General features: G+C 70.1%; 39 protein-coding genes and 11 pseudogenes (2 of these 50 only partly in view). 22 read left to right on the forward strand and 28 right to left on the reverse strand.

The annotated features are described in order from the left end of the window. From OJJOAM_RS13700 to OJJOAM_RS13735, 8 genes are all read right to left on the reverse strand, one after another. A protein-coding gene (locus OJJOAM_RS13700; protein WP_422648264.1) for a pilus assembly protein TadG-related protein crosses the window boundary here: on the reverse strand, positions 1-68 show its beginning. 1,195 nt of this gene lie to the left of the window's left edge; the window shows 68 of its 1,263 coding nt (coding positions 1-68); it begins with the start codon at positions 66-68; its stop codon lies off the left edge, out of view. Between the two features lie 62 nt (positions 69-130). Next, positions 131-475: a hypothetical protein gene (locus OJJOAM_RS13705; protein ID WP_422648265.1), complete on the reverse strand. Its 345-nt coding sequence runs from the start codon at positions 473-475 to the stop codon at positions 131-133. Between the two features lie 22 nt (positions 476-497). Further along, positions 498-2,537: a type II and III secretion system protein family protein gene (locus OJJOAM_RS13710; RefSeq protein ID WP_422648266.1), complete on the reverse strand. Its 2,040-nt coding sequence runs from the start codon at positions 2,535-2,537 to the stop codon at positions 498-500. Between the two features lie 120 nt (positions 2,538-2,657). After that, a complete protein-coding gene (cpaB, locus tag OJJOAM_RS13715; protein WP_422648267.1) occupies positions 2,658-3,515 on the reverse strand; it encodes a Flp pilus assembly protein CpaB in 858 nt (285 codons plus the stop codon). A gap of 97 nt (positions 3,516-3,612) precedes the next feature. Next, complete coding sequence (locus OJJOAM_RS13720) at positions 3,613-5,013, reverse strand: ATP-binding protein (RefSeq protein WP_422648268.1); 1,401 nt, start codon at positions 5,011-5,013, stop codon at positions 3,613-3,615. Between the two features lie 67 nt (positions 5,014-5,080). Beyond that, positions 5,081-5,620 (reverse strand): A24 family peptidase, encoded by a 540-nt coding sequence (locus OJJOAM_RS13725; protein WP_422648269.1) that lies wholly within the window; start codon positions 5,618-5,620, stop codon positions 5,081-5,083. Between the two features lie 95 nt (positions 5,621-5,715). Further along, positions 5,716-5,886: a Flp family type IVb pilin gene (locus tag OJJOAM_RS13730; protein ID WP_422648270.1), complete on the reverse strand. Its 171-nt coding sequence runs from the start codon at positions 5,884-5,886 to the stop codon at positions 5,716-5,718. A 113-nt stretch (positions 5,887-5,999) separates the two neighbouring features. After that, the gene (locus OJJOAM_RS13735; RefSeq protein ID WP_422648271.1) at positions 6,000-6,173 is read right to left on the reverse strand and encodes a Flp family type IVb pilin; all 174 of its coding nucleotides are present in this window, start codon (positions 6,171-6,173) and stop codon (positions 6,000-6,002) included. Between the two features lie 409 nt (positions 6,174-6,582). On the opposite strand from OJJOAM_RS13735, the gene OJJOAM_RS13740 reads away from it, so the two are divergent. From OJJOAM_RS13740 to OJJOAM_RS13750, 3 genes are all read left to right on the forward strand, one after another. Further along, positions 6,583-7,026, forward strand: a complete 444-nt coding sequence (locus OJJOAM_RS13740) for a hypothetical protein (RefSeq protein ID WP_422648272.1) — start codon at positions 6,583-6,585, stop codon at positions 7,024-7,026. A 290-nt stretch (positions 7,027-7,316) separates the two neighbouring features. Then, positions 7,317-8,606, forward strand: coding sequence for a glycosyltransferase family 87 protein (locus OJJOAM_RS13745; RefSeq protein WP_422648273.1), 1,290 nt, complete (start codon positions 7,317-7,319; stop codon positions 8,604-8,606). A gap of 126 nt (positions 8,607-8,732) precedes the next feature. Next, a complete protein-coding gene (locus tag OJJOAM_RS13750; protein WP_422648274.1) occupies positions 8,733-9,875 on the forward strand; it encodes a glycosyltransferase family 2 protein in 1,143 nt (380 codons plus the stop codon). A 210-nt stretch (positions 9,876-10,085) separates the two neighbouring features. Here the strand turns inward: OJJOAM_RS13750 and OJJOAM_RS13755 are convergent, their stop codons facing one another. Continuing rightward, positions 10,086-10,862, reverse strand: coding sequence for a class I SAM-dependent methyltransferase (locus tag OJJOAM_RS13755; protein WP_422648275.1), 777 nt, complete (start codon positions 10,860-10,862; stop codon positions 10,086-10,088). 176 nt (positions 10,863-11,038) lie between these two features. On the opposite strand from OJJOAM_RS13755, the gene OJJOAM_RS13760 reads away from it, so the two are divergent. Next, complete coding sequence (locus OJJOAM_RS13760; RefSeq protein WP_422648276.1) at positions 11,039-12,286, forward strand: hypothetical protein; 1,248 nt, start codon at positions 11,039-11,041, stop codon at positions 12,284-12,286. A 93-nt stretch (positions 12,287-12,379) separates the two neighbouring features. Here OJJOAM_RS13760 and OJJOAM_RS13765 read toward each other — a convergent pair whose 3' ends face one another. From OJJOAM_RS13765 to OJJOAM_RS13775, 3 genes are all read right to left on the reverse strand, one after another. Further along, positions 12,380-12,925, reverse strand: coding sequence for a GtrA family protein (locus tag OJJOAM_RS13765; protein ID WP_422648277.1), 546 nt, complete (start codon positions 12,923-12,925; stop codon positions 12,380-12,382). A gap of 52 nt (positions 12,926-12,977) precedes the next feature. Beyond that, on the reverse strand, positions 12,978-14,354 hold the full coding sequence (locus tag OJJOAM_RS13770) for a sigma 54-interacting transcriptional regulator (RefSeq protein ID WP_422648278.1): 1,377 nt from the start codon (positions 14,352-14,354) through the stop codon (positions 12,978-12,980). A 909-nt stretch (positions 14,355-15,263) separates the two neighbouring features. Beyond that, complete coding sequence (locus OJJOAM_RS13775; RefSeq protein ID WP_422649596.1) at positions 15,264-16,169, reverse strand: LysR substrate-binding domain-containing protein; 906 nt, start codon at positions 16,167-16,169, stop codon at positions 15,264-15,266. 177 nt (positions 16,170-16,346) lie between these two features. Between OJJOAM_RS13775 and OJJOAM_RS13780 the strand changes: the two genes are divergently transcribed. Beyond that, positions 16,347-17,612, forward strand: a complete 1,266-nt coding sequence (locus tag OJJOAM_RS13780; RefSeq protein ID WP_422648279.1) for an MFS transporter — start codon at positions 16,347-16,349, stop codon at positions 17,610-17,612. 120 nt (positions 17,613-17,732) lie between these two features. Here OJJOAM_RS13780 and OJJOAM_RS13785 read toward each other — a convergent pair whose 3' ends face one another. The 4 genes and pseudogenes from OJJOAM_RS13785 to hemL form a co-directional block, all read right to left on the reverse strand. Then, positions 17,733-18,227, reverse strand: coding sequence for a TPM domain-containing protein (locus OJJOAM_RS13785; RefSeq protein ID WP_422649597.1), 495 nt, complete (start codon positions 18,225-18,227; stop codon positions 17,733-17,735). 46 nt (positions 18,228-18,273) lie between these two features. After that, positions 18,274-19,111 (reverse strand): annotated as a pseudogene (locus OJJOAM_RS13790) (TPM domain-containing protein). 86 nt (positions 19,112-19,197) lie between these two features. After that, a complete protein-coding gene (locus OJJOAM_RS13795; protein WP_149316919.1) occupies positions 19,198-19,842 on the reverse strand; it encodes a LemA family protein in 645 nt (214 codons plus the stop codon). Between the two features lie 218 nt (positions 19,843-20,060). After that, on the reverse strand, positions 20,061-21,353 hold the full coding sequence (hemL, locus tag OJJOAM_RS13800; protein WP_422648280.1) for a glutamate-1-semialdehyde 2,1-aminomutase: 1,293 nt from the start codon (positions 21,351-21,353) through the stop codon (positions 20,061-20,063). Between the two features lie 202 nt (positions 21,354-21,555). On the opposite strand from hemL, the gene OJJOAM_RS13805 reads away from it, so the two are divergent. Beyond that, positions 21,556-21,726 (forward strand): rubredoxin, encoded by a 171-nt coding sequence (locus OJJOAM_RS13805; RefSeq protein WP_006577065.1) that lies wholly within the window; start codon positions 21,556-21,558, stop codon positions 21,724-21,726. Between the two features lie 124 nt (positions 21,727-21,850). Here the strand turns inward: OJJOAM_RS13805 and OJJOAM_RS13810 are convergent, their stop codons facing one another. Together OJJOAM_RS13810 and OJJOAM_RS13815 are read right to left on the reverse strand one after the other, a co-directional pair. Further along, a complete protein-coding gene (locus tag OJJOAM_RS13810; RefSeq protein ID WP_006577064.1) occupies positions 21,851-22,093 on the reverse strand; it encodes a hypothetical protein in 243 nt (80 codons plus the stop codon). Continuing rightward, positions 22,086-23,523: pseudogene (locus OJJOAM_RS13815) on the reverse strand (aldehyde dehydrogenase family protein). The gene OJJOAM_RS13810 and the pseudogene OJJOAM_RS13815 overlap by 8 nt, the downstream one beginning before the upstream one ends. A 258-nt stretch (positions 23,524-23,781) precedes the next feature. Here OJJOAM_RS13815 and ppa point away from each other — a divergent pair. Beyond that, positions 23,782-24,310, forward strand: a pseudogene (gene ppa, locus OJJOAM_RS13820) (inorganic diphosphatase). Positions 24,311-24,383: 73 nt separating this feature from the next. Here the strand turns inward: ppa and OJJOAM_RS13825 are convergent. Together OJJOAM_RS13825 and OJJOAM_RS13830 are read right to left on the reverse strand one after the other, a co-directional pair. Continuing rightward, entirely contained in the window at positions 24,384-25,334 is a 951-nt protein-coding gene (locus OJJOAM_RS13825; RefSeq protein ID WP_422648281.1) for an ankyrin repeat domain-containing protein, read from the reverse strand. 719 nt (positions 25,335-26,053) lie between these two features. Further along, entirely contained in the window at positions 26,054-26,740 is a 687-nt protein-coding gene (locus tag OJJOAM_RS13830; RefSeq protein WP_422648282.1) for a hypothetical protein, read from the reverse strand. Between the two features lie 925 nt (positions 26,741-27,665). Here OJJOAM_RS13830 and OJJOAM_RS13835 point away from each other — a divergent pair. Beyond that, positions 27,666-28,034, forward strand: a pseudogene (locus tag OJJOAM_RS13835) (DUF294 nucleotidyltransferase-like domain-containing protein); the annotation flags it as partial. Positions 28,035-32,171: 4,137 nt separating this feature from the next. On the opposite strand, the pseudogene OJJOAM_RS13840 reads toward OJJOAM_RS13835, so the two are convergent. Then, positions 32,172-32,906, reverse strand: a pseudogene (locus OJJOAM_RS13840) (slipin family protein); the annotation flags it as partial. Beyond that, positions 32,903-34,426 carry an NfeD family protein gene (locus tag OJJOAM_RS13845; RefSeq protein ID WP_422648283.1) on the reverse strand — a complete coding sequence of 508 codons (1,524 nt, stop codon included), beginning with the start codon at positions 34,424-34,426 and terminating at the stop codon, positions 32,903-32,905. The pseudogene OJJOAM_RS13840 and the gene OJJOAM_RS13845, both read right to left, overlap by 4 nt. A gap of 366 nt (positions 34,427-34,792) precedes the next feature. Between OJJOAM_RS13845 and OJJOAM_RS13850 the strand changes: the two genes are divergently transcribed. The 6 genes and pseudogenes from OJJOAM_RS13850 to OJJOAM_RS13875 all read left to right on the forward strand — a co-directional run bounded on the left by OJJOAM_RS13850 (position 34,793) and on the right by OJJOAM_RS13875 (position 39,457). After that, on the forward strand, positions 34,793-36,013 hold the full coding sequence (locus tag OJJOAM_RS13850) for a YbfB/YjiJ family MFS transporter (RefSeq protein ID WP_422649598.1): 1,221 nt from the start codon (positions 34,793-34,795) through the stop codon (positions 36,011-36,013). Between the two features lie 241 nt (positions 36,014-36,254). Then, a pseudogene (locus OJJOAM_RS13855) lies at positions 36,255-37,051 on the forward strand (class II aldolase/adducin family protein). 94 nt (positions 37,052-37,145) lie between these two features. Continuing rightward, the gene (locus OJJOAM_RS13860; protein WP_150084926.1) at positions 37,146-37,334 is read left to right on the forward strand and encodes a 4-oxalocrotonate tautomerase; all 189 of its coding nucleotides are present in this window, start codon (positions 37,146-37,148) and stop codon (positions 37,332-37,334) included. 94 nt (positions 37,335-37,428) lie between these two features. Beyond that, complete coding sequence (locus OJJOAM_RS13865; protein ID WP_422648284.1) at positions 37,429-38,460, forward strand: threonine aldolase family protein; 1,032 nt, start codon at positions 37,429-37,431, stop codon at positions 38,458-38,460. A gap of 126 nt (positions 38,461-38,586) precedes the next feature. Then, positions 38,587-39,174: an NUDIX domain-containing protein gene (locus tag OJJOAM_RS13870; protein WP_422648285.1), complete on the forward strand. Its 588-nt coding sequence runs from the start codon at positions 38,587-38,589 to the stop codon at positions 39,172-39,174. A gap of 55 nt (positions 39,175-39,229) precedes the next feature. Next, entirely contained in the window at positions 39,230-39,457 is a 228-nt protein-coding gene (locus OJJOAM_RS13875; RefSeq protein WP_006578930.1) for a sulfurtransferase TusA family protein, read from the forward strand. 168 nt (positions 39,458-39,625) lie between these two features. Here OJJOAM_RS13875 and galU read toward each other — a convergent pair whose 3' ends face one another. Together galU and OJJOAM_RS13885 are read right to left on the reverse strand one after the other, a co-directional pair. Beyond that, the gene (galU, locus tag OJJOAM_RS13880; RefSeq protein ID WP_006578933.1) at positions 39,626-40,495 is read right to left on the reverse strand and encodes a UTP--glucose-1-phosphate uridylyltransferase GalU; all 870 of its coding nucleotides are present in this window, start codon (positions 40,493-40,495) and stop codon (positions 39,626-39,628) included. Positions 40,496-40,637: 142 nt separating this feature from the next. Further along, positions 40,638-43,508, reverse strand: a pseudogene (locus OJJOAM_RS13885) (valine--tRNA ligase). Between the two features lie 563 nt (positions 43,509-44,071). Between OJJOAM_RS13885 and OJJOAM_RS13890 the strand changes: the two are divergent. After that, positions 44,072-44,578, forward strand: coding sequence for a hypothetical protein (locus OJJOAM_RS13890; protein ID WP_422648286.1), 507 nt, complete (start codon positions 44,072-44,074; stop codon positions 44,576-44,578). Between the two features lie 157 nt (positions 44,579-44,735). After that, on the forward strand, positions 44,736-47,096 hold the full coding sequence (locus tag OJJOAM_RS13895) for a UvrD-helicase domain-containing protein (protein ID WP_422648287.1): 2,361 nt from the start codon (positions 44,736-44,738) through the stop codon (positions 47,094-47,096). Between the two features lie 15 nt (positions 47,097-47,111). On the opposite strand, the gene OJJOAM_RS13900 is transcribed toward OJJOAM_RS13895, so the two are convergent. The 4 genes and pseudogenes from OJJOAM_RS13900 to OJJOAM_RS13915 all read right to left on the reverse strand — a co-directional run bounded on the left by OJJOAM_RS13900 (position 47,112) and on the right by OJJOAM_RS13915 (position 50,729). Beyond that, entirely contained in the window at positions 47,112-47,903 is a 792-nt protein-coding gene (locus OJJOAM_RS13900) for a BPSS1780 family membrane protein (protein WP_150084921.1), read from the reverse strand. 30 nt (positions 47,904-47,933) lie between these two features. Next, positions 47,934-48,971, reverse strand: coding sequence for a homoserine kinase (locus tag OJJOAM_RS13905; RefSeq protein WP_422648288.1), 1,038 nt, complete (start codon positions 48,969-48,971; stop codon positions 47,934-47,936). Between the two features lie 178 nt (positions 48,972-49,149). Beyond that, complete coding sequence (locus OJJOAM_RS13910) at positions 49,150-49,590, reverse strand: hypothetical protein (RefSeq protein ID WP_422648289.1); 441 nt, start codon at positions 49,588-49,590, stop codon at positions 49,150-49,152. Positions 49,591-49,759: 169 nt separating this feature from the next. After that, positions 49,760-50,729, reverse strand: a pseudogene (locus tag OJJOAM_RS13915) (TIGR00730 family Rossman fold protein). A 4-nt stretch (positions 50,730-50,733) separates the two neighbouring features. Between OJJOAM_RS13915 and polA the strand changes: the two are divergent. The 6 genes and pseudogenes from polA to OJJOAM_RS13945 form a co-directional block, all read left to right on the forward strand. After that, positions 50,734-53,560: pseudogene (gene polA / locus OJJOAM_RS13920) on the forward strand (DNA polymerase I). A 120-nt stretch (positions 53,561-53,680) separates the two neighbouring features. Further along, positions 53,681-55,010 (forward strand): annotated as a pseudogene (locus OJJOAM_RS13925) (NAD(P)/FAD-dependent oxidoreductase). Positions 55,011-55,307: 297 nt separating this feature from the next. Further along, entirely contained in the window at positions 55,308-56,183 is an 876-nt protein-coding gene (locus tag OJJOAM_RS13930; RefSeq protein WP_422648290.1) for a dienelactone hydrolase family protein, read from the forward strand. Positions 56,184-56,238: 55 nt separating this feature from the next. Next, entirely contained in the window at positions 56,239-56,847 is a 609-nt protein-coding gene (locus OJJOAM_RS13935) for a nucleotidyltransferase domain-containing protein (protein ID WP_422648291.1), read from the forward strand. Further along, positions 56,831-57,283 (forward strand): hypothetical protein, encoded by a 453-nt coding sequence (locus OJJOAM_RS13940; RefSeq protein WP_422648292.1) that lies wholly within the window; start codon positions 56,831-56,833, stop codon positions 57,281-57,283. Before OJJOAM_RS13935 ends, OJJOAM_RS13940 begins: the two co-directional genes overlap by 17 nt. A gap of 99 nt (positions 57,284-57,382) precedes the next feature. Further along, a pseudogene (locus OJJOAM_RS13945) lies at positions 57,383-57,671 on the forward strand (ZIP family metal transporter); its annotated part runs 572 nt beyond the window's last position; the annotation flags it as partial.

Consider the following 57,671-nt stretch of genomic DNA (forward strand, 5'->3'; position numbering starts at 1 on the left):
GCGCCCTGCTGGCGCTGCCGCGTCGCGGCCCGCCGGCGCATGCGCGATCCCGCTGTGTTCGGCTTCATGATGGCTTCCTCCATGGCTTGGCGAAATGGCTTGCGCCCCCGGCATCGGCGGGCCGTCGGGCTCAGCGCGTGCCGATGCCGCCCGACATGCCGATGCCGCCCTGCATGCCGGCGCCGTTGCCGTAGGCCCCGGCGGGCGCCAGGCGTTGCAGCGAGCGGTCGTAGTTCCCCATTGCGGCCACCGCGGCCTTGCCGTCGACGCCGGTCAGCGAAGGCAGGCCGGCCGGTGCGTTGGGGTTGATGATCTGGGCCTGCTTGACCGCATTGACCGACTGCCCGAAGCGGCTGTCCCAGACCGGCGTGGTGCTGATGCAGGCCGCGAGCAGCGGCGCGGCGAGCAGGGAGGCGAGCAGCGCGGCGGCGAGGCCGCGGGCGCGCAGGCGGGACGATTGCGAAGGCTGGTTCATGGCGTTCTCCTTGCGATGGCGCTCAGTTCAGTGCCGCCGGCTTGCCGCCGGTGGCGCCGGTGCCGTCGTTTCCCGCCGGGGCGGCGGCGCGGGCCCTGGCGAGCCGCGAGGCGGTGGCCTCGATGCGGGCGATGCGTTCGGCCTGCGATTCCTCGCGCGCGGCGGTTGTCGGCAGCGTGGCCGGCCGTGCCGCGCGCGTCGCCGCTGACGCCGCCGGTGCAGTGGCAGTGGCAGTGGCAGTGGCAGTGGCAGTGGCAGTGGCAGTGGCAGTGGCAGTGGCCGGTGTCGCGGACAGCGCCGCGGCGGGCGCCTCGCCCAGCGGCCGGCCCACCGGCAGCGCGGTGCGCGGGACCGGAGACGGCGAGGCGGGCGTCGACGGCGGCGGCGGCGCCAGCGTGGCCGGCTGCGGGGCGGCGGGCTGCGGCGCCGGCGATCGCTGTGCCGGCGACTGCGGTGCGGGCGCGCTGCCTGCCGGCGTCGTGGCCGGGGTGGCCGCGCGCTGGCCGGCCGAGCCTTCCATGTTGCCGAGCAGATAGAGCTCGAGCGGGTTCGGCGTCGAGAAGCTGTCGGTCGGCAGCGGCGCGCCCGCATGCTGCATCGGCTGCACCAGTCGCGGCGTGATGATGAAGACCAGTTCGGACATGTCCTGCTGGAACGACGTGCTGCGGAACAGCGCGCCGAGCACCGGCACCTCGCCCGCCCCCGGCAGCGCCTTCAGCGTGCCGCGCGCGTTGTTCTGCAGCAGCCCGCCGATGGCGAAGCTCTCGCCGTCACGCATCTGCACGGTGGTGGAGGCACGCCGCGTGGTGATCACCGGCAGGATGGTCTGGCCGGTCAGCGTCGCCCCGGTCACCGTGGCGCCGGTGGGCGAGAGCTCCGACACCTCCGGCGCGACCTTCAGGTTGATGCGGCCGTTGGCCAGCACGGTCGGCGTGAACTTGAGCCCCACGCCGAACTCCTCCTCCTGCAGCGTGATGGTGGGCACGCCGCCGACCACCGCGTTGCTCTGCGCCACCGGGATATAGATCTTGCCGCCGGCGAGGAAGCTCGCTTCCTGGCCGCTCAGCGTGACCAGGTTCGGCTCGGCAAGGATCTTGACCAGCGAGTCGTTCTTCTGCGCATCGATCGCGATGTCGAGCGGCAGGTTGTTGGCCTTGCTGCCGAAGATCGCGGTGCGCGAGCCGGTCAGCAGCGAGGTCAGCAGGCCGCCGGTCCACGAACCGAAGCCGCCCTGCAGGTTCAGCTGCGAGCCGAGCTGGTTCAGCAGGGTTTTCGACACCTCGGCGACCTTGACCTCGAGCATCACCTGCTGTGGCGTGTCGACGCTCAGCATGTTCAGCACGCCGCCGTTCCTGGCCTCCTTGTCGCCCTGCGCGACGGCGGCATAGGCGCGCGCGATCTCCACCGCCTGCTGGGCTGCCTGCGCGCTGGAGACGCTGCCGGTCAGCACCAGGTTGTCGGCGGCGGTGGCGACGCGGATGCCGCGCTCGGTGGGCATCAACTGCGCCAGCGAGCCCTGCAGCCCGCCGGCATCGACGTTGACCGCGATATTGATCACGCTGCAGGCGCCGCTGCGTCCCTGCACGATCATGTTGGTGGTGCCGAGGCTGCGGCCGAGCACGTACATCGTCTGCGGCGACACCATGGTTGCCTGCACGATCTCCGGATTGCCCACGGTCCGGTTGCGCACCGGCTCGGGCAGCGGGATCAGCGTCGACTTGCCGATCGGCACCACCACATGGCTTTCCTCGCGTACCGCGCCGCTGCAGTTGGGCCCGCGCGTATCGGCGGCGGGCACCGGCGCGCGGGCGGGCGCCATGCTGATCGTCATCTGCATCGGCGCGCCGGCGGCGGTGCCGGCGTTGGCGTTGGTGCCGGCATTGGCGTTGCCGCCCGCGCGGGCGCCGGCCGCGGGCGCGGTGCCCCTGGCCACTGCGCCGGCTTCGGCCGCCGTCTGCGCGCCGGCGCCGCCGGCCAGCGCCAGCACCAGGCACGCCGTGCCCGCGCCGCCCAGCGTGCGCGCGGTGCGCGCGCGGTCCCTCTGCTTGTGGTTCGTTTTCATATCTCCCCCCGGAGAGAATTGGTGCTGCCCGATTCGCGGCACGTCGATGCGGCGACGTGCTGCCTTCGATTTGCGGCATGCCCAGTCATGCCGCTGCCGTCCCGGCTGGAAAGATCCGGCTCAGAAACACTCGACACTGCCCTGCACGCCCGACAGCACGCCGATGCAGTGGCCGGCACGGGCCGGCGCGGCAGGGCGCGCGCGTACCGGCGCGCTGACCTTGACCGGCTTGAGCGGCGCGGGCGCCGGCGCCGCGGCGGGTGCGCCGAGCAGCGTGGTCTTGGTCGCGCCTTCGGTATCGACCGCGGCCAGGTCCACCTGATTGCGCAGCACCAGCGACAGCGTTCCCACGCTGCGCGCGACGTCGAGCTTCTCGGCCTGTTCGGGCGTGACCTCCAGCGTCACCGCATTGACCACCTTCGGCTGCGTGTCGTCGCGGCTCACCTGCTGCGCGACCGCCAGCACCAGGATCTTTTCCAGCACGATCTTCGAGATGCTGGCTTCGCCGTTGCCGCTGGCGGCGCCGTTGCGCCTGGCCTCGGCCGCGGTGTTGACGATCACGTCGACCAGGTTGCCCGGCAGCGCGAAGCCGGCCACGCCGACCACATCGTTGACGCGCACCGTGATCGCGCGCTTGCCCTCGCCGATCACCGCCGACAGCCCGCCCTTGGTGCCCTGCGGCGCCAGCTTGGCCTCGAGCAGCGGCTCGCCGCGCAGCACGCTGGTCCTGGCCACGCGTCCCTGCAGCAGCGCGGCGTTGGTGAAGGCGCCGGGCGGCACGCTGCCGCTGGGCCAGCTGACCATCCGCAACTGCTCGGGCCCGATCGGCTGGCCCAGATTGATGTCGCTGGCGGCCACCACCACCTGCGCCACCGAGTTCGACGACTGCTGCATCAGCCAGCGGGAGGCCGCGATCACCGCCGCCACCCCCGCGGCCAGTGCGACCAGAAGCATCAGAATTGCCCGTGCGTTTTTCATGGAAGCTCTCCCTGAGGTCGCCCTCGTTTCCCTCGTTCCCTGCGCGTTCGCTGCGTTCTTCCGCGTTTCCTTGCCGGCGCGGCGTCCGTCCGATCTGCTATCGCCGCGCCGTTCGCTCGCCGCTGCGCCAGCGCATGCCGTCGCCGGCCTCGCGGCCGAAATACGCCTGCCACGCCCGCCGCAGCGCTGCCTCGGTGACCCACGGCGGGTCGCCGTGGTAGCGCCGTGCCGAGTCGACGAGCTTGAGCAGGTCGCCCGGGATGCAGGCCAGCAGCGGAATTCCGTCGGCCAGGTGCAGGCCATCGAGCAGGAAGCGGAACACCTCGTCGGCGCCGTGCAGGCCGAGCGCGCGCGCGGCGCGCACGTAGACCTCGCGGTAGTCGTCCTCGGCCAGCGGGCCGATATAGAGCTTGCTGCCTAGCCGGCGCAGGAAGGCGTCGTCGCCCAGCGCGCTCGGCTCCAGGTTGGTCGAGAACACCGGCCACACATCGAACGGCACCGAGAAGCGCACGCCGCTGTGCAGCGTGAACATGTCGATGCCGCGGTCCAGCGGCACGATCCAGCGGTTCAGCAGTTCGCTGACGCCGACCAGTTGCCGGCCGAGGTCGTCGACGATGTAGACGCCGTTGTTGGCCTTCATGTGCGGCGGCGCCTGGTAGTAGCCCGCGACCTGGTCGTAGCGCAGGTCCAGCATGTCCAGCGTCAGTTCGCCGCCGGTCAGCACCGCCGGACGATGGCAGATGGTCCAGCGCCGGTCGGCGCCGCGCCGCCATCCGGGATTGCCGCCCTCGTCGAAGGGCACGTGCACCAGCGGATCGAATACCTGGATGATTTCCCCGGCCACGGTCAGCGCGTGCGGCACCGGCACCGCGCCGGGCATCAGCTCGCGCAGCCGCCGCGCCAGGAAGGTCTTGCCGCTGCCGGGCGGGCCGTACAGCAGCAGCGCCGCGCTCGCGTTCAGCGCGATGCCGGCCTCGTCGATCACGTGCGGCGCCGCCACCATGTCGCCCAGCACCGCGGCCACGTCCGCCTTCGACACGCTGGCCTGGCGCACCGAATGGCGCCGCACCGCTTCCAGGTAGGCGTCCAGCGTCACGGGCGCCGGGCCCGCATAGCTGCAGCGCGCGGCGAATTCGGCGGCGCGCGCGTAGCCGGCATCGGTGAGCCGGTAGCGCACGTCGAGGTCGCTGGCGCCGCGATGGGCGATCTCGAGCAGGCGTTCGCGCACGCACGAGGTCGCGATCTCGCCGATTACGGAGCCCGGCAGGCGCAGCGTCTCGGCCAGCCGCAGCAGCGTGACGTCGCGGTACAGATAGGCCACCTTCATCAGCAGGCTCGCCAGCATCGTGATGTCGATGCCGGTATCGGCGACGGTGCGCGGCGCCACGTGCCAGGGCTGCGGCTGCGCGGTCTCCGCCGCGTCGGCCGGTGCAGGGTCGCCGGCATTGGCCGCGGTCGGCAGCCGGTGCAGCGGCGTGGTCGGCTGTTGCTCGATCATGAGATCCCCCGATCTGTGCTGGTTGCCTGCCCGATGGGCCGGTTCGCCGGTATGGGTGCCATGGCGGCTATGCCGACGCGAACAGCATCGCGATCGTGCCGGCGGCGATGGCGATGCCGTAGGGCATCGCGCCGACCGACATCGATGGATCGAGCACGCCGGGCTTGGCCCGGTCCGGATTCCATCCGCCGGGCGCCCGCAGGATGTTCAGCATGTTGCGTCCCAGCTCGCGGCCGCGCCGGCGCAGCAGCGCCCACGCGAGGGCCCACGCGCCGCCGAGCACGAACGCCGCCAGCGCGATCTCGAAGGCCATGCCCGCGCCCAGCCATGCGCCCACTGCGGCCATCAGCTTGACGTCGCCGGCGGCCATGCCGCGCAGCAGATAGATCGGCAGGAACATCGCCAGCCCGGTCAGCCAGCCTGCCGTCCACGCCAGCGCGCCGGCGAGCGCGCCGGTCGTCGCCATCAGCACCGGCAGCGCCAGCAGCCAGGCGCCGAAGGTCAGCCAGTTCGGAATGCGGCGGCTGTGCAGGTCGGTCGCGGCCGCGGCCAGCACCAGCAGCATCGCGGCGGGTCCGATCAGCGTGGCGAGGTGCGATTGATACATGGCTGGCTCCAGTCGTTGGATGCGGGTCGTTCGGTGCAGGTCGTTCGGTGCAGGTCGTTCTCTGCGGGTCGTTCGATGCGACATGGGTACGTCGTTCAGAACGACGACGCGACCTTGTCGAAGATGGTGCTCAGGGTTTCGCCGACGGCCTTGACCGAGACGATGATCACCAGCGCGATCAGCATCGCGATCAGCGCGTACTCGATGCTGGTGACGGCTCGCTCTTCGTCGGCGAAGCGGCGGATGGCATTCGGTAGCGCGCGCATCGGTGTCTCCCTTTGGTGTCGTCGCGGGCCCGCGGGGCCGCAGCGTGTGGCCCCGCGGGGTATTGCTTGCGCCGGTCACGCCGGCGCGGACGTCGGCGGCCGGTTCGCGCCGCTTACTTCAGCGCGGACTGGACCTTGTCGAACACCGTGCTCAGGTTCTGCCCGACCAGCTTGACGCCGGCAATGATCACGATGGCGATCAGCGCGGCGATCAGGCCGTACTCGATGGCGGTGACGCCGTCTTCGTCCTGGACGAACTGGCTGGCTTGTTGCATCAGGTCTTGCATGGCTCTCTCCTTCGGTTGGAATGCAGGGCACTACTCTGTCGATTCGCTGCGGTCGGCAGCCGGGGCCGCGCGGTGCCGCGTTGGTGGGTCTGCGTGATGGCGCGCTCGATGGCACGCGGGCCGTCGGCGCGGCGGCCCGCATGCGGCGCAGGCATCGAAGGGCCAGCGGCCATGGCCGCCGCAATGTCCGGCGGGATCGCCATCCCGATGACGATCCGCATGGTCCGTGTTGCCGTTCAGCGCCAGGCGGCGCGCGCGGCGGTGCGTGTGGTCGCGCCGCGCATGCCGCGGCGCGGCGTGCCGCGGCGACGAGGCATCGGCGCCATGCATGCAGCGCAAGCGCGGCGCGCGGTGCGGCCGCGATCCCCGCGAGGCGGGAGGCTGCGTGAGGCGGTGCGGGTTCGTCAGCATGGTCGAGGTCCTGTCGCTTGCGGCGCGCTCGCGCTGCTGCCGCGTGATTCGGGTCTGCTGCCCGGGCGGCGGCGCTTTGCCGGCGACCGTGTGGCCACATCAAGGCAAGAGCTTTGCCAGCCGGCACGCAATCGTTGTGCGGCAAGGCTTTGCGGCAGGCACGGTGCCGATCGGCCGCCCGATGACAGCGTCCTGGACGGTCGCTCGTTTCCGTGCGGAAACGCGATGCCGCGCGATGGCGGGGCGATACGGCGCAGGCATCGGACGCGCACTCGCCGCAATGGATGAGATGCGTCATGCGGCGGCGATTGACGTGGCGGCGTGCCGGGGTGCCGGCCTCATCCTTTCGCACGAGGGCGGCGAAGGCGCGGGTCGACGCTGCGCGGCGATCGCCATCCACCTGGCGCAGTCCGTTTGCGCCGGCGCCGTGTTTCCCGCCTGAAACGTCGACGCCCCCCGCGGCGTGGCATCGGGCCGCGCCCGCACGCCCGGGACGCCGACGGACACGATGCCCACGCGGCCGCGAGCACCGCACCGGCGCGCCAGCGCGCGCCCGCAGCGGCAATCGCGGCCGTTCGCCGCGCCGTGCTTCCGCGCGGAAACGTCGGCGCGCGAATCGCCTCGATCGCCGCGGCCACGTCGGGCGGCGCGCCTTGCGCCGCGGGCCGCGTCTGATAGAACAAGGACAACGCGATGCCGCGTGGCCGCGCCGATCTCCTTCAGAGCGAACCCATGACCCTTGAACGCGCCTCGATTGCGACCACACTGCCCGCCGCGCACGGACAATGGCTGACGCTGGAGCGCGTGCGGCTGTACGCGGGCGCGATGCTGCTGGCCCAATGCCTGGTCCTGGCGGCATGGGCCTGGATCACGCGGGGCTTCACCGTGGATACCATCGTTCGGCCCGGCGCCGACTTCTCGGTGTTCTGGAGCGCCTCGCATCTGCTGCGCGGCGCCGGCGCGCTCGCGGTCTACGACTATGCGCAGCTGCAGCCGGTGATCGCCGCGCATGGCGCCGTGCCGCCCGACTCGGGCTTCTATCTGCCGTGGCTCTACCCGCCGACCTTCCTGTGGGTCGTGCTGCCGCTGTCGCTGCTGCCGTTCGCATGGAGCTACTTCGCTTTCATCGGCCTGTCCGCGGCCGGCTATGTCGCCGGGCTGCTGCGCCTGGCCGCGCTGGCCTCGCCGCCACGCGCGGCGCGCGGCGCGATCGTGATGGCGCTGCTTGGCTTCCCTGGCCTGTTCCTGGCGGCGACCATCGGGCAGAACGCGCTGCTGACCGCGGCGCTCGCCGCATGGGCGCTGGTGCTGCTGCCGCGCCGGCCGCTGCTGGCCGGCGTGCTGATCGGCCTGCTGGCGATCAAGCCGCAGCTGGCGCTGATGTTCCCCATCGCATTGATCGCCGGGCGCGAATGGCGCGCGCTGGCGGCCGCGGCGGCCACCGCGGGACTGCTGGCCGCGGCAAGCGTGGCGGCGTTCGGCTGGCAGACGGTGCCGGCCTTCCTGACGGTCACCGCGCAGGTCACCGACTTGCTGATTCAGGAAGGCATCCGCGCCTGGTACGTCAGTCCGACGTTGCTGGCCTCGGTGCGGCTCGCCGGCGGCGCGCCGACGCTGGCCTATGCGATGCAGGCGGTGCTGACGCTGGCGACGGCCGGCGCGCTGGCCTGCATATGGCGCCGCCATCGCGACACCGGCCTGCGTACCGCCGCGCTGGCGTTGGCGGCGATGCTGGCCACGCCCTATCTCTGGTACTACGAGCTGGCGTGGCTCGGCATGGCGGTGGCGGGCCTGGCGGTGGAGGGTGTGCGGCGTGGCTGGATGCCGGGCGAACGTCTGCTGCTGGTCGCGCTGTGGTGCATGCCGATGCTGATGTTCGCCAATGCGCTGGCGCAGCAGTGGCAGGGCGGGGTGCAGCTGCTCGCGCTGGGCATGGCCGCGGTGCTGCGGCGCGCCTGGCGGACGGACACCGATACGGGCAGCGTCGGGGGGCGGGGGGGGACGGGACATGTCGCGACATGACAGGATTGGCGCCGCGAGCCAGCGCCGCCGCGAGGACACGGGGGGCAGGGAGGAGAACCGCCGGGGGCGCCGTCGCGGGCGCCCCCAAAGGCGGCAATGTCGGCGGTGGCAACCACGTCCGCTCTGATGACGGCCCTCATGGGGGGCTGTCACGGTGTCTTCCATGGCGGCCTCGGCGGCGAGGGTACGGCCGAGGGGTCCGCCGGCGCGCCGGCCGGGTCGTCCGGGGCCGCGCGCCACGATCGCCAGACGCCGTGGCATCGCGATACGCGCCTGCTGTCGCTGGTGGCGCCCTGCTACAACGAGAGCGATGCCATCGTGCCGTTCTTTTCGCGCGTGATCCCGGTACTCGAAGCGATCCCCGGCATCCGTTTCGAGATCGTCTGCGTCAACGACGGCAGCGGCGACGACACGCTGCCGCGGCTGCTGGCGCAGGCACGCGCCGATGCGCGCATCCGCGTGATCGACCTGACCCGCAACTTCGGCAAGGAGGCCGCGCTGACCGCCGGCATCGACGAGGCGTTCGGCGATGCGGTGGTGCCGATCGACTTCGACCTGCAGGACCCGCCCGAACTGATCGGCGAGATGGTGGCGCGCTGGCGCGAAGGCGCCGAGGTGGTGCTGGCCCAGCGCGTCGACCGTGCCTGCGATTCGTGGCTCAAGCGCGTGACCGCCGGTGCCTACTACCGGCTGCACAACCGCATGTCGGAACTGCGGCTGCCCGAGAACGTCGGCGACTTCCGGCTGATGGACCGCGCCGTGGTCAACGCGCTGAAGAGCCTGCCGGAGCGGCGCCGCTTCATGAAAGGACTGTTCGCCTGGGTAGGCTTCCATACGGTGACGCTGCCGTACACGCGCGAACCGCGCAGCGCCGGGCAGTCGAAATTCTCCGGCTGGCGGCTGTGGAATTTCGCGCTGGAGGGCATCACCAGCTTCAGCACGGTGCCGCTGCGCTGCTGGACCTATATCGGCGTGGCCGTCGCCTTCGCCGCCTTCTGCTATGGCAGCTTCATCGTCGGCCGCACGCTGTGGCTGGGCGTCGACGTGCCCGGCTACGCCTCTCTGCTGTGCGCGCTGCTGTTCTTCGGCGGGCTGCAGCTGATCGGCGTCGGCGTGGTGGGCGAATACGTCGGCCGCATCTATCACGAGACCAAGGGCCGTCCGATCTATCTGGTGCGCCGGCGCTACCAGGAGCGGCCGGCGACGCAGGGACTCGGCGGCCGCCGCGTGATCGAGCTGTCGGCGGTGCAACGGGCGCGCACGCGCTGATTCGGCGGCGCGCTGGCCTCGAACGCGCTGACCTCTAACGCGCTGACCTCTAACGCGCTGACCTCTAACGCACCGACCTCTAACGCATCGACCTCTAACGCACCGACCTCTTGCGCGCTGACCTCGAACGCGCTGAGGTCGAACGCGCTGATCGCAAGCAATCCGGCGCCGCGGCAGCGATGCCGCGGCGCTCTGTCTTGTTCCCTGTTGTCAGACAGCCCGCGCCACCGCGAGCAGCGATACCCCGAACGGCAAGGTGCCGTGCCGCAGCCAGTGCCGCTCGCTGCGGAACAGCGTGTACAGCAGCGCGTTCAGCAGGGCGGGCGGCATCGCCGTGCCGGTCGAGCCGCCGGCCTCGCCCGGCACGCCATGCTCCGGCACGCGCGCGTGCAGCAGATCGTGCAGCCGGTCGTGCCAGCGCGCCGCCACCGCCAGCGGGAACAGCACGGTGTTGAAGTAGCTCACCGTTTCCACGCACAGCCCCGCGTTGCCGAGGCGCGTGGTCAGCGCCATACGGCGATAGCGGCGCTGATGGTGCAGGAACACGTCATGCCGGCTCCATAGCCACGGATGCGCCGGCACCGTGATCAGCGCCGCGCCGCCGTGCCGCAGCAGCGAGCGCACCGCCAGCAGCGCGCCGGCATCGTCGGCGATGTGTTCCAGGCAGTCGAGCAGGCAGACCAGGTCGAAGCTGCCCGGGCGGTACGGCATCGCGTCGGGGCAGCGGCCGTCGGCGATGGCATAGCGGCCCGCGGTCTTGGCCACGGCGAGACGGCGCGCCATCGCGTCCATCTCGAGGCCGCTGACGGTGCCGAAGCGCGCCAGCATGTCGAGATTGCCGCCGGTGCCGGCGCCGATCTCGAGGATGGCGGCGCCGGGCGGCAGCGCCAGCTGCTCGAGCACCGCGGCGACGATGTCGCGGCGTGCGCGGAACCACCAGTGATCGGCTTCGGTCTGCGCCATTTCGAGATAGGCTTGCGGCGACATGGTGGTCTCCTAGGGGAAGGGGCCGCGCGGATGGCGGCGGGCAATCGCGCGTGGCGTACAGGGACCACTCGCCGGCCGTACGCAGCCGTTCCACGCGGCAATCGGCCGCGGCGAAATAGCCGGCGGGCAGCGGCGCCGGCGCGCCGCACGAACAGGTAGCGATAGCGTCCCGCATCGTGGCGGTGCCAGTCGAAGTTGGCTGGGAACGCGTTGTCGAGCATGTCGGCGGGATCGAGCGGCGGCGCATGGCCGCTGCGATAGCGGACGATCTGCGGCAGGAACCAGGCGAAGTTGAAGTCGACCAGTCCGCGCCGCCGCGCCTGGTACCACAGCGGGAAGTGCTGATAGGCGCCGGGATGCGCGGCGGCCGCGCTGCCGGCATCGAACACCAGCATCAGCGCCCGCTGGCCCGGCGCGGCCGCGGCGAGTACCGCGTCGAAATCGCGCGTCTCCGCGCCAAAGGCCAGCGTGCGCCTGGCCTGCCAACCCAGGTGCAGCGCGCAGGCCGCGCACAGCGCGACCGCGCACCAGCGCGCAGGTACCGCGCCGCGCGCCCTTGCCGTGCCCGTCGGCGCCGCGAACAGCAGCGCATAGCACGGCAGCAGCAGGATGCCGAAGCGCTGGAACAGGAAGGCGGTGCGCATCGCGTAGTGCGGCACGCACAGCCAGACCAGCAGCACGGCCGCAAGCGGCAGCCAGGCCTGCGGTCGACGCCAACGCGGCCGCAGGCCCATCGCCCACGGCGCCGTCAGCATCAGCAGCGTGGCCAGCGCGAAGGGCAGATGCGTCGACCACGCGCCCCAGGGCGAGACCAGCAGCAACGGCACGCGCATCCAGTCCCAGCGCCATTCGACTGCGGGCCACGCGTAGTCCAGCGTGGCGTCGAACCGCTGCGCGTGCCACGCGTACAGCAGCGCGACCAGGCCCAGCAGCGCGTACGGCATCAGCGCGAGCAGCACGATGCGCGACGTGTGCGAGGAGCGGGCGCCTTGGACACCGTCGCTGCGGCGGGCACGGCGGACGATGCCAACCAGTCCGACCAGCGTGCAGGCGCCGCCCACCGCGCAGAAGAACAGGAAGACGAGCCCATGCGCGACGAACAGCAGCGCGCCGCCGGCGACGATCGTCGCGCCGCTACGCAACGTCGGCGACCGCGCGTGGCGCCATGCGGGCAGCAGGAACAGCAGGCCGAGCGGCACCGCCAGCAGGAAGGTCAGGAAGCCCCATTCATAGGCGAAGCCGAAGAATCCCGGCACGAACAGCCAGTCCAGCCGCGCATCGGCTCCAAGCAACCGGCGCAGCGCGACGCAGGCGCCGATACAGGCGAGATAGGCCAGCGACAGCAGCAGCTTCAGCGCGGCCGCCACCGGCATCCACCACGACAGCGCCAGCGCCGCGCCATAGCCGAGCAGGTAAAGGCGTGAACGGATTGATGCGCAGGTCCTGCTGCCATGGCGAGTTGCCGGCCAGCAGGTCGCGCAGCGCCGCCACCTGCCCGGCATGCTGCGGCAGATCGATCATCGGGGGGATAGGGCGCAAGCCAGGGCAGGACCGTGCCGGCAGCGACGGCCAGGACGAAGGGGGCGTGCGCCGTGGCCACGCGCGTTCGCGGGATCCACCCGGCACGGCCGCCGCCTTCCCGCTGCCCGCAGCGCACGCCCGCGCGAAACGCCCAATGGCGCGCCCCCCAGGTACGTCAGCCCCGTATAGACGGCCATGCCGCCGGATTGCGCCAGCAGGCTGCGCGGCGCCAGCACGCTAGACAGGGCCAGCACCGTCGCCAGGTTTGCCAGGTAGCCGAGCCCGCAGACCGCGCCGAAGCGCCACAGGCTCGCCGGCACATGGCCGCGATGCGCGAAGGTCCAGCGCCGGTTCAGCGCGAAGCTCCACAGAAAGCCGACCGCATAGCCGGCGGCATTGGCCGCGGCCGGATGCCAGTCCAGCCCGCGCAGCGCCAGCCAGATCGCGGCGAAGCCCAGCACGGAATTGCTGGCGCCGACCAGCAGGTAGCGCAGGCCGGTGTGGCGGACGGCGGCGCGCGGCCGCGCGGTGGCGGATGGCATGCGGGCGGCTCCGATGGCGGCGCGGGCAGCGATGGGTGGGAGCGCCCGGCGCTCAGCTCTCGTGCGCCACCAGCCCGAGGTCCTGCCTGCGTACCTGCAGCTTGTAGTCGCGCATCATCCGGAACAGCGTCACGCGCGATACGCCGAGTTCGGCCGCGACGTCGATCAGCCGCTCGTGATGGCGTTGCAGGGCCTCGCGGATCGCGTTGCATTCGGCCGCTTCGCGCACCGCGGCGAGCGTGCAGGGATGCGTCTCGGCGGGCGGCTGCAGGTCCAGATCGGCGGGGCGGATCACGCCGCCTTCGCACATCGCCGCGGCATGGCGGATGCGGTTGATCAGCTCCCGCACATTGCCCGGCCACGGATGCACGGCCATCGCGCGCATCGCGGAGTTCGAGAAGCCCTTGATGCGTGCCGGTGCCTGCCGCCGGATCTCGCCGAGCACATGCTCGGCCAGCAGCACGATGTCGCTGCCGCGCTCGCGCAGCGCGGGCTGGCGGATGCGCAGCACGCACAGCCGGTGATACAGGTCCTGGCGGAAGCGGCCGGCCGCTACGGCCGCCTCGAGATCGACGTGCGTGGCCGAGACGATGCGCGCATCGACGGCGACCGATTCGGTGCCGCCCAGGCGCTCGATGCAGCCCGTTTCGAGAAAGCGCAGCAGGCTGGTCTGGCTCTCGAGCGGCATGTCGCCGATCTCGTCGAGAAACAGCGTGCCGCCCTGGGCCAGCTCGATGCGGCCCGGCTTGCGCTTGAGCGCGCCGGTGAATGCGCCGCGCTCGTAGCCGAACAGTTCGGACTGCAGCAGCGCGGGCGGGATCGCCGCGCAGTTCAGCGCGACGAAGGGTTGCGCGGCACGCGGCGAGGCGCGATGGATCGCCTGCGCGGCCAGTTCCTTGCCGGTGCCCGATTCACCGCCGATCAGCACCGGCGCATCCCAGCGCGCAACCTTGGCGATACCGCGGAACAGCGCCTGCATCGCCTCGCATTCGCCGACCATGCCGGCCGGTCCCAGTGCACGCGCGTTGGGTGCCAGGCTGTCGTGGCGCAGCTGGACCATGCCCCAGGCGTGGCCGAGACCCTGGGCCAGCGTCGCCGATTCGAAGGGCGCGGTCAGATAGTCGATGAAATACAGCCCCAGCAGCCGGCGCGCGGTCGGCGTCAGCCGGTCGCGGCAGTCCACCATCGCGATCCACGCGATATTGGGCTGCGCGAACCAGGGTTCGAGCGCCTCCAGTTCGGCATCGTCGATATCACTGCCCAGATCGAGCAGGCCGGCGATCGGCTGCTCGTCGAGCGGGTGCGCTTCGACCTCGTGCGGGTTGGCGGCGAACAGCAGCTTCCAGCCACGCTGGCTGAGGAAGCGGCAAAGATTGGCCTCGTGGTGCTGCGATACGAACAGCAGCGGGCGGGTGATGGCGCCGCTCATGATGATTCCCCCGGATTCTTCTTATTGCCGAGGCAGGCGCGGGAAACGTCCCGCGCCTGCCACGGTCCGGCCGGTGGCGGACCGTCCCAGACAGACGTGCCCGTCGCCCGTTCTCCGCTCGCGCGAAGATGCCCATCCCCAACCCAGGCAATGAGCAGACCTCCCATTGCCTGACCGCTGCTTCAAAACATGACCAGTGGCCAGTGGCGCATCACCTGTGTTGTGGCACCGGGCGGGAGCGGTCGTGGTGCCGCCTTGCCGCCCGGCGTTGCGGCGTGCCTTCTTGCGAGGCCGCACGCGTTTTTGTAACGATTCACCCAGCGACGAGCGTGCCACGCTCGATAAGTTGTTGATTTTTATTGCGTTTATTTCGGCGCACTTGTTACATCGGCGAAATCTTGTAACACCATGTATCTGACATGGAACGGCGGCCGCTTCAGGGGCGATGCACTCCAGTGCATCAGTCGCGAAGGATGAGGCGAACGATTCTTATTCTTTTGGTTGAATGTGGCGAGAAAGGACGGTGATGGCGGGGCCGGCGACGTATGGCTTCATCGGCACCACCGCCCGGGCAGGGTTTTCGCCGATGTGACAGCGTGCCGTGCCGGCGTGCCAAATGGTTGCATTTGCTTTACAGCGTTGTGCCACCGATGAAACGGCAAGACGGAACCCTGCATGCGCCACGGCATCCCGGCATCGCCCGGATGGGCGGCCCGGCGCATGGGCCACCGCGGGCGGGCAAAGGACGCCCGATGCCCATGCGGGCCGCGCGCGCCGACCGGCCTCATCCATTTGGCGTAGGCGGCGCACCTACGGCATGGTCGCTCCGGCGCTGGCCAGAGTGTTCAGGTTCTGAAACAACGCGACACCGAAGGGTTACCCGGCGTCCGTCGCCGATACGCCGCTGTGTCACTCCGCGGCACCGGCATCGGGCAGGCGCGACGCCTCGATCTGCTGCCGCAGCCACGCGTGCATGCGCCGGATCGCACTTTCGTGCGGATGGCCCTCGCGCCAGATCATCCAGTACTGCAGCGTCGACGGAATCCGCGTGGGGCCGATCTGGACCAGCGCGCCGCTGACCAGGTAGTCGTGGGCCAGCAGCGCGCGCGCCGTCGCCACGCCGACGCCGGCCACCGCCGACTGCAGCAGCATGCCGGCGTCCTGGAAGATCGGCCCGCGCTCCGGCTCGTGGGTCGGCAGGCCGGCCTGCTCGAGCCAGTCGCGCCAGGAACGCAGCGCGAAGCGCAGCATCGGCAGGCGCGGCAGGTCGGCCACCGTGAAGCCGGGATAGCGGGCCAGCAGCGCGGGGCTGGCCACCGCGATCACGGTGTCCTCGATCAGCCGGTGGCATTCGAAGCCGGGCAGGTCGACGCGCTGGTGCCAGATGCCGACGTCGACCGAATACGGGTCCGGCGGCGGGATCTCGGCATGCAGGCGCAGGTGCACGTCCAGCATCGGCATCGCCTCGTACAGGCTCGGCAGCCGCCGGATCAGCCAGGCGTTGGCCAGGTCAGCCATCACGCTGACCTCGAGCCGGACCGCCGGCTGCTCGCCCTCGCCGCCGGCCTCGTTCAGCGCCTGCTGCAGGCCATCGAGCGCGGCGCGCACCCGTTCGGCCAGCCGCGCGCCGACGCTGGTGGGCAGCATGCGGGCGCCGGCCCGCTGGAACAGCTTGGTGCCCAGGCTCTGCTCCAGCGCGCGCACATGGTGGCTGATCGCGCTGTGCGTCAGCGCGAGTTCCTCGGCCGCGCGCGAGAAGCTGCGATGGCGCGCCGCCGCCTCCAGCGCGCGCAGCGCCTGCAGCGGGGGGAAGATGGGGAACCTGGGCCATGGTGTCGAGGGAAGAGGAAATCAGAGTGGGACGAAGCCGAGGTCGATTGAAATCGAGATGGCGAAAACGGCACAAGCGGACGCCAGCCGTCAAATTCTACTCACAATCCGGGCGGGAATTCTTCGTTGGTGCTGCGTCTCCGGAGCGCCGACAATCCGCGCATGACAACCGCAACGCTTTCTCCTTCCGGACTTCCCGCCGCGGCCAGCGGCCTGCGCTGGCGCGTGCTGGCGATCTTCTCGCTCGGCTTCTTCGTCTCCTACGTCTACCGCGGCGTCAATTTCGGCTTCGCGCCGTATCTGTCGCGCGAGTTGGGCCTGTCGGCCAGCGATCTGGGGCTGCTGACCAGCTGCTACTTCCTCGGCTTTGCCTGCGCGCAATTGCCGGCCGGCCTGCTGCTGGACCGCTTCGGTCCGCGCCGCACCGAGGCCGCCTTGCTGCTGGTGGCGGCGGCCGGCACGCTGCTGTTCGCGCTGGGCGAGGGCATGGCGGCGCTGGCGGCGGGGCGGATGCTGATCGGCGTCGGCGTGTCGGTCTGCCTCGGCGCCGCGATCCAGGCGCTGTCGATGTGGTTTCCGTTGTCGCGCATGCCGCTGCTGAACGGCCTGGTGATGGCGATCGGCGGCCTCGGCGCGGTGGTCGTCGGTACGCCGCTCGATTGGCTGTTGTCGCTGGTGGACTGGCGCGCCGTCTGCATGGGATTGGGCGGCGTCACGCTGGCGATGGCGCTGCTGCTGTGGTTCGGCGCGCCCGAGGCCGCGCGGCCCGGCGCCCGCGAGAGCCTGGGCGCGCAATGGCGCGGCACCGTGGCGATCCTGCGCAGCGCGCCGTTCTGGCGCGTGGTGCCGCTGACGCTGCTGAACCAGGGCGTGTTCCTCGCGGTGCAGAGCCTGTGGGTCGGCGCGTTCCTGCGCGATGTCGGCGGCGTGGAGCCGGCCCAGGCGGCGCGGCTGGTCTCGCTGATCGGCTTTGCGATGATGGGCGGCTGCGTGGTGACCGGCTGGGCCGCGCGCCATCTGGAGCGGCTCGGCGTCAGCCTCTACGTGTTTGCGGGTGCCGGCATGACGATGTTCATCGTGGTGCAGGCGCTGCTGATGGCCGGCGCGCCGCTGCCGGCCTGGCTGCTGTGGTCGGGCTACGGCGTGTTCGGCTCGACCGGCATCCTGACCTATGCGGTGCTGGCGCGCCAGTTCGACGGCGCGATGATCGGGCGCGCGACCACCGCGCTGACGCTGACGGTGTTCCTGGCGATCTTTGTCTGCCAGCTCGGCATCGGCATGGTGCTGGATCTGTGGCCGGCGGTGGCGGGCCGCTATCCGGTGCGCGCGCATCTGGCCGCATGGGCCGTGCTGGTCGGATTGCAGGTGCTGGCGGCGATCTGGTACTGGATGGGCGCGCGGCGGCATCGCGGCGCGGCCGCGGCATAACGGGCGGGAACGCAGGGACGGAGGAACGTCAGAACGCCGGAGCGCAGGAAGGCAGGGATGCCGGAGCGCAGGAGCGCAGGGGGCGGGATGGCTGTAGCGCGGGTAGGCACCGCCCCCGCGCTACAGCACAATCGGCCGGTCGTCGAGCTCGTTCGGATTGCCGTCGCCGTGCTGCGGGAAGTGTCTGGCCAGCAGCGCGTGCACCTGCGCCACCGTGGCGAGCACCGGCTCGATCGACAGATCGCCGGCGAGACCATGTGCCAGCGACTGGCACAGCGCGGCCCAGGTCTCGTGCTCGACACGCGCATCGATGCCGCGGTCCGCCAGCAACTCGACCGCATGATCGGCGAGGTTGATATAGAGCAGCACGCCGGTGTGGTCGGCGGTGTCCCAGACCTCGAGCGCCGCGAACAGCGCGCGGGCGCGATCGCGCGGCGTCACGCCGGCCCAGGCCTGCGTCGCCGGCAGGCTCGATTCGATCACCACGCGGACTTCGCCGCGATGCTGGCGTTCGCCGTCGCGCACGGCGCGCTGCAGCCGCGCCAGAGCATCGGGCGGGAAGTGGCGATGCGCGAACGATACCGGGGTCAGCGCATGGCGCAGGGCGCGCCGCAGTCCGCGAGGGGGGCGAAGGTGAACGGGTGGGCATGATGTCGTTCCCTTACCAGTTGCCGGAGGCGCCGCCCCCCATCGAAGCCGCCGCCGCCTCCACCGCCAAAGCCGCCCCCGCCGCCACCGCCGCCAAAGCCGCCGCCACCGAAACCCCCGCCGCCATGATGGCGGCCCCAACCGCCACCGAGGCCACCGAGTCCTCCCAGCCCGCCGAGGCCGCCCGCGGCGGCATCCCAGCCGCGCCGGCCGACCACGATCTGGCGGCGGCGTCCGCGCGTGGCGGAGAACAGGAAGAAGGCGATGATCAGCAGCGGAAACAGCACCGGCAGCCAGTCGGCGAGCCCGCTCTGCTGCGCCTGCCGGCGCGCCTGCGGGCCCGGCAGCGCTTCCTTGTCGATGGTCGCCTGGATCGCCGAGATGCCGGCGGCCAGGCCGCCATAGAAATCGTTCTGGCGGAAATGCGGCGCCATGATGTCCTGCAGGATGCGCCTGGACATCGCGTCGGTCAGCGAGCCCTGCACGCCGCGGCCGACTTCGAGCCGCATCTTGCGCAGACCGGGCGGATTGTCCTTGGCGATCAGCACGATCACGCCATCGTCGATGCCCTGGCGGCCGGCGCGCCAGGCGTCGGCCACGCGGATGCTGTAGGCGTCGATGGTCTCGGGATCGGTGGTCGGCACCATCAGCACGAAGATCTGGCTGCCGCGCGTGCGCTCGTAGTCGGCCAGCACGTTTTCCAGCGCGCTGCGCTGCGCCGGCGCCAGCGTGCCGGTCAGATCGGTGACGCGCTGGGTCAGCGGCGGCACCGCGACGAAGCCGTCGCCCTGGGCACGCGCCGCGCCGGCGGCGCCCAGCAGCATGGCCAGCGCGAGCAGGGATGCCAGCATCGGCACCAGCGTGGGTACCAGTATCGGCACCAGCGCTGCCCGCAGCCGGCGCCGGAGTCCGGCGGCGAAGGTCATCGGCACGAGGCTCAGAACTTGACCGCCGGCGGCGTCGAGATCGCCTTCTCGTTCTCGACCGTGAACGACGGCTTGACCTCGTAGTTGAAGATCATCGCGGTCAGATTGGTCGGGAAGCTGCGCGCGAGCACGTTGTAGTCGCGCACCGCGGCGATATAGCGCTGGCGCGCGACCGTGATGCGGTTCTCGGTGCCTTCCAGCTGCGATTGCAGGTCGCGGAAGGCGGCGTCGGCCTTGAGCTGCGGATAGTTCTCGGCGACCGCCAGCAGCCGCGACAGCGCGCCGCTCAGTTCGCCCTGCGCCTGCTGGAAGCGCTGGAAGGCCTGCGGGTCGTTCAGCGTTTCGGGCGTGACCTGGATGCTGGTGGCGGTGGCGCGGGCCTTGGTCACGGCCTCGAGCGTCTCGCGCTCATGCGAGGCGTAGCCCTTGACGGTATTGACCAGGTTCGGAATCAGATCGGCGCGGCGCTGGTACTGGTTGACGACCTCGCCCCAGGCCGCCTTGATGGCTTCGTCCTTGGCCTGGAAGTCGTTGTAGCCGCAGGCGCTCAGCAGGCTCGCCAGCCAGGCCAGCAGCAGCCAGCGCAGCGGGCGCAGCGACAACAGGGAAGACCGCGACGAAGCGAAGGTGGGCGACGAGGAAAGGAAGGCGCGCATCGGAAACTCCGTGGATCATCGGAACGCCAGTGTAGCGCACCGGCCGCTTGATTCATCCACGGAGCGGGCGTTGGGACAGGGTGCCGGGCGGACAGGCAGCGCCGGGAAGCGCGGCCTTGCTGCAGGGCTCACTGCACCGCCCCACTGCGCGGCCTCACCGCACCGCCTCACTGCAGCGCCTCACCGCACCGCCTTGCCGCGGCGCCTCTTTGCCCTCGTTACAGCGCCGCGAAGGCCCGGCGCGCGGCCTCGAAGGTCGCCTCGAGGATCGCGTCGTCGTGCTGCGCGCCGACGAAGCCCGCCTCGAAGGCGGACGGCGCGAGGTAGACGCCGTTGTCCAGCATCGCGTGGAAGAAGCGGTTGAAGCGCGCGGTATCGCATTGCGTGACCTCGGCAAAGCTGCCCGGCACGCCCTCGCGGAAATACAGCCCGAACATGCCGCCGATCGCATCCGCGGCGAACGGCACGCCCGCGGCGCGCGCGGCCTCGGCCAGGCCATCGGCCAGCTTGCGCGTCTGCGCGGCCAGCCGGTCGTGGAAGCCCGGCGCCTGGATCAGCTTCAGCGTCGCCATGCCGGCCGCCACCGCCAGCGGATTGCCCGACAGCGTGCCGGCCTGGTAGACGCCGCCCAGCGGCGCCAGCTTGGCCATGATGTCGCGCCGGCCGCCGAAGGCCGCCGCCGGCATGCCGCCGCCGATCACCTTGCCCAGGCAGGTCATGTCGGGCTTGATGCCGTAGTGCGCCTGCGCGCCGCCCAGCGCGACGCGAAAGCCGGTCATCACCTCGTCGAAGATCAGCACCGCGCCGTCGGCGCTGCACAGCCGGCGCATCGCCTGCAGGAAGGCATCGCTGGCGCGCACCAGGTTCATGTTGCCGGCCACCGGCTCGACGATCACCGCGGCGATCTCGCCGGCGTGGCGCGCGAAGGCCTGTTCCAGCTGCTCGACGTTGTTGTACTCGAGCACCATCGTGTGGCGCGTGACGTCGGCGGGCACGCCGGCCGACGACGGCGCGTTCTGCGTGGTGTCGGCGAAGGTCAGCAGGCCCGAGCCGGCCTTGACCAGCAGGCTGTCGGCATGGCCGTGATAGCAGCCCTCGAACTTGATGATCAGGTCGCGCCCGGTGAAGCCGCGCGCCAGCCGCAGCGCGCTCATGGTGGCCTCGGTGCCCGAGGACACCAGCCGCACCTGCTCGATCGACGGCACCAGCCTGCAGATTTCCTCGGCCATCTCGATCTCGGCCTCGGTCGGCGCGCCGAACGAGAAGCTGCCGGCCGCGACCCGCTGCACCGCACTGACGACTTCGGGGTGGGCATGGCCGACGATCATCGGACCCCACGAACCGATGTAGTCGATATAGCGCTGGCCATCCGCGTCCCACATGTAGGGACCTTCGGCGCGCTCGATGAAGCGCGGCGTGCCGCCGACCGAGCGGAAGGCGCGCACCGGCGAATTGACGCCGCCGGGAATGGTCTGCTGGGCGCGGTCGAAAAGCTGCTGGTTTCGTGACATGTCGTGATCTGCCTGGAGGAGGAGAGGGGGGTGCCGCCGGGAGGGAGGCGGGCGGACGCCAATTCGCGCGAACCGTCTGCGATCGGCTGCAATCCGCGTCAATCGCCATCGATATCGGCGCCAAATACCGGGATGCCGGTGGCGCGCCGCGCGTCGATTCGGTACCATCTGCGCTGAATTTTAATCGAGACGTCACCACCCTATGGAATACAAGACCTGGATGTGCCTGATTTGCGGATGGATCTACGATGAAGCCGCCGGCGCGCCCGAAGACGGCATCCCGCCCGGAACCAAGTGGGAGGATGTGCCGATCAACTGGACCTGCCCGGAATGCGGCGCCCGCAAGGAAGACTTCGAGATGGTGGCGATCTGAGGGGCGGTCCGGCAGCTATCAGGTACGCATTACACGCATCCCCGCACCCATCCCCCGCACGCCTCCCCGCACAACGAATCGGCCGGCGGCGGCCATCGCCGCCACCGTCCGGCCCTCGGCTCTCCTAGCCCGAGAACGGCCCGCGCCCCCGCAGCGCATTGGCCACCATCATCAGCGCCAGCAGGAACGGCAGCGCGACATACAGGCACCAGTGCACCCGGTCGCCGATCGTTTCGCCCCACTTGCGCTTGAACACCTGCAGCCGCGGCATGCCCGACGGATTGGTGGCGCGCTTGTGGTTGACGTGCCAGGCCATCCAGAAAAAGAAGATGGCGAAGGCGACCGAGAGGAAATTGATATTACCCATGGTGGATGGCGATGGTTTTGAGGGGTGGTGAAGCCGTATAGCGCCTCGAAACCCTTTTCGCGCCCGTGGCCCGACTGTCCGGAGCCGCCGAACGGCAATTCGACGCCGCCGCCGGCGCCATAGTTGTTGATGAAGACCTGGCCCGCGCGCACCTTGCGGGCCAGCCGCAGCTGGCGCGCGCCGTCGAGTGTCCAGATGCCGGCGACCAGCCCGTAGGGCGTGCCGTTGGCCAGCGCGATCGCGTCCTGTTCGTCGTCGAAGGGCATCGCCGCCAGCAGCGGGCCGAACACCTCCTCCTGCGCCAGCCGGTGCGTCGCCGGCACGTCGCGCAGCAGCATCGGCACCTGGTAGTAGCCGGTCTCGGGCGCGTCGGCGACGATCTGGCCCTGCGCCATCACCGGGATGCCGGCGTGCTGCGCGTCCGAGACGAAGTCCCAGACCCGCTGCTGCTGCTTGCGGCTGATCAGCGGTCCGCATTCGAGGTCCTGCTCGGCGGGGCCGACCCGCAGCGACTCGAATACCATCGCCAGCCGGTCCAGCAGCGCGTCGTACAGCGGGCGCTCGACCAGCAGCCGGCTGCCGGCCGAGCAGGTCTGCCCGGCGTTCTGCACGATGCCGCGCACCACGACCGGCACCAGCGCATCGACATCGGCGTCGGCGAACACGATCTGCGGCGACTTGCCGCCCAGTTCCAGCGTCACCGGCACATGGTTCTCGGCGGCCATCTGCGCGACCAGCTTGCCGGTCTGCGGCGAGCCGGTGAACGACAGGTGGTCGATGCCGGGATGGCGCGCCAGCGCGGCGCCGGCCTCGTGGCCATAGCCGGTCACCACGTTCAGCGCGCCCTCGGGCAGGCCCACTTCGGCGGCCAGTTCCGCCACCCGCAGCAGCGACAGGCAGGCGTCCTCGGCGGGCTTGACCACGCAGGCGTTGCCGGCGGCCAGCGCCGCGCCGACGCTGCGGCCGAAGATCTGCAGCGGATAGTTCCACGGCACGATATGGCCGGTGACGCCGTGCGGCTCGCGCACGGTCAGCACCGTATAGCCGTTCTGATACGGGATGGTCTGGCCGTGCAGCTTGTCGGCCGCGCCGGCGTAGAACTCGAAATAGCGGGCGATCGCGCGGGCGTCGGCGTGCGCCTGGCTCAGCGGCTTGCCGGTGTCGCGCGCCTCGAGCGCGGCCAGTTCGGCCTCGTGCTCCGCGAGCTTGCGCGCCAGGTCCGTCAGCAGGCGGCCGCGCTCGGCGGCGGACAGCGCGCCCCAGGCGCCGTCGAAGGCCTGGCGGGCGGCATAGACCGCGGCGTTGATATCGGTTGCGTTGCCGCGCGCGATCTCGGCGAAGGGCGCGCCGGTGGAGGGGTCGAACACCTTGATGCGCATGCCGGAATCCGGCGCCATCAGGCGGTTGGCAACGAAGTGCTGGGCGTGCATCGTCATGCTCCGGCTGAAATTCCAAGCCGGCATTATCGCCCAGCCGGACCGCGCGGCCGCAAGCGCGCCGCGGCAGCGCCCCGGCGGAGCGTCGCCAGAGCGTCAGCAGCGCATCGGCAGCGCGTCGCCACCGCGTCGGCAAGGCCGCCGGGCTCGTCCCCCGGCTTGTCAGTTCCCGGTCAGACCGAGCCGCTATAATGCCGGCCATCGTCAAACCTTGGCCAAATACCGGCCGAATACAGGCATCTGGAGAACCGCATGAGCTTCAATCTCGTCCCGCCGGGCAAGGACATCCCGAACGACTTCAACGTGATCATCGAGATCTCGGCCCAGAGCGATCCGGTCAAGTACGAGGCCGACAAGGAAACCGGCCTGCTGTTCGTCGACCGTTTCATCGGCACCGGCATGCGCTATCCGGCCAACTACGGCTTCATTCCGCAGACGCTGTCGGGCGACGGCGACCCGGTCGACGTGCTGGTGATCACCCCGTTCCCGATCCTGGCCGGCGCCGTGGTGCGCTGCCGCGCGCTGGGCATGCTGAAGATGACCGACGAAGCCGGCGTCGATGCCAAGCTGGTCGCGGTGCCGGTCGACAAGCTGTCGCCGGCCACGGCCTACATGAAGGGCCTGTCGGACGTGCCGCAGAACACGCTGGACCAGATCAAGCACTTCTTCGAGAACTACAAGGCGCTCGAGGCCGGCAAGTGGGTCAAGGTCGAGGGCTGGGGGCGGCATCGAGGAAGCGCACAAGGAAATCACCGACGGCGTGGCGAACTACAAGAAGTAAGCCGCCGCACGATCCCGCTGCTTGCGCCCGATGCTTGTGGCGGGGCGGCGCGCTCTCCCCGGGCGCGCCGCAATCAGAACCATTGCCGCAGGCGCCGCAGCGCCGGCGGCAGACGCGGCGCCGGCCTCGCCTTCGAGGCCGCGTCCGCGGTGGCGGCGACCTTCGCGGCTGCGTCCGCAGTGGCGGCCGCCATTCCCTCCCGCTGTTCCACCATCCCTTTCCCCGTCGTTGTCCCGCAGGCGCTTACCGCAGCGGCATTGGCCTCGGCGTGCATCGCGGGCACCGTCTGCGCCAGCGCGGCCCGCAGCGGCGCACCGCAGGCTTGCGCCACCGCCGTCTCGGCGACCATGCCGCTTTGCTGCAACTGCCGTCGCTCGTCCGCGTCGAGCCATTGGCCGGCATCGAGAAAGGCCCGCATCGCGTCGACCCGTCCCATCCTGCAGGCCTCGAAGATCGGCCGCTCGCCCGCGGCATTGCGCGCCTGCGGGTCGGCGCCGCGCGCCAGCAGCAGCGTCACCGTGGCGGCATGGCCCGCCGCGGCGGCCGCATGCAGCGGCGTGCGCTGCTGGCGGTCGCGCTCGACCAGGCTCGCGCCCTGTTCCAGCAGCCAACCGATCGCCGAGCGGTTGCCGTGATAGGCGGCTTCGTTCAGCGCGCTGCGTCCATTGTCGTCGCGGGCCAGGGGATCGGCGCCCTGGATCTTCAGCCAGGCGAGCAGCGTGCGGGTGCGTTCGCCATGGTCCTCGTGCGTGGCGAGCTGGATCGGCAGGCGGCCGGTCTCGGTGCGCCTGTGTGGATCGGCACCGAGCCGCAACAGCGACACGGCGAGCGCGAGTTCGTGATGCTCGCAGGCCAGGTGAAAGGCGTTGCGCCCGTCCGGCCCGGGCCGGTCGATGAAGGCCCGCCGCTCGGCGTCCGGCACGGTCTCCGGCACCGCCTGCACCACCGCCTGCACGACCGCATGCACGACGTCCAGGCGGCCCTCCCTGCAAGCCTGCAGCCAGCCCTGGTGCAACCCCCGCATCGACCATCGTGGCATGGCGCTCGCCGCGTAGCCGCGCCAGCGCCTGCGCGGCGCGCGCCTGCTGCTCGACCGTGGGCAGGTTCAAGGCATCGAGCTGGTCTTTGAGCTCGCACAGCATCGCTTCGAGCGCGGTCCACTCGTGTTCGAGATCGGCGCGCAATGCTGCCCATCTGCACGGCGGCCCGAACGAGAAGCGCCGGTGCACGGCCATCTCGTCCTCGAGCCGCCCTTCGAAGCGCGCGACGCGGCGCGCCAGTTCGTCGGCGTCGAGCCGGACGAGGCCGCTGCCGTCTTCGGCGACCACATGCGCGGCCCTTGTGTCGGGGATGCGGGCCTCGATGGTCTCGCGATAGCGCGCGGCGATCGTGGCGGCCAGCGCGTCGAGTTCGGCGAGATAGCGCTTCGCCAGCGCTTGCTGCGCGTCCGTCGCGGCCAGGCCTTCGTCCGGGCCATCGCGCCCGTCGTCGCGCCCGTCGTCGCGCAGCAGCCTCAACTGCAGATGCACCACCTGCGAGCGCCGGCTCAGCCATCGCTCCAGTTCCTCGACCGGCGACACCACCGGATGGTGCGCGATGGCGGCCTGTGCCATCTGCTGCGTCAGCGCGTCGGCGCGCGCGCTCAGGGCGTTGTGAGCGGATATGGACAGCATGGCGGATCTCCGGCTGAGGGTGCGCAATCCCGGCGCAAGGCGGGTGCACTGCGGACGCACCGCGAACGCACTACGGACGCACTGCGGACGCGATGCCAATGCAATGCGGACGAGATCGAACGGGCTCCGAATCTAACGGCGCGCGCACCGTGCCCTGTCGAAATTGGCATCGTCTCTGTCGCGAATGGTCAGCGCCGACTGGTTGGCGGCAGGGCCATCGCCTACCGTTCGCTGCGCCGCCGGTGCCCGCAGCCAGGCGGTGCCATCCGGCGAACAGCGCGGGTCGGGGGAGGGTTGCATTGCCATGTTGAGCACCGTCAGCACACGTATCGGCATGCTGGTCCAGCTGGGGACCGGCCTGCTGCCCGGCACACAGCGCGAAGCGCAGCGGGACGCGCTGCGCGAGGCCGTCTTCGCCGGCGATCGGCGGCGCGTCAAGGACCTGCTGGCCGGCATGCCCGCCCTGGCGCGCGCCGTCGACGACGACGGCGACTCGCCGCTGCACTGGGCCGTGCGCGCCGCGGCGCGCCACGACGCCGAGGACTGGCGCGTCATCGTGACCTGCGTGCTGGAAGCGGGTGCGGACTGCACGGCCAGGAACCGGCAGGGTTTGACGCCGCTCGATCTCGCCGCCCAGGTGCCATACGATCCGGCGGTGCTGCGCGCGCTGCGTGCCGGCGACCGGCACGCGGCGCACGACTCCGCCGACGCCGCCGCCGACGAGGCCGCCGATGCTGCCGATGCCGGGGGGCGGCATCGACGCAGGCCGATTCGAGCGCCGATTCGACGAAGGCCGATTCGAAGGAAGCCGCATCGGCGAGGATGCGGCATACGACCGCGAGGGCATGACGGTCCAGCAGGGCCTGCACGGCATTGCGGCCCTGCTGCGCGCGCAGGCCGATCCGCCCGTCGCCGTGCCGCGGCTGCTGGGCCAGCTGGCCGCGCTGTTCCGCGACGCCGACGCCGATTGCGCCAAGGCCTGCCTGTCGTGTCTGCGCCTGCTGCTGCAGCGGTATCCGACGCTGGACCAGACCTGCCGGGACGACATGGTGCCGTTGTACGAGGCGCTGGTGCGGATGTGGGCGCGCGGCAGCCATTGGAAGGAGGGCTTCTGCTACGCGCATCACGCGCGGCGCCTGCTGCCGGCCGGCGGGCGCCGCGCCGCAGAGCTGGGCGCGGCGATCGACCGGCTCGAAGCGGCGATGGTGCGCGAGCACCTGTCGCAGTGGGCGCCGCGCGCGCAGGTGCAGCTGCGTGCCGCGCTGTTCGATCTCGGCACGCAGTGCGCGTCGATGACCGCGCCTTTGCGGATGCTGGAGCGCGCGCATTGCCTGTTTCAGGCGCTGGCGCGCACCGAGGCGCTGATGGCCGCGCATGGCATGGTGCTCGCGCCGGAGGAGGTCCCGCACGACGCCTTGCCGGCGCGCCAGCTGTCGAGCGCGATCGCCACGGTGCTGGACCGCATGCGCCGGACCGCCAGAGGGGCCATCGATTTCGTCGACGTCGCGCAGCGCGTGCTGCTGCTTGCCGAAGCGGCCGGCGCGATCGGCCTGCACGCGCATGGCGCCGCCTGGTGCGACAGCGTGGTGCGCAACGTCGTGCAGGAGGAATGCGTGGCCTCGCTCAGGAGCTACGACTGCGGCGCGCATCGCCGCATGGCGCAGGCCCTGCGCGGCGCAGCGATGGCGCTTGGCGCGCGCGCCGATCCGCCACGGCCGGTCTGGCGCGCGCTGCGCGACAGCATCGATGCCTTGCGGGCCCAGGCCGCGGCGGAACTGGCGCATGTGGAACTGCCCGATCCGAGCGATCGCGCGGCGCTGCGCGATTGGGCGACCCCGCTGCCCATCGAGGACCTGCAGGAACGGCTGACCGCGCGCTACAAGGCGCTGGTCGCGCAGATCGCCCGCGCCTGTCGGCACTGGATGCTGACCGAGCCGCCGTGCGCGTTCGCCATCGTCGGACTGGGCTCGATGAGCCGCGGCGACATGAGTCCGTATTCGGACTTCGAATATGCGCTGCTGCTGGCCGAGCCCGCGCCGGCCGGCAGTCTCGCGCAGGCATGGTTCGCCAGCTTCGGACGGCTGTTCGACCTGGCCGTCTGCAGTCTCGGCGAAACGGCGGCGGGCGGCGATCACCCGCTGCCGGCGCCGGGCGGATTCGAGGTCGATGCCGGCGTGCGCGTGGCGGCGTCGGCGCTGGCCTGGACCGGCACGCCGGAGCAGCTTGCCGACGCGCTGCGCCAGCGCAGCACGGCCAACGCCAACGCCCATCCCGATTCGGACCAGGGGCTGCATTTCTCGTTGCTGACGCCCTGCCTCGCGCACGGCGAGTCCACGTTGATGCGGCGCCTGACGGCGGCGATGGCGGTGCTCAACGTGCCGCTGCGCGCGGACGACCCGGCCCGCCTGTGCGCGCGCGAGGATCTGGCGCTGCGCCAGCTGCAGGCCGACATGATCCGGCTCGGCGACGCGCTGGCGCATCCGCCCGGCAGCGGCGTCGATCTGAAGCACGGCTATCGCGGCCCGCTTGCGCATACGCTGACGTCGCTGTCGCTGCTGTTCGGCCACGACGACACGCTGCCACGCGCGGCGCTGGCGCGGCTCGACGCGCTCAAGCGGTTCTCGGCGCCGTTTCTGGCCGACTGGCGCTGGGCCATGGCGGCGGTGCAGACGCTGCGCTATCGGCTGCAGTTGCAGGCGAACCGGCGCAAGGAACGGGTCAATGCGGCATGGAGCCCGTCGGACCGACGCATGCTGCAGGCCGTCCAGGACCGCGTGGTGCGGCCGCTGCGGGCGGCGCTGTCGGCGCTCGCGGGCATCGGTCAACGTCCGCCGTGGCCGGTCGGCGAGGCCGTGTGCGCGCTGCGCCGGCTCGACGACGCCGATCCGGCGCTGCATCCGCTCGTGCCCGGCGCGGCGGCCCGGCCGCTGTCGCTCGAGGCGACCCGAAGCCTGGCCGCCACGCTGGCCGTGCGCCGCGCGCCGGCGGCCGAACTGCGCCGCCACTACGAAGCGGCGATGGCCGGCGTGCCGCGCGAGGAGGCCATGCAGCGCTGGAGCGTCTGGCGCGATGCGCTGAGCGCGGTGGCGGGCAACGAAGGCCGCCTGCGCGCGCTCGGCTTCGTGCCGTGGCCCGACGGCTGGCGGGCGCAATGGGCCGAACGGCAGGCGGCGTTTTGCGCCCGCCTGAACGGCTGGCTGGTCGATGAGGGAAATGCGGCAACGGCGGGCGCGGCGGAGGCAGCGGCGAGGGCAAGCGCGAGGGCGGCATGGGGCGCCGCATGGGATGCGGTGCAGGTGCGGGTCGCGGCGCCGCATCCGATCGGCGTGCGGACGCTCGCGCCCGAGATCGCGCGGCAGTTGTTCGACGAGCAGGGCAATGTCCTGCCGAAGCCCGCCGGTCAAGCGGGCTCGCGCCGCGTGCTGCCGGTCCGCTTCGAGGCCGAAGGGCGCGAGCACGTCTGTTGGGTCAAGTTCGATCCCGAGGCGCCGGGCAGCGAGGCGATATGGCATGCGCTGGACCGCCGCCTGACCGGCGGGCGTGGCATGCCTGCCAGTGTGTCGATGCAGCTGTGCAGCGGCACGCGCATCTTCAATGTGCAGGTCAGCGAAGCGGTCGCGGGCCGCTCGCTGGCGCAGCTGTTGCGCGAGGAGCCGGCCGCGCTGCGCGCGATCGATGCCGCATCGTTTACGCGGGCGCTGCTGCGCGAACTGGTCGGCGGCCCCGGCGACGACAAGGCCGACGACCATGTCGTCGTCGAGCGCGGCTCGCGCCAGGTGCTGAAGCGGATCGACAACGGGCGCGCCGCCCTGGGCGCGATGGGCCTGGCGGCACCGGGGCGGCACGCGTTGCCGGTGCGCAGCCATCTGTTGTGCCTGGACCAGATGATGCAGCCGCTCGATCCTGGGGTGCTCGAGGAGATCGGCCGCCTGCAGCCGGACGCGGTGCTGCGCGGTTGGCTCGAGGACGCTGCCCGCTTGCAGCAGGAACAGGGCGCCTTGTTCGCCGGCACGGAGCGCGGCGGCGGCGCGAACGGCGCCGCGGCGAGCGCCACGTCGCCGCATGCGGGCCTGTTGGGGGCGATTCCCGGCGATGCGCTGCCGGACCTGCGGCAACGCATCGAGACCGTCGTCGGCCTGGCGGCATTGGCCGCGCGCTTGCGCGTTGCGCCCACCGGCATGGCATGGCTGCGCAGCGTCGAGCCGGAGCTGGCGGCGCCGTATCTGGCGGCGTTCGCGCGCTATCCGGTGCGCGCCAGCGAGCCGGGGGCACCGGCCTTGCGTTTCGCCTGCCTCGACGAGGGGCTGGCCCGCCCGGACGCGAGCGGGCGCTATGCCGCCGCCGTAGCCGGCGCCGAAGGCGGCAACCAAGCCGGCGGCCAAGCGGGCGCTCATGCGCGCGCTCAGGCCGGCACGCGGGCCGGCACTCAAGCGGGACCTCAAACGGGCCCTCAAACGGGCCTCCAAACGGGCCTCCAAACGGGCCTCCAAACGGCCCTCCAAACGGCCCTCCAAACGGGCGCCCAGGCAAGCGAACACTTCACGGCGATTCATCCACGTCCGCGCGCGGTGCCGTGGCGGCCCGCCGATGCGCCGCAGATCGCGCCGGGCGGCACCATGTCGGCCACCGGCGCGTTGTCGCGGCTCGCCGGATCGCCGGCGCGCGATCTCGCGGCCATCGTGCTCGGCGTGCTGAGCGGACGCGACGGCGCCGCGCGGACCTTCGCCGCGCTGCCCGCGCGCCAGCGCACCGCGGTGTTCGATGCGATCGGCATGGCGCTGCATGCCGACGCACGCGCCATCGCGGTCGAGGACCAGCGCCGGCTGCTGGCGGCGCTGGCCGGCACGGCGCTGGTCTGCCTGGATCTGAGCCCCTTCGCCGCGGTGCTGACCGACGCGCTGCTCGAAACGCTGTTGCATGGCACCGGCGCGTCGCTGCGGCGGCTCGATCTGAGCGGCTGCGCGCGGCTGTCGCCGCAGGCGCTGCGCCATGTCGAAGCGTATGCGCCCGGGCTTCGTACGCTGATCGTGCGGGCGATGCGGCTGCCGGGCGACTGGATGCCGGGCGAACCGACGCTGGCCGAGCGCGCCGCCGCGCCGCTGGTCGCGCAGCCGGGCCCGCCGCAATCGCCGCTGCTGCTGATGCGTGCGCTGGAAGAACTCGATCTGCGCGACAACGGCGCGCTGCGGACCGTGCGGCTGGAGGCGCCGGCGCTGCGCGTGCTGCGGCTGGACGGCTGCGCGGCGCTGCGCGAATTGCGGCTCGAGGGCGCACGGCAGCTGAGCCGGCTCGACGCGCGCCACTGCAGCGCGTTGCCCGAGCCGGTGCTGCGATCGCTGGCGCGCGACAATCCCGCGCTCGCCGAGGTCCAGCTCGCGGGTTGCGGCCAGCTGCGGCAGGCGGCGCTGTGCGAGGCCCATCCGTGGCTGCTGGCCTGGTCGTGGGACGGCTGGACGGAAGGGGGCATCGCGCGGCTGCGCCAGTCGCTGTCCCGGCCCGACGGCAGCCCCTATCGGCCGGCGCCGCGCTACGTGATCCGGCAGATCAGCGATTGGCTGCGCGAGCGCGAGCGGGCGGTGCAGGCGCTGAACCGGGTCTATCGCGACGCCAGCACGCCGCGCCGCCTGCGCGAGGCCGCCGAGGCGGCGCTGCTGGGCCGCGAGAGCGTGGCGCAGCGGGCAGCGGGCATGGCCACCGCCACGCTGATCGGCAACGCCACCGATTCGCAGCCGGCGCTGGGCATCGGCATGCTGGTGCCGGCGCTGTCGTCGTCCGGCAGCGAGGAGAGCCGCATCGCGGCGGCGGCCGCGCTGGGCGGCCTCATTGCCATTCCGTCGCGGGAGGATGTCGCACGCTGGGCGCAGCGCGATGCGGGGGGTGTCGCGGTAGTGGTGCGGGGCCTGGTGCGCTCGGCGCATTGCGGTCGAGTCATTGCGCCCGACTCAAAGCACCCGACTCAAAGCGCCCGACTCAAAGCGCCCGACTCAAAGCACCCGACTCAAAGCACCCGACTCAAAGCAGCCGACTCAAAGCGCTCAACTCAAAGCGCCCGACGCGATGCACCCGCCTCAATGCGGCGGCTCGTTGCTGTCCGCGGCGCTGGCGGCGGTCCCCATCGTCGCCCCGGTGCCCGCGGCGGCCTCTGCGGCCTCGGTGGCCTGCGCCGCGGCGCCGCGCACATGCGGCCGCAACACCTCCATCATCTCGATCGGCACCGGGAACACGATGGTCGAGCTGCGATCGCCCGCCACCTGCGTCAGCGTCTGCAGGTAGCGCAGTTGCATCGCCTGCGGCTGCCGCGCCAGCATCTGCGCCGCTTCCAGCAGCTTCACCGACGCCTGCAGCTCGCCCTCGGCGTGGATCACCTTGGCGCGCCGCTCGCGTTCGGCTTCGGCCTGGCGCGCAATCGCGCGCACCATCGATTCGTTCAGGTCGACATGCTTGATCTCGACGTTCGACACCTTGATGCCCCACGCGTCGGTCTGCGCGTCCAGCACCTTCTGGATGTCCAGGTTCAGCTTCTCGCGCTCGGACAGCATCTCGTCGAGATCGTGCTTGCCGAGCACCGCGCGCAGCGTGGTCTGCGCCAGTTGGCTGGTGGCCTCGAGGAAGTTGGCCACCTGGATGATCGCGTTCTGCGGATCGACCACGCGGAAATAGACCACCGCGTTGACCTTGACCGAGACGTTGTCGCGCGAGATCACGTCCTGCGCCGGCACGTCCATCACCACGGTGCGCAGGTCGACGCGCACCATCTGCTGGATCACCGGGATCACCAGCACCAGGCCCGGTCCCTTGACGCGCCAGAACCGGCCCAGCATGAACACCACGCCGCGTTCGTATTCGCGCAGCACGCGGAAGGCGGAGAAGATCAGCAGGGCCAGCAGGATGACGAGGGTGCCGGCGCTGAGGCTGAAGATCATGGTCGGTCTCCTTGTGGGGACGTGGGGGACGTGGGGGAAGGCGGCGGCCGCGCGGGGGATTCGTCGGTGGGCAGGCTGTCGGCCGGTTCGACGTCGAGCACGAGCCCCTGGCGGCCCGTCACGCGCACCGCCTGGCCGGTCCGCAGCGGCGCCGCGCTGCGCACGCGCCAGCGTTCGCCCTGCACCTCGGCCCAGCCGTCGTCGATGATGCGGCCGGCATTGCCGACCACGCGGGTGTCGGCGATCACCGCGGGCTGGCGGCGCGCGCGCACGGCGGCCGCGGAGACGCCGAAGCTCAGCGCCGCTGCGGCCAGCGACAGCGTGCCGATCATCCACAGCGGCACGCCGAAGCCCGGGATGTCGGTGTCGATCAGCATCACGGCGCCCAGCGCAAATGCCACGATGCCGCCCAGGCCGAGCGCACCGAAGCTCGGCAGGAAGGCTTCGGCCACCATGCAGCCGATGCCCAGCGCGATCAGCGCCAGGCCGGCGTAGTTGATCGGCAGCATCTGCAGCGCGAAGAGCGCCAGCAGCAGGCAGATCGCGCCGGCCACGCCGGGCAGCACCATGCCGGGCGTCGAGAATTCGAAGATCAGCCCGTAGATGCCGATCATCATCAGGATCAGCGCGACGCCCGGTTCGGTCAGCACGGCGAGCAGCCGATAGCGCCAGTCGGGCTCCAGTTCGATGACGCTGGCCTGCGCGGTGCGCAGCGTGCGCGACGCGCCGGCCGCGACCACGGCGCGCCCGTCCACCGCGCGCAGCAGCGCCGGCACATCGGGCGCGATCAGGTCGACCACGCGCTGCGCCGCCGCCTCGTCGGCCGACAGGCTGACCGCCTCGCGCACCGCGCGCTCGGCCCATTCGGCATTGCGCCCGCGCAGCTGCGCCAGGCCGCGGATATAGGCGGCGGCGTCGTGCAGCTGCTTGCGCTCGAGGGTGTCGAGGCCGTCGTCCTTCCGGTCCGAGGCGGCGCGGCCGGGCGCGCTGGCGGCGCCTTCGGAAGCCGGGCGGCCATCCGCGGCGCGCTCGGTCCGCTCGGCCCGTTCGGCCCGTTCCCTCCGCTCCGGACCGCCGATGCCAAGCCGCACCGGGCTGGCCGCGCCCAGGTTGGTGCCCGGCGCCATCGCGGCCAGGTGGCTCGCGTAGAGGATGTAGGTGCCGGCGCTGGCGGCGCGCGCCCCGCCCGGATAGACGTAGCCGAGCACCGGCACCGGGCTGGCGAGGATGTCCTGGATGATCTGCCGCATCGACGGGTCCAGCCCGCCTGGCGTGTCCATCTCCAGCACGATCAACTGGGCGCCGGCCTGGCGCGCCTGCTCGAAGCCGCGCCGCACGAAGCTGGCGCTGGCCGGGCCGACAGCGCCCTTGAGCGGGATCAGGTAGACCGGCGCGGCGGCTCCCGTCTGCGCACGGGCGCGGTCGGGCGTGCCGCCGGGCTGGGCCAGAGCCAGCGTCATGCCGACGATCAGCAGCAGGACGGCGGCGAGCCGCCGCGCGAAGCTTGCCTGTGCGTTCATGGTCTGCGCTCGTGATAGGGAGGGCCGCCGGCGTGGCGGCGGTCGCGCTTCTGGTCGTGCCGGTGCCGGTGCCGGTGCTCGTGCTCGTGCTCGTGCTCGTGCTCGTGCTGGCCGGACCGCGCCGCCGCGTTGCCGTATTGCCGCGTTGCCGTAATGCCGTGTTGCCGTGTTGCCGTCGTCCCGCGGTGGGCGCCTTGCGGCGCTCATTCCAGTGTAGGCGACACGACACCGCTTGCCCGGGACGGTGGCGTGGTCTTGGCGGCGGCGCCGTCGCGCTTTGCGGGCCGCGGGTACGATAGCGGGATTGCCGACGCGCCAGAACGGAGAATCCGCATCGTGTCAGTCTCGCCCTCCCGCAATCCCGAGCTGGCCCACGGCACGCTCGCCCGCAGCGAAGCCCGCCGTCCCGGCGCCTGGGCCGTCGCGCTCGGCGGCCTGGTCTCGCTGGCCGTCGCCATGGGCATCGGCCGCTTCGCCTTCACGCCCCTGCTGCCGATGATGCTGCACGACGGCAGCGTGACGCTGCATCAGGGCGGGTGGATCGCGACCTGGAACTACATCGGCTATTTCGCCGGCGCGCTGGCCTGCCTGCTGATCCGGCCCGATGCCGCGCGCATGGTGCGCTGGGGGCTGGCGGCCACCGTCGCGCTGACGCTGGCGATGGCGTTGCCGCTCGGCATGCTGTCCTGGTCGCTGTGGCGCGCCGCCGCCGGCGTCGCCAGCGCCTTCGTGCTGGTCTATACCGCGGCATGGTGCATGCAGCGGCTGGCCGAGGCGGGCAAGCCGGCGCTCGGCGGCCTGATTTTCTGCGGACCGGGCATCGGCATCGTCGCCACGGGGGTATCGGCCTTCGGCATGGTCGGCATGGACTGGAGCGCGGCCTGGGGCTGGATCGCGTTCGGCGTGCTGGCGCTGGTGCTGGTGGCGGCGGTATGGCGCATCTTCCAGCCCGACTCGGCGCCCCACGCGGCCACGGCTTCCGCCGCGGCCGCGCCGCCGCGCATGGCGGCGTGGTCGGGCGAAGCCTGGGCGCTGACCGTGGCCTACGGCCTGGCCGGTTTCGGCTACATCATCACCGCGACCTTCCTGCCGGTGATCGCGCGTCAGGCGATGCCGGGCTCGCTGTGGGCGGACCTGTTCTGGCCGCTGTTCGGCGCCGCGGTGGCGCTCGGCGCGCTGACGGCCGTGCGCATCGGCGTGCGGCACGACAACCGCGTGCTGCTGGCGCTGGCCTATGGCATGCAGGCGGCGGGCGTGGCGATCGCGGCGATATGGCCGACGCTGGCCGGTTTCGCGCTGAGCAGCCTGCTGGCGGGGCTGCCGTTCACCGCGCTGGTGCTGTTCGCCATGCACGAGGCGCGCCGGCTCGCCGGCAGCCAGGCGCCGCGGCTGATCGGGCTGATGACGGCGGCGTACGGGCTCGGGCAGATCGTCGGACCGCCGTTCGCCACCGCGCTGGTGGCCCGCACCGGCGGCTTTGCCGCGTCGCTGGTCGGTGCGGCGCTGGCGCTGCTGGCCGGCGCGCTGATCTACCTGTGGCTGCGCCGGGTCGCGCCCCTGCCGTCCGCGGCGGCGCCGCATGCCTGAGCGGGTCGGGCCGGGCAGAGTTCGGCAGGGCTGTCGGGGCAGGGCTGGCGGGGCCGGGTAGAGCCGGCCGGGCAGAGCCGGGCTGACTGCGTTGGGCGGGCTGCGCCGAGCCGGCCGAGCGGCTGAGCAGGGCGGGGCGGCCCGATCCACGCCCCGGCGCGCTTGGGCTACAGTATCGCCTTCGCCGCCATCGGCAACCGGCCCGCGGGCCGGCATCGCCCGACGGCGCAAGGAGCCATCGATGTCCTTCGCCCTGCAACCCGCCCGCGCCACCGGCGCTTCCGCCACCGGTTCGGCCACCGGTTCGGCCACCGGTTCGGAAGCCGAGCGCCGCATGCGCGTCGACCTCGCCGCGGCGTACCGGCTGTGCGCGCTGGCCGGCTGGGACGACCTGATCTACACGCATATCTCGGCCACGGTGCCGGGAGAGCCGGACCACTTCCTGATCAACCCGTTCGGCCATGCCTTCGACGAGATCCGCGCGTCGGACCTGGTCAAGATCAACGGCCGCGGCGAGGTGGTCGGCGACAGCCCCCATCCGGTCAACGTGACCGGGTTTGCGCTGCATGCGGCCGTGCACGCGGCGCGTCCGGACGCGGTCTGTGTGATGCACCTGCACAATACCGCCGGCGTCGCGGTGTCGGCCCAGGCCGACGGACTGCTGCCGCTGTCGCAGCACGCGATGCGCTTTACGGCCGGCTCGCCTATCACGACTACGAGGGCCTGGCCTTCACGCCGGCCGAGGGCGCGCGGCTGACCGCCTCGCTGGGCAGCCATCCCGCCATGCTGCTGCGCAACCACGGCACGCTGACGGTCGGCCGGACCGTGGCCGAGGCCCATGTGCTGATGGCCACGCTGATCAAGGCCTGCGAAATCCAGCTCGGCGCGCTGACCGCCACGCGCGTGGTGCTGCCCTCGGTCGAGGTGGCGACGCGGACCTCGGCCCAGCTCGACGACGGCGGCGCCATCGAGGGCGCGCTGGAATGGCCGTCGCTGCTGCGCAAACTCGATAAAATCGATCCCTCGTATCGCGACTGAGCGCGACGGGTGCCACGCAGCGCGAGCAAGCGCAACGCAGGGCAGCGCCCGCTTGGGTCCTTGCACCATTCATCCATAACAACAGGAGCCATCCATGCCGACTTTCCACGTAGAGATGTTCGAGGGCCGCACCATCGAGCAGAAGCGCAAGTTCGTCGAGGAAGTGACCCGTGTCACCTGCGAAACCCTCGGCTGCTCGGCCGGCGCGGTCGACATCATCATCACCGACGTCAAGCGAGAGAACTGGGCCACCGGCGGCGAGCTGTGGGCCGACAAGAAGTAACGCCCGTCGACATCGTCCTCGCCATCGTTCCTGGTCATCGTTCCTTCTCCGGGCATCCACGAACCGGCGCCTCGCGCCCCTGTACGGAACCGTCATGCAGCATTTCGCCTCGGACAACTACGCCGGCTTCTGCCCGGAATCGCTGAAGTACTTCCTCGAAGCCAACGGCAGCGGGCACGAGCAGGCCTATGGCGACGATTCGTGGACGCAGAAGGTCTGCGATCGCATCCGCGACCTGTTCCAGACCGATTGCGAGGTGTTCTTCGTATTCAACGGCACGGCGGCCAATTCGCTGGCACTGTCGGCGCTGTGCCAGTCGTATCACTCCGTGATCTGTCACGAGCTGGCGCATATCGAGACCGACGAGTGCGGCGGGCCGGAGTTCTTCTCCAACGGCTCGAAGCTGCTGACCGCGCCCGGCGCCAACGGCAAGCTGACGCCCGACGCCGTCGAGGCGCTGGTCACGCGCCGCAACGACATCCACTATCCGAAGCCCAAGGTCGTGTCGCTGACGCAGTCGACCGAGGTCGGCACCGTCTATACGGTCGAGGAAGTGCGCGCGATCTCGGCGATCGCCAAGCGGCGGCAGCTGCGGGTCCATATGGACGGCGCGCGCTTTGCCAACGCGGTCGCGTCGCTCGGCGTGCATCCGTCGGAGATCACCTGGCGCGCGGGCGTCGACGTGCTGTGTTTCGGCGGCACCAAGAACGGCCTGCCGGTCGGCGAGGCGGTGGTGTTCTTCGACCGCAAGCTGGCCGAGGACTTCGCCTATCGCGTCAAGCAGGCCGGGCAGCTGGCCTCGAAGATGCGCTTCATCTCGGCGCCGTGGCTGGGGCTGCTGGAGAACGACGTGTGGCTGGCCAATGCCCGCCATGCCAATGCGATGGCGCAGCTGCTGCACGATCGCATCGCCGCCATTCCTGGCGTGCGCATCATGTTCCCGACGCAGGCCAACGCCGTGTTCGCCGAGCTGCCGCTGCCGGCGATCGAGGCGCTGCGCGCGCGCGGCTGGCGCTTCTATACCTTCATCGGCGCCGGCGGCTGCCGCTTCATGTGCTCGTGGGACCTGCAGCCCGAGACGGTCGAAGCGCTGGCGGCCGACATGCGCGAGGTCTGCGCCGCGTGATTTGCGGCGCGTGACTGCCGGCGCGTGACTGCCGGCGCGTGATTGTCGGCGCGTGATTGTCAGCGTGTCCATGCGGATCGCTGTCTGACCCAAGGCGCGTTGCGCCATCGAACAGGAAAACGAGCCATGCCCTCCTATCGCTACTGTCCCCACTGCGGCACGCCGCTGATGGCGCTGCCGATGTCCGGGCGCGAACGCATGGCCTGCGTGCAGGACGACTGCCAGTTCGTCCAGTGGGACAACCCGCTGCCGGTGCTGGCCGCCGTCGTCGAGTACGAGGGCAAGCTGCTGCTGGCGCGCAATGCCGCGTGGCCGCCGTCGATGTACGCGCTGGTCACCGGCTTCCTGGAGCGCGACGAAACGCCGGAGGCGGGCGTGGCGCGCGAGCTGAAGGAGGAGACCAATCTCGATGCGCAATCGGTGTCGCTGATCGGCGTCTACGAATTCATGCGCAAGAACGAGCTGATCATCGCGTACCACGTGCGCGCGACCGGCACCATCGCGCTGTCGGAGGAGCTGGCCGACTACAAGCTGGTGGCGCCGGAAAAGATGCGGATCTGGAATGCCGGCACCGGCTTCGCGGTGGCCGACTGGCTGGCCGCGCGCGGCTATCCGGTGCGCTTCTTCGACCGCCAGACCGGCGAGGACATTCCCGATCCGCGCCAGGCCGCCGGGGCGGAGGGCGCCGGGGCGACGCTACAATACCGGCCATGAAGCCTCAGGGAAGGCTTGCCGACATCGCCCATACCAGGGAAACAAGGAAGAGACCATGGAGTTCCAGAAGGAAGTGGACGCACGCGGGCTGAACTGCCCGCTGCCGATTTTGCGGACCAAGAAGGCGCTGGCCGATATGGCGAGCGGAGAAGTGCTGAAGGTGCTGGCCACCGACCCGGGCGCGACCCGCGACTTCCAGGCCTTCGCCAAGCAGACCGGCAACGAACTGCTGTCGCACCAGGAGGTCGACAAGGTGTTCGTGTTCTACATGAAGCGCCGGTAAGCGGGCCAGCAGGCCCCCAGTCCGGCGGCCCACCGGTTCGGGCCGCAGACGACAAAGCCGCCCTCGGGCGGCTTTTGTTTTGGAGGCTGGGAGAGGGCGGGCGAGTGCTGGGCGAGGGCGCCCGCCAACGCAGGCGCCCTTGTCCGGACAATCGTCCGCCCAGACGACTCAGATCCGCTCGCGCAGATAGCTGCCGAACTCGTCCCGGACCTCGGGATGCTTCAGCGCGAACTCGACCATCGCCTTCAGATAGCCCAGCTTGCTGCCGCAGTCGTAGCGCACGCCCTGGTAACGGTAGGCCAGCACCTGTTCCTGGCCGAGCAGCGACTGGATCGCATCGGTCAGCTGGAATTCGCCGCCGGCGCCCGGCTTCAGGTTGCGGATATGTTCGAAGATGCGCGGGGTCAGGATATAGCGGCCGACCACGCCCAGGTTCGACGGTGCCACTTCCGGGTCCGGCTTCTCGACGATGCCGGCGACCTTGATCACGCCTTCGTCCCACTCGCGGCCGTCGACCACGCCATAAGATTTACTCTGCTCGGGTGCAATTTCTTCCACACCGAGGATGGAGCAGTTGTAATGGTTGTAGAGGTCGACCATCTGCTTCATCACCGGCGGCTGGCCGTCGAGCAGGTCGTCCGCCAGCATCACGGCGAAGGGCGTGTCGCCGACCAGCTTCTCGGCGCACAGCACCGCATGCCCCAGGCCGAGCGCCTCGGGCTGGCGCACGTAGAAGCATTCCACATGCGACGGCTTGATCGAGCGGACCACCTCGAGCAGCGCCTGCTTGTTCTTGGCCTCCAGCTCGACCTCGAGCTCGTAGGCCTTGTCGAAATGGTCCTCGATCGCACGCTTGGAGCGCCCGGTCACGAAGATCATCTCCGTGATGCCGGCAGCCATCGCCTCTTCAACCGCATACTGGATCAGCGGCTTGTCCACCACGGGCAGCATTTCCTTGGGGCTCGCCTTGGTAGCGGGCAGGAAACGGGTGCCGAGCCCGGCTACCGGGAATACGGCCTTGGTGACGCGGGTTTCCATAAAAGAGGCTCCTTCTCAGTGTTGATGTCGTCAGCCTTGCGTTAAAGCAAGGCGCATGCCCTGGACCGTGCTGCCGGCAGCGATGCCGGCGCGGACACCGACATCGACACCGCCACCGGCGCGAACGCGGCCGGTGGCGACCTCATGCCGGCAGCCTTTGCAACTGGTCCTGCAGCTTGGCCAGCGTCTGCTCGAAATCGGCCAGCCGCTGGTTTTCCCTGTTCGACCACCGCGGCCGGCGCCTTGGCCACGAAACTCTCGTTGGCCAGCTTGCCGCGGGCCTTGGCGATCTCGCCGCCGATGCGCTGGATTTCCTTGCCGAGACGCACGCGTTCGGCGGCGACGTCGATCTCGATCTTCAGCAGCAGGTGGCTGCCGCCGACGATGGCGACCGGCGCACCGGCGCCTTCGGCCATCAGGGTCTGCTCGTCTTCGAAGACGCGAACCTCGGAAAGTTTCGCCAGCGCCTGGATATAGTGCTTCGCCGCGTGCAGGAAGGCGTTGTCGCCGTGCGCGTACAGCGGGATCCGCTGCGCCGGCGAGATGTTCATTTCGCCGCGCAGGTTGCGGCAGGCATCGACCATCGCCTTCAGCTGCGCGACCCAGGCCTCGGCCGTTTCGTCGATCTTCGCGGCGGCGGCGAGCGGGTAGGGCTGCAGCGCGATCGATTCGCTGCCGTCGCCCTTGCCGCGGCCGGCCAGCGGGCCGACCTTCTGCCACAGCTCCTCGGTGATGAACGGGATGATCGGATGCGCGAGCCGCAGCACGGTCTCGAGCACGCGCAGCAGCGTGCGGCGCGTGGCGCGCTGCTGCGCCGGCGTGCCGTTCTGGATCTGCACCTTGGCCAGTTCGAGATACCAGTCGCAGTACTCGTCCCAGACGAACTTGTAGATCGCGTTGGCGATATTGTCGAAGCGGTATTCGCCGAAGCCCTTCTCGACCTCGGCCTCGACCCGCTGCAGCAGCGACACGATCCAGCGGTCCGCCTGCGAGAAGTCGAGGTAGCCGTCGGGGGCCGCAGTCCTGGTTGCACGGCCCCATGCCGCAGTCGTGCCCCTCGGTGTTCATCAGCACGAAGCGGGTCGCGTTCCACAGCTTGTTGCAGAAGTTGCGGTAGCCCTCGCAGCGGCCGGTGTCGAAGTTGATGTTGCGGCCGAGCGTGGCCAGCGAGGCGAAGGTGAAGCGCAGCGCGTCGGCGCCGAAGGCCGGAATGCCGTTGGGGAATTCCTTCTTCGTCTTGGCTTCGATTTTCGGCGCATCCTTGGGCCGGCGCAGGCCGGTGGTGCGCTTCTTCAGCAGTTCGGGCAGCTCGATGCCGTCGATCAGGTCGACCGGATCGAGCGTGTTGCCCTCGGACTTGCTCATCTTCTTGCCTTCGAAGTCGCGCACCAGGCCGTGCACGTACACGTCCTTGAACGGGACCTGGCCGGTGAAGTGCTTGGTCATCATGACCATGCGCGCGACCCAGAAGAAGATGATGTCGTAGCCGGTGACCAGCACCGACGACGGCAGGAAATGCTGCAGTTCGGGCGTCTGCTCGGGCCAGCCCAGCGAGGAAAACGGCACCAGCGCCGACGAGAACCAGGTGTCCAGCACGTCCTCGTCGCGGCGCAGCGGCCCGGCAAAGCCGGCGGCCTGCGCCTGCGCACGCGCTTCCTCTTCGGTGCGCGCGACGTAGCAGTTGCCGGCCTCGTCGTACCAGGCCGGGATCTGGTGGCCCCACCACAGCTGGCGTGAGATGCACCAGTCCTGGATATTGGCCAGCCACTGGTTGTAGGTGCTGACCCAGTTCTCGGGAATCAGGCGGATCTCGCCGCTCTGCACGGCGTCGAGCGCGACCTCGGCGATCGAGCGGCCGGGGTAGAAGGTGCCTTCCGGCGCCGGCTTGCTCATCGCGACGAACCACTGGTCGGTCAGCATCGGCTCGATCACGCTGCCGGTGCGCTCGCTCTTCGGCGTCATCAGCTTGTGCTTCCTGACCTCGACCAGCAGGCCCTGCGCGTCGAGGTCGGCGACGATGCGGCGGCGCGCCTCGAAGCGGTCCAGGCCGACGTATTGCGCGGGCGCGCCATCGGCAATCTTCGCATCCAGCGTCAGCACCGACAGCTGCGGCAGGTTGTGGCGCTGGCCCACCGCATAGTCGTTGAAGTCATGGCCCGGCGTGACCTTGACCACGCCGGTGCCGAATTCGCGGTCGACGTAGTCGTCGGCGATCACCGGGATCTCGCGATCGGTCAGCGGCAGCTTCGCCATCTTGCCGATCAGGTGCGCGTAGCGCTCGTCCTCGGGATGGACCATCAGCGCAACGTCGCCCAGCATCGTTTCCGGACGGGTGGTCGCCACCGTCAGATGCGTCAGCCCGGTGCGCGCATCCGGCTCGACCAGCGGATAGCGGATATGCCAGAGCGAGCCTTCTTCCTCGACGCTCTCGACTTCCAGATCGGACACGGCGGTGCCCAGCACCGGGTCCCAGTTGACCAGCCGCTTGCCCCGGTAGATCAGCCCCTGCTCGTGCAGGCGCACGAACACCTCGGTGACCACGCGCGACATCTTCGGGTCCATCGTGAAATATTCGCGGCTCCAGTCGATCGACGCGCCCATGCGCCGCACCTGCCGCGTGATGGTCGAACCCGATTCCTCCTTCCAGGCCCAGACCTTCTGCACGAAGGCCTCGCGACCGAGGTCGTGGCGCGAGACGCCCTGCGCGTCGAGCTGGCGCTCGACCACGATCTGCGTGGCGATGCCGGCATGGTCGGTGCCGGGGACCCACAGCGTGTTGGCGCCCCGCATGCGTGCGTGCCGCGCCAGGCCGTCCATGATGGTCTGGTTGAAGGCGTGTCCCATGTGCAGCGTGCCGGTGACGTTGGGCGGCGGCAGCTGGATGGCGAAATCGGGCCGGTCCGGGTCGAGGGGTGGGCTTGGCGATGCCCCGTTTTTCCCACTCGGGGCCCCATTTGGCCTCGATGGCGGCGGGTTCGAAGCTCTTGGCTAGGGACTGGTCTTGGGCGGTCATGCTTGGGATGTCGATCGATGCGTGGAGGCCGGCGAGCCGGTGCGGCTCTCGCGGTCTGGTGCGCGCCTGGCGGGCGCGGCCAAAGGGAGACAAGCCCTAAATTATAGGGGGAGCCCGCTCGGTGACGCCCAAAATGCCCATGCGGGGCGCGCCTGCCAGCCACGCGCCGCCTCACATCCACCGCAGGACGAACCGCAGTATCGCCGCTTCGCGGCCGCCGATGCGTTCGCTAGAGCACGGTCGCGGCACGCGGCGGGGCCTATCGTCTGCGTTGGGGGCTCGGGCAGGGGACGCCGCATGGCGGTCCGGGCGGGTTGCCGGGGCGTGGGCGGGCCCGGCGGTGCAGTCGGCCGACGGCCGGGTCATGGACATGAACCAGAACGAGAACGAACACAATCAGGGAGGCGCCGCCGGCCACAGCCTGGCGCCGCTGCTGCTGCGCCTGCGCCGGGCCCCGGTGCGGGCGCGCGGCCGGGTCACCTTCGAACGGATTCTCGATACCACCGCGTCGCTGCTCGACGAGGTCGGGGTAGAACGAATCACCACCAACCTGATCGCCAGCCGTGCGGGGGATCAATATCGCCACGCTGTACAAGTACTTTCCGAACAAGCTGTCGGTCATCAATGCGCTGTTCGAGCACCAGATGCGCCAGCGCGCGGCCGATTCGCTGGCGGTGCTGCCCTCGACCGGGGCGGTGGCGGACTGGCGCGCGGTGGTCGACGCGGTGTTCGACCAGGTCCGTACCGCGCGCAGCCGCCAGCCGGGCAGCATCGCGCTGCGCCGGGCGATGCAGTCGTCGCCGGAGCTGCGCCGCATCCACGATGCCACCAGCCGCGAGGTCGCCGAGCTGCTGGCGCGCTGGCTGATGCAGCACCAGCAGGTGGCCGAGGACGATGCCCGCCTGACCGCGCGCTGCGCGATCGAGGTGCTGACCGCGCTGATGGACCTGGCCGAGGGCGAGGACGAGGCCGTGCGCGAGCGCATCCATGGCGAGGCGCGGCGCCTGCTGAAGGCCTGCCTGGCGCCGTGCTTCGGGCCGCAGGCGCTGGACGACGCGGCGGGGCCGTAGGGCGAGGAGGCCGGGCGAGGCCGAGGTCAGGCCGAGGGCAGGCGAGATGAGGCGGGGGGAAGGCAGGGGGAAGGCAGGGAGGCTCGGGGAGGCCGCCGGGTGGGGGCCGCGGAGGGGCGCGCCGTTATAATGGCCCGATTCCTCAAGGCCCCTCCCGATGTCCGACCTGCTTGCCAATCTGAACGCCGAACAACTTGCCGCCGTCACGCTGCCGGACGAACCGGCGCTGATCTTGGCGGGAGCGGGCAGCGGCAAGACGCGGGTGCTGACCACGCGCATCGCGTGGCTGATCCAGAACGGCCGCGTGTCGCCGGCGGGCATCCTGGCGGTGACCTTCACCAACAAGGCCGCCAAGGAGATGCAGACGCGGCTGTCGTCGATGCTGCCGATCAATACGCGCGGCATGTGGATCGGCACCTTCCACGGCCTGTGCAACCGCATGCTGCGCGCGCATTTCCGCGATGCGGGGCTGCCGCAGACCTTCTCGATCCTCGACAGCCAGGACCAGCTGTCGGCGCTCAAGCGCCTGCTGAAGTCGCTGAACGTCGACGACGAGAAATATCCGGCCAAGAACCTGCAGTACTTCATCAACAGCGCGAAGGAGCAGGGCCTGCGCGCGGCCGATGTCGAGGCCAACGACGACTTCAACCGCCGCTTCGTCGACCTGTATGCCGCCTACGACGAGCAGTGCCAGCGCGAGGGCGTGGTCGATTTCGCCGAGCTGCTGCTGCGCTGCTACGAGCTGCTGCGCTACAACGACGCGATCCGCCAGCACTATCAGCACCGTTTCCGCCATGTGCTGGTCGACGAGTTCCAGGACACCAACGTCCTGCAGTACCAGTGGCTGAAGCTGCTGGCGGGCTTCGGCACCGGCAATGCCGCGGCGGTGTTCGCGGTCGGCGACGACGACCAGAGCATCTACGCGTTCCGGGGCGCCAATGTCGGCAACATGCGCGACTTCGAGCACGAATTCCGCGTGCGCCATCTGATCAAGCTGGAGCAGAACTATCGCTCGCACGGCCATATCCTCGACTCGGCCAATCACCTGATCGCCCACAACGCGCGCCGGCTCGGCAAGAACCTGCGCACCGATGCGGGCCACGGCGAGCCGGTGCGGGTCTACCAGGCCGGCACGGACGGGCAGGAGGCCGGGTGGATCGTCGAGGAGATCCGCGACCAGATCGCCCAGGGCACCAGCCGCGCCGAGATCGCGATCCTGTATCGCAGCAACGCGCAGTCGCGCGTGATCGAGCACGCGCTGTTCTCGTCCGGCATTCCGTACCGCGTCTACGGCGGCCTGCGCTTCTTCGAGCGGGCCGAGGTCAAGCACGCGCTGGCCTATCTGCAGCTGCTGGAGAATCCGCGCAACGACGCCGCCTTCGCCCGCGTGGTCAACTTCCCGACCCGCGGCATCGGCGCGCGCTCGATCGAGTCGCTGCAGGACGCCGCGCGGCAATACAACTGCGCGCTGTCGGAGGCGGTGGCCTACGTCGCTGGCGCGGCCGGCGGCAAGCTGGCGTTGTTCGTGCGGCTGATTGACCAGATGCGCTTCGAGACCCGGCAGATGACGCTGCCGGAGACGGTCGAATACGTGATCAATACCAGCGGGCTGATCACGCATTACCAGGCCGAGAAGGAGGGCCAGGACCGCATCGAGAACCTGCGCGAACTGGTGACGGCGGCGCAGGCCTTCGTGGTCGAGGAGGGCTACGGCCTCGACGCGCCGGCCAATGCGATACCCGTGAGCCGCCGGCAGAGCCTCGATCGGCCGCTGCCGGCCCTGGCCGAGGGCGACCAGGAACAACAGGTGCTGGACCCGGAAGCGCTGCCCGAGGTCATGACGCCGCTGGTCGCCTTCCTGACCCATGCCTCGCTGGAGGCCGGCGACAACCAGGCCCAGGCCGGGCAGGACGCGGTGCAGATGATGACGGTGCACGCGGCCAAGGGCCTCGAATTCAATGTGGTGTTCATCAGCGGGCTGGAGGAAGGGCTGTTCCCGCACGAGAACAGCATGCTCGACGCCGACGGGCTGGAGGAAGAGCGCAGGCTGATGTATGTGGCGATCACGCGGGCGCGCGAGCGGCTGTACCTGTCGTTTGCGCAGAGCCGCGTGCTGCATGGCCAGGTGCGCTACCACATCCGCTCGCGCTTCTTCGACGAGCTTCCCGAGGGCGCGCTGAAGTGGCTGACGCCGCCGGCGCAGAACTACGGCGCGCAGCGGCGCCAGTCATCGGAAAGCGCGTGGGGCCGCGACTGGTACAAGCGGGCCGAGGACGTGCCCTATACCGGCAGCCGCGCGACCGGCGGCATGGACACCGGCAACGGCTACGCCGACCAGAAGCGGCAGGCCGAATCGGGCTGGCGCATCGGCCAGCAGGTGTTCCACAACAAGTTCGGCGAGGGCGTGATCAAGGCGCTCGAAGGCGAGGGCGCGGATGCCCGCGCCAATATCGAGTTCAAGCGCCACGGCGCCAAGTGGCTGGCGCTGTCGGTGGCGAAGCTGGACGCGATCGATTGAGCCTGGTGGGTGGTGTCAGGCTGCCGCGCTGTCCCCGTTCGGCGGCGCGATGTTGAAGCAGCCGCGATAGGTCGCGTAGAACGAGCAGTACAGGATCGCCAGCATCAGCAGCGAATACGGCGTCACCAGGAAGGACAGCACGCCTTCGGCGCCGAAGGCGCTGAAGATCGCCTCCAGGAAGAAGGGCACCGCCACCAGCAGCAGCACGAACAGCATCGCATAGGTGAAGAAGGCTCCGCGGTTGCGCCAGCACGCGGTCCAGCTGAAGAACAGCGCCTTGACCGGCGGCACGTTGTGCCAGGCGGCCAGCAGCGGCGCGAACCAGAACAGCATCGCGATCGGCGTGTACAGCGCCGCTCCGACCAGCAGCGCGTAATACAGCTGGCGGATCGCCTCCGGGGTCGGCGGCTCTTCCTTGAGCAACACCGGCAGCAGCGCCCGCATGTCGACCAGCGTGCCGGCGATCAGGCTGAGCAGGAACACCAGTCCCGCATAGATGGCGCCCAGGATCAGCAGATGGCGCGCGGCCACCTTGCCGTTGCTGCGATATCCCGCCAGCAGCACGGTGGGCATCACCTTGCGGTTCTGGATCACCTCGCGGCACGCGGTCATGATGCCGACCGACAGGCCAGGCGTCACCACCAGCAGCGCGACGATGCCGATCAGCGGAATGAAGATGGCGATCTGCGCGGCGATCAGATAGATGAACAGCAGCATCAGGAAGGTCAGCGGGTTCTTGCGGAACAGCCACAGACCCTGGCGGAACCAGACGTAGCCTTCCTTGGCGGGGACTTCCAGTAGTTGCATGACGAATCGGGTCCGAATCAGGTGCGGCAATCAGGTGCGGCGGTCACGTGAGGCAATCAGGGGGCTGCCATCGGCGGCGCCCATCAGGTCCAGGGGGAGCGCGGTGGCGGCGATGCGCCGGCGCAGGATGCGTTCGAAGTGGGTCGGGTCATGCGGCTCGAGCATGTCGGCCTCGCGCGGCAGATGGTAGTCCCACAGCCGCGAGACCCAGAAGCGCAGCGCGCCGGCCCGCAGCATGTGCTGCCAGTGCGCGGCCTCGATCGCGTCCAGGGGTCTGACCGCATGATAAGCCCGCAGCAGCGCCGTCGCGCGCGGCGCGTCCAGCTCGCCGCTGGCCAGGTCGATGCACCAGTCGTTGACGGTGACGGCCAGGTCGAACAGCCACTTGTCGTCGCCGGCGAAGTAGAAATCGAAGAAGCCGCCCAGCCGCGACTGCCCGTTGCCGGCATCCTCGAACAACACGTTGTCGCGGAACAGGTCGCAATGGCAGGGGCCGCCCGGCAGCGCGGCATAGGCGGCGCCGCCGAAAAACCCGCTCTGGAATGCGAGTTCGTCCTGCAGCAGCGCGCGCTGGCTGTCGTCGAGGAAGGGCAGGATCTCGCCCTCGGTTTCACGCCACCACGCCAGGCTGCGCAGGTTCGGCTGCTGGCGCGGATAGCCGCGGCCGGCCAGGTGCATGCGCGCCAGCATGTCGCCGACCTCGGCGCATTGCTGCGCGTTCGGCGCCAGCTGCGAGCTGCCGGGCAGCCGCGTGACGATGGTGGCTGGCTTGCCCTTGAGCGTACGCAGGATCTCGCCGTCCTTGCCCGGCATCGGCGCGGGCACGCGGATGCCGCGTTCGGCCAGATGCGCCATGAGATGCAGGTAGTACGGCAACTGGTCGAAGCGCAGCCGCTCGAAGATGGTCAGCACGTAGTCGCGCGTCTGGCCGTCCCGCTCCATCGTCACGAAGAAATTGCTGTTCTCGATGCCCGAGGGAATGCCGCGCAGCGCGCGCAGCGTACCGAGGTCGTAGTCGAGCAGCCATTGCGCGATCTCGTCGTGCGAGACCGTGGTGAATACAGCCATACTGTCTTGTCTGGTTGGAACCGGATGTAAAGCCGGATGGCGCCGGCGGGCATGGCCCGCGGCATGCCGTGGCGCCGCGGACAGCGGCGTCCGGCGCTGCCCGGAAGCGACCCCCGGGCCGGGAGCGGTGAAACGTCGGATGGCGCGCGCGGACGGGTCGGCTCCGTCCGCGGCAGGCTCAGAACTGCAGCACGCGCACCGAAGGCACGCGATTGACTTCCCGTTCGCGGATGCGCGGCGAGCTGTCCTCGGGACGGCTCATCTGGTACTGCGTGCCGGCGCCGGACTTCACTTCGATATCGACCTGCTGGCCGCGGCGATCGCGGTATTCGCGCACCTGCGTGCCATCGGCCTCGTTCAGCTGGAAGCTCGGCTCGCGCGGATGATTGAGCTGGGTCTTCGCCGACGGGGCGATGGGCTGGTTGTTGATCTCGTTCAGTTCCTGCTGGGACAGCGCGCCGTTGTCGTCGGCGGCCTGCTGCGCGGACTGCTGGGCCAGCGCGGCGGGCGCGGCGATCAGCGCGAGTACCGTCGCGGCCAGCGTCAGGCCGCGTCGCGCAACCCCGGGCAGGGGCTCCGGCTCGTCCGCGCCGGCGGCCGGAAAGGAAAGGGAGGTCATCTCGGCCTCCTGTGCGATGCGCGCGGCGTGCCGGCGCATCCGAATGGGCGCCGCGCGCGGCGGGGCCGCGCGCGACTCGGGCATCAGGCTTGCATTCTAGCAATTCCTGCCGCCCGCGGGCCCGTGGCGAGGCGGTTCGGGCACTCGGGCACCGGCCCGCCGGCGCCACTCACAGATAGAACATCTCTTCCTTCGGCGGGATCGGGTTTTCGCCGCCGCGGCGCTCGTAGTAGTCGTAGACCGCCTCCAGCACCTCGTGCGGCTCGTCGACGATCTGCATCAGATCGAGATCGTGCTCGGCGATCAGGCCCATCGGCAGCAGCGTGAAGCGGAACCAGTCGAGCAGGCCCTTCCAGAAGCGGCTGCCCACCATCACCACCGGTACCGCGCGCGACTTGCCGGTCTGCACCAGCGTCAGCACCTCGGCCAGTTCGTCGAGCGTGCCGAAGCCGCCGGGCATCACGATGAAGCGCGTCCGAGTTCTTGACGAAGGTCACCTTGCGCGTGAAGAAATGGCGGAAGCGCATGGCGATGTCCTGATACGGATTGCCCTGCTGTTCGTGCGGCAGTTCGATATTGAGGCCGACGCTCGCGGACTTGCCGGCGTGCGCGCCCTTGTTGGCCGCTTCCATGATGCCGGGGCCGCCGCCGGAGATCACGGCGAAGCCCGCGTCCGAGAACAGGCGCGCGATCTCGATGGTCTGCTGGTAGTACGGCGAATCCTCGCGCAGCCGCGCGCTGCCGTAGATCGAGACGGCCGGCCGGACCTCGGACAGGTACTCGGTCGCCTCGATGAACTCTGCCATAATCGTGAACATTTGCCACGAGGCGCGCGCCTTCTTTGCGGTCGCGCGGTCTTCGTCGGCCAGCGCACGCAGGCTGGGAATCATCTTGCGCGGGTTGGCCCGCGCCGCCTTGGCGGACGCCGGCGCTTCGGCGGGCGAGGCGGTATCGCCCGGGCCATCGTCGGCGGGGCCGACGGTGACGTTCACATCCATATCCGCAGCCGTGGTGATCTTGCCTTCGTTGGCACGGACCGCCGCGGTCACGGGGTTGCTGCGGCTGCCGGCCACGCCGTTGGCATGGTCGGGGGCGGTGGGTTCACCGCTTGCCGCGGCACCAGTCAATTTCGAGTCCATGGGAATGTCGGATAGTCCTAAAACACTGCTGCTCGTCGATGGGTCGAGCTATCTGTACCGCGCGTATCACGCGCTGCCGGATCTGCGCAACGGCGAAGGCCTGCCCACGGGGGGCCATCTACGGCATGATCAACATGCTGCGCAAGCTGCGCAACGATTACCCGGCAGAGTATAGCGCCTGCGTGTTTGACGCCAAGGGCAAGACCTTCCGCGATGAGTTGTACCCCGCATACAAGGAACATCGCCCGTCGATGCCCGAAGATCTCGCGCGTCAGATCGAGCCGATCCACGAGGCAGTGCGCGCGCTGGGCTGGCCGATCGTCGTCGTCGATGGCGTCGAGGCCGACGACGTGATCGGCTCGCTCGCCTGCCAGGCCACCGCCGAGGGCATCCGCACCGTGGTCTCGACCGGCGACAAGGACCTCGCGCAGCTGGTGAACGACAGCGTCACGCTGGTCAATACGATGAGCGGCGAGGTCCTCGATCCGCCGGGCGTGGTGGCCAAGTTCGGCGTGCCGCCCGAGCGCATCGTCGACTATCTGTCGCTGATCGGCGATGCGGTCGACAACGTGCCCGGCGTGCCCAAGGTCGGTCCCAAGACCGCGGTCAAATGGCTGACCGAATACGGCACGCTCGACGGCATCATGGCCAATGCGGACAAGATCAAGGGCGTGGTCGGCGAGAACCTGCGCAACACGCTCGAATGGCTGCCGCGTGCACGCGAACTGGTGACGGTGAAGATCGACTGCGATCTGTCCGACCCGATCCCCGACTTCCACGCGCTGCGCGACATGGGCGAGGACAAGGAGAAGCTGGTCGCGTTCTTCTCGCGCTACGGCTTCAAGACGTGGCTGCGCGAGCTGACCGGCGAACGCCTGCCCGATGCGCGCGCGCAGGCTGCGGCCGCCGCGGCGGCGTCGCGCGGTCCGCAGGCGAGCCTGTTCGACGGTCCGGACGCGGCCGCCGCGGCTGCCGGGTCCGACCAGCCCGCGGCGGAAGCCCCGCCGGCCGAGATCCGCTACGAGACCGTGGTCACCGAGTCCGCGCTCGAGGAATGGGCGCGCCGCGTCGAACGCGCCGAGCTGACCTGCATCGATACCGAGACCACCTCGATCGATCCGATGCAGGCGCAGCTGGTCGGCATCTCGCTGTCGGTCGAGCCCGGCATCGCCTGCTATATCCCGGTCGCGCACCAGGGCCCCGATGTGGCGGGCATGGAAGGCCGCGGCCAGCTGCCGCGCGACTTCGTGCTGGCGCGGCTGCGTGCGTGGCTGGAGGACCCGGCCCGGCACAAGGTCGGCCAGCATCTGAAATACGACGTCCATGTGTTCGCCAACCACGGCATCGCGCTGCGCGGCATTCGCCATGACACCATGCTGCAGAGCTACGTGCTGGCCTCGCACCGCAATCACGGCATGGACAGCCTCGCCGAACGGCTGCTGAACCTGAAGACGCTGACCTACGAAGAGGTCTGCGGCAAGGGCGTCAACCAGCTGTGCTTCGACCAGATCGACCTGGCGCGCGCGACCGAATACGCGGCCGAGGACGCCGACGTGACGCTGCGCCTGCATCGCAAGATGTATCCGCAGCTCGAGGCGGCCGAGGGGCTGCGCTACGTCTACGAGCGCATCGAGATGCCGGTGTCGGTGGTGCTGCAGAAGATCGAGCGCAACGGCGTGCTGATCGACGCGCCGCGCCTGGCCGCGCAGAGCGCCGAACTGGGCCAGCGCATGATGGAACTGGAGCAGCGCGCCTACGAGGCCGCCGGCCAGCCGTTCAACCTCGGCTCGCCCAAGCAGATCGGCGAGATCCTGTTCGGGCGCATGCAGCTGCCGGTCGTCAAGAAGACCAGCAGCGGCGCGCCGTCGACCGACGAAGAGGTGCTGCAGAAGCTGGCCGAGGACTATCCGCTGCCGCGGCTGCTGCTCGACTATCGCGCGCTGTCCAAGCTCAAGTCCACCTATACCGACAAGCTGCCGCGCATGGTCAATCCGTCCACCGGCCGCGTGCATACCAGCTATGGCCAGGCCACCGCGGTGACCGGCCGGCTGGCGTCGACCGAGCCGAACCTGCAGAACATCCCGGTGCGCACCGAGGAGGGGCGGCGCATTCGCGAGGCCTTCATCGCGTCGCCGGGCCATGCGATCGTGTCGGCCGACTATTCGCAGATCGAGTTGCGCATCATGGCCCATATCTCGGGCGACGAGAACCTGCTCGGCGCCTTTGCGCGCGGCGACGACATCCACCGCGCCACCGCGGCCGAGATCTTCGGCGTGGCGGCCGATGCGGTCAGCAGCGAGCAGCGCCGCTATGCCAAGGTCATCAACTTCGGCCTGATCTACGGCATGAGCGCGTTCGGCCTGGCCAGCAACCTCGGCATCGAGCGCGACGCGGCCAAGCACTATATCGACCGCTATTTCATGCGCTATCCCGGCGTGGCGCGCTACATGGAAGAGACGCGCCAGACCGCGCGCGAGCAGGGCTATGTCGAGACCGTGTTCGGCCGCCGCCTGTGGCTACCGGACATCAACGGCGGCAACGGCCCGCGCCGCCAGGCCGCCGAGCGCGCGGCGATCAATGCGCCGATGCAGGGCACCGCGGCCGACCTGATCAAGCTGTCGATGATTGCGGTGCAGGACTGGATCGAGCGCGAGTCGCTCGGCACGCGACAGATCATGCAGGTGCACGACGAACTGGTGCTGGAGGTGCCGACGGCCGAACTGGAACTGGTGCGCACGCGCCTGCCGGAACTGATGTGCGGCGTGGCGGCGCTGCGGGTGCCGCTGGTCGCCGAAACCGGCGTCGGCGCGAACTGGGAAGAGGCGCACTGAGCGACGGGGGCGCCCACCCAGCGCCCCGTCTTGCCAAGTTTGCTGCATTGCAGCAAACTGACGCAAACGGCAGTAACCGCCGGCATGCCGGCGGTCCGACCATCCAGAACGGGTAGAACAATGCAAACAAGCGCACATCGGATCGTCGTAGTCGGCGGTGGGGCAGGTGGGCTGGAACTGGTGACGCGTCTCGGCGACAAGCTGGGCAAGCGCGGCGCCGCGCATGTCACGCTGGTGGACCGTTCGCCCACGCATATCTGGAAGCCGCTGCTGCACGAGGTCGCCGCGGGCAGCATGGACCAGAACACCCATCAGCTCGAATACGCCGCGCAGGCGCTCTGGCACCATTTCGAGTTCCAGCAGGGCGAGCTGACCGGCCTGGACCGCACGCGCAAGACGATCTCGGTCGCGGCCTGCGTCGACCAGGACGGGCTCGAACTGCTGCCTGCGCGCGATATTCCGTATGACACGCTGGTGCTGGCGATCGGCTCGGTCACGCATTTCTTCGGCACGCCCGGCGCGGCCGAGCATGCGATCGCGCTCGATACCGTCGAGCAGGCCGAGCGCTTCCGCCGCCGGCTGATCTCGGCCTGCGTCCGGGCGCAGAACGGGCTCGCGCGCAGCGACAACGATGGCGACGGCCATCCGGACGTCGATGTGGTGATCGTCGGCGCCGGCGCGACCGGCGTCGAGCTGTCGGCCGAGCTGCGCAATACCGCGCAGGTGCTCAACGCCTACGGGCTGCACCGCCTGGACCCGCGCCGCGACATCCATATCACGCTGATCGAAGGCGGTCCGCGCATCCTGCCGGCGCTGTCCGAGCGCGTGTCGAGCGAAACCGCCGAGCTGCTGCGCAAGCTGGACGTGCGCATGCTGGTCGGGGGAGCGCGTCACCGAGATCGGGCCCGATGCGGTGCTGACCGCCAGCGGCAAGCGGATTCCCGCCGAGCTGACGGTCTGGGCGGCGGGCATCACCGCGCCGCCGGTGCTCAAGACGCTCGGCCTGACGTTGAGCCGGCAGGGCCAGATCGTCGTCAAACAGACGCTGCAGAGCGAAGACGACCCGGACATCTTTGCGTTCGGCGATTGCGCCAGCTGCGCGTGGCCGGCCAAGCAGACCACCGTGCCGCCGCGCGCGCAGGCCGCGCACCAGCAGGCCAGCTTCCTGTACGACGCGCTGCGGGCGCGGCTGGAGGGCCGGCCGCTGCCGGAATTCCAGTTCAAGGACCTTGGTTCGCTGGTCTCGCTGGGCCGCTTCACCGCGGTCGGCAACCTGATGGGCGGGTTGATCGGCGGCTCGATGTTCATCGAGGGGCTGATGGCCCGGCTGATGTACTCGTCGCTGTACCGGATGCACGTGATGGCGCTGCACGGCGCGGTGCGCATGGCGCTCGATACGGTCGCGCACTGGCTGCGCAGCAAGACCAATCCGCGCGTGAAGCTGCACTGAGCGGTTGGCCGCCCTGGGCGAGGCGGTCGCGGCAAGGGCCGGGCTCGGCAGGGGCGCCGCAAAGGCACGTCAGGGGCTCGGCGGAGGCTCCGCAGGGGCTTCGCAGCGGCTCCGCACGTCTTGGTAGGGGCTCGGTAGAAGCTCGACATGCGCTCGGCAAGGGCGCGGGCACCGCTCGCGCCGCCCGCCGACCTGCGGCGTGCGCTGGACACCATGTTTGCTTAGAATCGCCTTCCTGATGCCCCGGCTCTTCCGCTGGCGCAGCGTCCGCCCGTTCGCCAACACCAGGAGACCCGCATGCTCAAGCCCGAAGTGGAAAGCCTCGTACCCGGCCAGACGTTCGACCGGCGCAGCTTCGTCAAGACCGCCCTCGGCTCGGCCTTCGCCGCCGCCGCGTTGCCGGTCACCGCGCAAGCGATCAAGACCGACTTCGAAGGGCTGACGGCCGGCGAGGTCACCATCCCCTCCGGCGACTTCAAGATGCCGATCTACCGCGCGATGCCGCAGGGCAAGCGCGACCTGCCGGTGGTGCTGGTGATCAGCGAGATCTTCGGCGTGCACGAGTACATCGCCGATACCTGCCGGCGCTTTGCCAAGCAGGGCTATCTGGCGATCGCGCCCGAGCTGTTCGCGCGCCAGGGCGACCCGACCAGCTTCGGCACGATCCAGGAACTGCAGCGCGAGATCATCGCCAAGACGCCGGACAACGAGGTGCTGGGCGACCTCGATGCGGCGGTCGCATGGGCCGGCGCCAACGGCGGCAATACGAGCAAGGTCGGCATCACCGGCTTCTGCTGGGGCGGCCGCATCGTCTGGCTGTACGCCGCGCACAGCAGGCAGCTGAAGGCCGGCGTTGCCTGGTACGGCCGGCTGAACGGCGACACCACGCCGCTGCAGCCGCGCCATCCGATCGATCTCGCCGCGCAGCTGAAGGCGCCGGTGCTCGGCCTGTACGGCGGCAAGGACACCGGCATCCCGCTGGAGGCGGTCGACAGGATGAAGGCGGCGCTGGCGGCGGCCAACAATCCGGCGGCCAGGGCCTCGAAGTTCATCGTCTACCCCGAGTCCGGCCACGCCTTCCATGCCGACTACCGGCCCAGCTACCGCGAGCCGGACGCGAAGGACGGCTGGCAGAAGTGCCTGGCGTGGTTCAAGGAGCATGGGGTGGCGTAGCTCAGCCACAAGAACCACGACACCGGGAGCTACCCACCGTCCGAGTATCCCTATAATGGGTATGATCGTACCTAAATTGGGGATATTCGTGGGACTAGCTGACTTCATGTTCTCGCCGGGGGTTCAACGCGTGTTGGCGCGAGTCTACGGCGAGCCGACGCGGACATTCACGCTGAGCGAACTGATCGAGCATGTCGGTGGAGGGCGTGGCAACGGTCAGCGCCACGTCCAACGGCTCATTGATGCGGGCGTCTTGTCGGAGGAGCCGCGACGCGGCAACCAACGCGTCATCCGGGCCAATACCGCGTTTGCGCTTTATCCCGAACTACAGAGCATTTGCAGCAAGTCGTTTGGCTTGGTAGAGCCGATACGAAATGCGCTGCGGCCGTTTGCAGGCGAAATCGCCGAAGCCTTTCTCTTTGGATCGGTTGCACGGGAGGAGGACAGCCATCGCAGCGATATCGACCTGATGGTGATAGGGACGGCGCCGATGATGGCGTTAATGGACGCAATGTTGAAGGTCGGAGTGGAACTTGGTCGCCCCGTACATCTGAATGCGTACTCTCCTGCCGAATGGGCGGATCTCGTGAGCAACGACCCCCTCGTTGCCCGAATTGCCGCCGGATCGATCGTGAGGGTGCTACCCGATGTCCCGGCCACTTGAGTATGAAAATCTGATTCGTCTTAACTGCTTTACGGAGCAACGTCGAACCCCAGGCGCGCTGGAGGCCTATTTACGCAACGCACGCACCTATTTGGCTGCCGGGCGGCAACTGGATGCTGACGAAGCGCCAATGCCCGTCTTTTCCATCGCCTACGAAGGGTTTTTCCAGGTGGTCCAGGCAGTGCTCGAGTTCCACGAGGTACGGATTCGCGATGCCGGTCGCAATATGGCGATTCAGAGGGTATGTGCGGATCTCGGAATGAGCAATGCTGAATTCGCTTTTGTGGTCAATGCGCATATGCGGCGCAACGGCACGAGCTACACGTCTCCCTTTCCTCCAATTTCCGCGGGTCAGGCCACAAGCCTTCTTTCGATACTCGAAAAGTATCTGGGACAGGCTTATCGCTTGACCGGCGCATCCTGGGCGGAAGAGTAGCGAAAACGCAAACGGCCGGCACGCGTCAAGCCCATTGCAAAACCGCCCCCGACCTCCGTACAATGCGGGCTTTGCGCCTCTTGCAACAGTGTTGCGTTTATGTGGGCCGGCGCGGCCTGGCCGCGCGGCCCGCGACACGGGCAGGGGCGAACCCTCCGGGAGCCCATCATCTTTTCCACGCTCGTCTTGATCCTGCTGGCCACCACGATTTCCGGCGTGGGCAGCATTCTCGGTGCCGCCCTGCTGTCCCTGACCGCGGCATCGCGCGCGGTGGAGCGCATGGTCAGTTTTTCGGTCGGCGTGCTGCTGGCCACCGCCTTGCTGCATTCGCTGCCGGAGGCGTTCGCCTCGGGCGCCGATCCGCGCGCGCTGTTCGGCACGCTGCTGG

It is taken from the genome of Cupriavidus sp. H18C1 (assembly GCF_049311595.1).
Lineage (GTDB): Bacteria > Pseudomonadota > Gammaproteobacteria > Burkholderiales > Burkholderiaceae > Cupriavidus > Cupriavidus cauae.

Bases quoted from the DNA above. Each gene is read 5' to 3' on its own strand.
- OJJOAM_RS13755 (WP_422648275.1), bottom strand. From the start codon at position 10,862: ATGTCGCCGCAAGCCTATCTCGAAATGGCGCAGACCGAAGCCGATCAC.
- OJJOAM_RS13865 (WP_422648284.1), top strand. From the start codon at position 37,429: ATGCAGCATTTCGCCTCGGACAACTACGCCGGCTTCTGCCCGGAATCG.
- hemL (WP_422648280.1), bottom strand. From the start codon at position 21,353: ATGTCACGAAACCAGCAGCTTTTCGACCGCGCCCAGCAGACCATTCCC.
- OJJOAM_RS13845 (WP_422648283.1), bottom strand. From the start codon at position 34,426: ATGAACGCACAGGCAAGCTTCGCGCGGCGGCTCGCCGCCGTCCTGCTG.
- OJJOAM_RS13720 (WP_422648268.1), bottom strand. From the start codon at position 5,013: ATGATCGAGCAACAGCCGACCACGCCGCTGCACCGGCTGCCGACCGCG.
- OJJOAM_RS13770 (WP_422648278.1), bottom strand. From the start codon at position 14,354: ATGAGCGGCGCCATCACCCGCCCGCTGCTGTTCGTATCGCAGCACCAC.
- OJJOAM_RS13780 (WP_422648279.1), top strand. From the start codon at position 16,347: ATGACAACCGCAACGCTTTCTCCTTCCGGACTTCCCGCCGCGGCCAGC.
- OJJOAM_RS13730 (WP_422648270.1), bottom strand. From the start codon at position 5,886: ATGCGCGCGCTACCGAATGCCATCCGCCGCTTCGCCGACGAAGAGCGA.
- OJJOAM_RS13900 (WP_150084921.1), bottom strand. From the start codon at position 47,903: ATGCAACTACTGGAAGTCCCCGCCAAGGAAGGCTACGTCTGGTTCCGC.
- OJJOAM_RS13930 (WP_422648290.1), top strand. From the start codon at position 55,308: ATGCTCAAGCCCGAAGTGGAAAGCCTCGTACCCGGCCAGACGTTCGAC.
- OJJOAM_RS13940 (WP_422648292.1), top strand. From the start codon at position 56,831: ATGTCCCGGCCACTTGAGTATGAAAATCTGATTCGTCTTAACTGCTTT.
- OJJOAM_RS13765 (WP_422648277.1), bottom strand. From the start codon at position 12,925: ATGCCATCCGCCACCGCGCGGCCGCGCGCCGCCGTCCGCCACACCGGC.
- OJJOAM_RS13810 (WP_006577064.1), bottom strand. From the start codon at position 22,093: ATGGGTAATATCAATTTCCTCTCGGTCGCCTTCGCCATCTTCTTTTTC.
- OJJOAM_RS13745 (WP_422648273.1), top strand. From the start codon at position 7,317: ATGACCCTTGAACGCGCCTCGATTGCGACCACACTGCCCGCCGCGCAC.
- OJJOAM_RS13705 (WP_422648265.1), bottom strand. From the start codon at position 475: ATGAACCAGCCTTCGCAATCGTCCCGCCTGCGCGCCCGCGGCCTCGCC.
- OJJOAM_RS13830 (WP_422648282.1), bottom strand. From the start codon at position 26,740: ATGCCGCCCCCCGGCATCGGCAGCATCGGCGGCCTCGTCGGCGGCGGC.
- OJJOAM_RS13870 (WP_422648285.1), top strand. From the start codon at position 38,587: ATGCCCTCCTATCGCTACTGTCCCCACTGCGGCACGCCGCTGATGGCG.
- OJJOAM_RS13860 (WP_150084926.1), top strand. From the start codon at position 37,146: ATGCCGACTTTCCACGTAGAGATGTTCGAGGGCCGCACCATCGAGCAG.
- OJJOAM_RS13825 (WP_422648281.1), bottom strand. From the start codon at position 25,334: ATGCGGGGGTTGCACCAGGGCTGGCTGCAGGCTTGCAGGGAGGGCCGC.
- OJJOAM_RS13710 (WP_422648266.1), bottom strand. From the start codon at position 2,537: ATGAAAACGAACCACAAGCAGAGGGACCGCGCGCGCACCGCGCGCACG.
- OJJOAM_RS13725 (WP_422648269.1), bottom strand. From the start codon at position 5,620: ATGTATCAATCGCACCTCGCCACGCTGATCGGACCCGCCGCGATGCTG.
- OJJOAM_RS13875 (WP_006578930.1), top strand. From the start codon at position 39,230: ATGGAGTTCCAGAAGGAAGTGGACGCACGCGGGCTGAACTGCCCGCTG.
- cpaB (WP_422648267.1), bottom strand. From the start codon at position 3,515: ATGAAAAACGCACGGGCAATTCTGATGCTTCTGGTCGCACTGGCCGCG.
- OJJOAM_RS13735 (WP_422648271.1), bottom strand. From the start codon at position 6,173: ATGCAAGACCTGATGCAACAAGCCAGCCAGTTCGTCCAGGACGAAGAC.
- galU (WP_006578933.1), bottom strand. From the start codon at position 40,495: ATGGAAACCCGCGTCACCAAGGCCGTATTCCCGGTAGCCGGGCTCGGC.
- OJJOAM_RS13895 (WP_422648287.1), top strand. From the start codon at position 44,736: ATGTCCGACCTGCTTGCCAATCTGAACGCCGAACAACTTGCCGCCGTC.
- OJJOAM_RS13805 (WP_006577065.1), top strand. From the start codon at position 21,556: ATGGAATACAAGACCTGGATGTGCCTGATTTGCGGATGGATCTACGAT.
- OJJOAM_RS13750 (WP_422648274.1), top strand. From the start codon at position 8,733: ATGACGGCCCTCATGGGGGGCTGTCACGGTGTCTTCCATGGCGGCCTC.
- OJJOAM_RS13935 (WP_422648291.1), top strand. From the start codon at position 56,239: ATGGGTATGATCGTACCTAAATTGGGGATATTCGTGGGACTAGCTGAC.
- OJJOAM_RS13740 (WP_422648272.1), top strand. From the start codon at position 6,583: ATGGTCGAGGTCCTGTCGCTTGCGGCGCGCTCGCGCTGCTGCCGCGTG.
- OJJOAM_RS13910 (WP_422648289.1), bottom strand. From the start codon at position 49,590: ATGACCTCCCTTTCCTTTCCGGCCGCCGGCGCGGACGAGCCGGAGCCC.
- OJJOAM_RS13905 (WP_422648288.1), bottom strand. From the start codon at position 48,971: ATGGCTGTATTCACCACGGTCTCGCACGACGAGATCGCGCAATGGCTG.
- OJJOAM_RS13795 (WP_149316919.1), bottom strand. From the start codon at position 19,842: ATGCGCGCCTTCCTTTCCTCGTCGCCCACCTTCGCTTCGTCGCGGTCT.